The organism is Streptomyces alanosinicus (assembly GCF_014650595.1).
Classification (GTDB): Bacteria; Actinomycetota; Actinomycetes; order Streptomycetales; family Streptomycetaceae; genus Streptomyces; species Streptomyces alanosinicus.
In genome coordinates, this window is sequence record NZ_BMVG01000045.1 from 1 (window position 1) to 54,743 (window position 54,743).

Sequence of the window (54,743 nt, forward strand, 5' to 3'; positions counted from 1 at the left end):
TCTGGCCGTGCAGGCGCTGCGGGCGGGTGAGTGTGATCTGGCGTTGGCCGGTGGTGTGACGGTGATGTCGGGTCCGGAGATGTTTGTTGAGTTCTCGCGGCAGCGGGGGCTGGCGGTGGATGGTCGGTGCAAGGCGTTCTCGGACGGCGCGGATGGTACGGCGTGGTCGGAGGGTGTGGGTCTGCTGCTGGTGGAGCGGCTGTCGGACGCCCGGCGCAAGGGGCATCGGGTGCTGGCGGTGGTCGCGGGGTCGGCGGTGAACCAGGACGGTGCGAGCAATGGTCTGACGGCGCCGAATGGTCCGTCGCAGCAGCGGGTGATCCGGCAGGCGCTGGCCGGTGCCGGGCTGAAGCCGGCCGATGTGGACGTGGTGGAGGCGCATGGCACGGGGACGCCGCTGGGTGATCCGATCGAGGCGCAGGCGCTGCTGGCCACCTATGGCCAGGACCGTGAACGGCCGTTGTGGCTGGGGTCGTTGAAGTCGAACATCGGTCACACGCAGGCGGCTGCCGGTGTGGGTGGTGTGATCAAGATGGTGATGGCGATGCGGTACGGGGTGCTGCCGCGCACCTTGCATGTGGACGAGCCGTCGTCGCACGTGGACTGGGCGGCGGGGGAGGTCACCCTGCTGGCCGACAGTGTGGTGTGGCCGCGGTCGGAGGACCGTTTCCGTCGTGCGGGTGTGTCGTCCTTCGGTATCAGTGGCACCAACGCTCACGTCGTCCTCGAAGAGGCTCCCGAGGTGTCGGTGGAGGTGGTTGAGGCGTCGTCCGGGCCGGTGAGGGTGCCGGTGGTGGTGTCGGGTGCGAGTGCGGAGGCGTTGCGGGGTCAGGCGGAGCGGCTGGCGGCGTGGCTGTCGTCCGATTCGGGGCTGTCGCATCGTGATGTCGCGCTGTCGCTGGCGACGACGCGTTCCACGCTGGAGCATCGTGCCGTGCTGCTTGCGGCGGACCAGGAGGAACTGCTGCAAGGCTTGCGGGCGTTGGCGGACGACGACCAGGCGCCGGGGCTGGTACGGGGTGCGCAGACGCGTGCCGGGAAGACGGCGTTGCTCTTTGCGGGGCAGGGTTCTCAACGGCTCGGTATGGGCCGGGAGTTGTACGAGACGTACCCGGTCTTCGCGGCCGCCTTCGACGCCGTCGACGCGGAACTCCCGTTCAGCCTGCGGGACGTGGTGTTCGGTGAGGACGCGGACCTGCTGAACCAAACCGAGTTTGCCCAGCCCGCCCTGTTCGCCCTGGAAGTCGCCCTCTTCCGGCTGCTGGAGTCCTGGGGTGTGCGGCCCGACGTCCTCGCCGGACACTCCATCGGTGAGATAGCCGCCGCGCACGTGGCGGGCATGTGGTCGCTGGCCGACGCCTGCCGTCTGGTGGCGGCGCGGGGCCGGTTGATGCAGGCGCTTCCGTCCGGCGGTGCGATGGTCGCGCTGCAGGCCACCGAGGGCGAACTTCTGCCGCTCCTCACCGACGAGATGGGAATCGCCGCGGTCAACGGCCCGCAGTCGGTGGTGATCGCGGGTGCCGTGGACGCGGTGGAGGAGGTGGCCGCGCACTTCCGCACCGAGGGCCGCAAGACCACACCTCTGCGGGTCAGCCATGCCTTCCACTCCCCGCTGATGGAGCCGATGCTCGCGGACTTCCGCAAGGTCGCCGAGAGCCTGACGTACGAGCGTCCGAAGCTGTCGCTCGTCTCCACGGTGACCGGCAAGGCGGCCACCGCCGACGAGCTGATGTCGCCGGACTACTGGGTCGGGCACGTGCGTCAGCCGGTCCGTTACGCCGACGCCGTGCGCACCCTCGCCGAGCAGGGCATCGGCCGCTATCTCGAACTGGGCCCCGACGGCACCCTCACCGCCCTCGCCCAGACCTCCCTCGACGACGCAGACGAGGCACTGCTCGTACCGGCCCTGCGCAAGGACCGCCCCGAGACATCCACTTTCCTCGCCGCGGTCGCCGGGCTGTTCACCCACGGCGCCGATGTCGACTGGCGCGCTCTCTTCCCCGGAAGCGGGGCTCGCGCGGTGGAGCTGCCGACGTATGCCTTCCAGCGGAAGCGGTTCTGGCCGCAGGCCTCTCACCGGCCCGGTGACCTGGCCGCCGCCGGGCTCGGTGCGGCCGGACACCCGTTGCTCGGCGCCGCTGTGGAACTGGCGGGCGGGGGAGTGGTGTTGACCGGGCGCCTGTCGCTGCGTTCGCACCCGTGGCTGCGGGATCACACCGTTCTGGGCGCGGTGGTCTTCCCGGGCACGGGCTACGCCGAGCTGGCGCTGTGCGCCGGCGACCACGTGGACTGTGCCAGGGTCGAGGAGCTGACGATCGCGGTGCCGCTGGTGGTGCCGGAGCAGGGCATGGTCCGTTTGCAGGTCACCGTCGGTGTGGCGGACGACTCGGGACGCCGCACCGTCGAGGTGCACTCACGTCCGCAGGACGCCTCGGACGACACACCGTGGGTGTTGCATGCCGGCGGTCTGCTGGCCCCTGACACGACGACGGAGGCGACCGCCGACGCGGCGTTCGACCTCGCGGAGTGGCCCCCGAAGGGTGCCGAGCCCCGCCCCGTCGCCGACGTGTACGACCGGTTCGCGGCGGCCGGGCTGGCGTACGGCCCGGTGTTCCAGGGGCTACGCACGGTGTGGCGGCGCGGCGACGAGGTGTTCGCCGAGGTCGTGCTGCCGGAGGAGCATGAGGGGCTCGCGGGCCGGTTCGGAGTGCATCCGGCACTGCTCGACTCGGCCCTGCACGCGGTCCTCTTCGGCCCGCTCGGTGAAGCGGGTGCCGGGCGGCTGCCCTTCTCCTGGAACGGGCTGTCGCTGCATGCATCCGGGGCCCGGGCCCTGCGGGTGCGGGTGGCTCCGGCGGGACCCGATGCGGTGACCCTGCACTTGGCCGACCCGGCCGGTGACGCGGTCGCTGCCGTCGAGTCGTTGTCGCTGCGCGAGGTGCCGTCCGAACTGGCGACGGGTGCGGGCCTGACCGCCTCCTCCGGGACGTACCGGATCGACTGGACTCCACTGCCGACCGCGACCGCGACCACCTCCACCTCCACATCCACGTCCTCGGCTCCCGCCGACGATGCCTCGCTCGCCGACGGCCGTACGATCCTGCTGTCGGACCACCTGACCCCGGATGACGATCCGAACGCCGCGCTTCCCGCACTGCCCGTCCGTACCTGGTCCGAGCTGACCCGGGCCGTGCACGACGGCGACCCGGCCCCCGAGACCGTGCTGCTTCCCTGGAGCGGTGCGGCGGACGCCCCGTTCGAGGGCTCGGTCGCCGCGGCCCATGCCGTCACCGCCGCCGCACTGAGCTTCGTACAGGACTGGCTGGCGGCCGACGAGTTCACGGGCACACGGCTCGTGGTGGTGACGCGGGGCGCGGTGGCGGTGACGCCGGACGAGGGGGCGGATCCGGCGCTGGCCGCTCTGTGGGGCCTGATGCGCGCGGCCCGGACCGAGAATCCCGGCCGTTTCGCGCTGGCCGACCTGGACGGCACACCGGAGTCCTGGGACACCCTGGTCGCGCTGCTCGCCGACGCGGACACCCTCGCCGCCGAGACCGAACTGGCCGTCCGCGGTGGCACGCCGCTGGTCCCCCGGCTCGTTGCCGCGTCACTGCCGGCCCCGTCCGTGACGGACGCCCCCTCCGCCACTCGGCCGGTCCGGCTCGCGGACGGCACCGTCCTCGTCACCGGAGGCACCGGCGGCCTGGGCGCCCTGGTCGCGCGTCACCTGGTCACCGAACACGGCGTACGCCACCTGCTCCTGGCGGGGCGGCGCGGACCGGACGCCCCGGGCGCGGCGGAACTCACCGCCGAACTCACCGACCTGGGCGCCGATGTCACCGTCGCGGCCTGTGACGTAGCCGACCGACGGGCGCTCGAGACCCTGCTGGCGTCGATCCCGGCCGACCGTCCGCTGACCGGAGTGATCCACACCGCGGGTGTGGTCGACGACGGTGTGACGGCGTCGCTGACCGAGGAACGGCTGCGTGCGGTGCTGCGTCCCAAGGCGGACGCGACTGAACATCTCGACGCGCTCACCCGTGATCTGGACCTGGCCGCGTTCGTGCTGTTCTCGTCGGTCTCCGGCACCTTCGGCGGCGCCGGGCAGGCCAACTACGCGGCGGCCAACGCCTACTTGGACGCCATCGCCGTGTGCCGCCGCCACCTCGGACTGCCCGCCGTCTCCCTCGCCTGGGGCCCGTGGGCGCCCGGCGCGGGGATGACCGCCGAGCTGACCGAGGCGGATCTGCGCCGCATGGCACGCGGCGGCGTACGGCCGCTCGCCGTCGAACAGGGCCTCGCGGTCCTCGACGCCGCGCTGCGGGACACCGAGCTCTCCTTCCTCCTCCCGGTCGACCTGGACCTCGCGGCACTGCGCGAACTCCCCGAGGTTCCCGCGCTGTTGCGTGGCCTGGTCCGCGGCCCGGCCCGGCGTGCCGCGCACACCGGCGGGCACAGGGCGGACGGCGACGAGTTGCGGACCCGGCTGTCGGCCCTGCCCACCGCCGAACGCGAACCGTTCCTGCTGGACCTGGTGTCCGCTCTGGTGGCCCAGGTGCTCGGCCACGCCTCGGCCGCCGAGGTGGAACCGGGCCAGGCGTTCAAGACGCTCGGCTTCGACTCGCTGACCTCGGTGGAACTGCGGAACCGCGTCAACGCGGCGACCGGGCTGCGGCTGCCCGCCACGCTGGTCTTCGACCATCCGTCGCCCGCCGCGCTCGCCCGGCATCTGCTGACCGCGCTCGGCGGAGACGCCGCCGACCCGCAGGGTGTCGTGCTGCCCGCCGGGAAGGGCGTGGACGACGATCCGGTGGTCATCGTGGGCATGGCGTGCCGGTTCCCCGGCGGCGTCGAATCGCCGGACGATCTCTGGCGGCTGGTCAGCGAGGGCGGCGACGCGATCGGCGACTTCCCGACCGACCGCGGGTGGGACCTGGAGGCGCTGTACGACCCGGAGCCCGGTCGGCTCGGCAAGAGCTACGTCCGCCGGGGCGGATTCCTGTACGACGCGGCGTCCTTCGACGCCGGGCTGTTCGGCATCTCGCCGCGCGAGGCGCTGGCCATGGACCCGCAGCAGCGGTTGCTGCTGGAGGTGTCCTGGGAGGTCTTCGAACGCGCGGGCATCGACCCGACGGCGCTGCGCGGCAGCCGCACGGGGGTGTTCGCCGGTGTCATGGGCCAGTACTACAACTCCTGGCTGCGCGAGGGCGAGCACGACTCCGACGGCTACCTGCTGACCGGCAACACCAGCAGCGTCCACTCCGGCCGTATCGCCTACAGCTTCGGCCTCGAGGGCCCTGCGATGACGGTCGACACCGCGTGCTCGTCCTCCCTGGTCACCCTCCACCTGGCCACCCAGTCGCTGCGGTCCGGGGAGTGCGATCTGGCGCTCACCGGCGGCGTCATGGTGATGTCCACGCCCGACACCTTCGTCGACTTCAGCCAGCAGCGAGGCCTCGCCTCCGACGGCCGCTGCAAGTCCTTCGGGGCCGGAGCCGACGGCACGGCCTGGTCCGAGGGCATCGGCATGCTGGTGCTGGAGCGGCTGTCGGACGCCCGCCGCAACGGGCACCGGGTGCTGGCCGTGGTCGCGGGTTCGGCGGTCAACCAGGACGGTGCCAGCAATGGTCTGACGGCGCCGAACGGTCCGTCGCAGGAGCGGGTGATCCGGCAGGCGCTGGCCGGTGCCGGGCTGAAGCCGGCCGACGTGGACGCGGTGGAGGCGCATGGCACGGGGACGCCGCTGGGTGACCCGATCGAGGCGCAGGCGCTCCTCGCCACCTATGGCCAGGACCGTCAACAGCCCCTCTGGCTGGGCTCGTTGAAGTCGAACGTCGGCCACACGCAGGCGGCTGCCGGTGTCGGCGGTGTGATCAAGATGGTGATGGCGATGCGGCACGGGGTGCTGCCGCGCACCCTCCACGCCGACGAGCCCTCTCCCTTCGTCGACTGGACGGCGGGCGAGATCACCCTGCTGACGGAGAACGTGGAGTGGCCGCGGCCGCAGGACCGCCCCCGGCGGGCCGGCGTGTCGTCCTTCGGGATCAGCGGCACCAACGCCCACGTCATCATCGAACAGGCCCCTGACACGGTCACACCCGAACCGGGGGCGGCCGACGAGTTGCCCGTGACCCCGATCGCCCTGTCCGCCGCGTCCGAGGGCGCCCTGCGCGGCCAGGCCGAACGGTTGTGGGCCCGCGTCGACACCGATCGCGCACTGCGACTGAGCGACCTGGGGCTGTCGTCGGCGCTGCGGCCCTGGCTGGAGCATCGCGCGGTGGTCCTGGCCGCCGACCGCGACGAGCTGCTGCGCGGACTGCGGGCCGTGGCGCTGGGCGGGCACGACACCGGCGTCCTCGCCGGCACCCCCGGCGGCTCCGCCGGCCGACGCCTCGCGTTCCTGTTCGCCGGGCAGGGCTCGCAACGGCTCGGTATGGGCCGGGAGTTGTACGAGGCGTTCCCGGTCTTCGCCGAGACCTTGGACGGGGTGGACGCGGAGCTGCCGTTCGCGCTGCGGGAGGTCGTCTTCGGCGGGGACGCGAATCTGCTCAACCGGACGGAGTACGCGCAGCCCGCCCTCTTCGCCCTCGAGGTGGCGCTGTTCCGGCTGCTGGAGTCGTGGGGCGTGCGCCCGGACATGCTCGCCGGTCACTCGGTCGGGGAGATCGCCGCCGCGCATGTGGCGGGGGTGTGGTCGCTCGCGGACGCGTGCCGCCTGGTCGAGGCGCGGGGCCGGTTGATGCAGGCGCTGCCCGAGGGCGGCGCGATGGCCGCCGTGCAGGCCACCGAGGACGAGGTGGCGTCCCTGCTCGACGACCGGGTGGGCGTCGCGGCGGTCAACGGGCCGCAGGCGGTGGTCATTTCGGGTGCGGCCGAGGCCGTCGACGAAGTGGCCGACCACTTCCGTGCCCAGGACCGCAAGGTGACGGCCCTGCGGGTCAGCCATGCCTTCCACTCGCCGCTGATGGAGCCGATGCTCGCCGAGTTCCGCGAGGTGGCCGAGAGCCTCTCGTACGAGCAGCCGCGGATACCGATCGTGTCCACGCTGACCGGTGAGCTCGCGACGGCCGAGGAGCTGATGTCCCCGGCCCACTGGGTGGATCACGTGCGCCGGCCGGTCCGGTTCGCCGACGCCGTTCGACGCCTGGACGGACACAGCGTGTCCCGGTTCGTGGAGCTGGGACCGGACGGCACGCTGACCGCGCTCGCCCAGGGCGGCCTTGACGGCGACGTGCAGGAGCGGCTGCTGACCCCGACCCTGCGCAAGGACCGTGCCGAGCCGATGAGCCTGCTCTCGGCGGTCGCGTCGCTGCGTCTGCACGGCGGGCAGGTCGACTGGCCCGCCCTGTTCGCCCCGACGCGGGCGGCCGTGGTGGATCTGCCGACCTACGCCTTCGAACACGAGCGTTTCTGGCCCGAGGGAGCCAGGCCGGGCGGTCCGTCGGCAGCGGGCTTCGCCGACCGTGCGGACGCCGGATTCTGGACGGCCGTCGAGCAGGGCGACGCCGCTGTGCTGGCCGACTCGCTCGGCGTGGCCGAGGACGCCCTGGACGGACTGCTGCCGGCGCTGTCGTCGTGGTGGCGCGGGCAGCGGGAGCAGTCCCGGGTGGACGACTGGCTGTACGGCACGAGCTGGAAGCCGCTCGGCACGGTCGCCGCCGGGGCGCTGCCGGGCCGCTGGCTGGCGGTCCTGCCCGCCGGGCTGCGGGACGACGCGTGGAGCGGCGCCGTCCTGGACGGTCTCACGGCGAACGGTGCCGAGCCGGCGCGGGTCGTGTACGAGCCCGGCACCGACCGGGGCGCGCTGGGCGCGCTGCTGACCGCGGCAGCACGGCAGGAGCCGGTCGCCGGGGTCCTGTCCTTCCTGGCGCTGCCCGATCCGAACGGCGAGAACACCACGGAGGCGACCGGCGGTCAGGACGCCGGTGACGGCGTGCCGGCCGGCCCCGCCGCCACCGCCGTACTCGTGCAGGCACTCGGCGACACCGGCATCGCCGCCCCGCTGTGGGCGCTGACCAGGGGCGCGGTCTCGGTCAACCGGTCCGACCAGGCGCCCGATCCGGAGCAGGGCGCCGTGTGGGGCCTCGGCCGGGTCGCGGCACTGGAGCACCCGGACGGCTGGGGCGGTCTGGTCGACCTGCCCCAGGTCATGGACCGGCGCACGGCGGGCCGCCTGGCCGGTGTGCTCACGGGCCGCACGGGAGAGGACCAGGTGGCGATCCGGGCGACCGGTGTGTTCGGGCGGCGGCTCGGCCGGACGGCACCCGGCGCACTCGGTGCGGGCTGGCGCCCGTCGGGCACCGTACTGATCACGGGCGGTACGGGCGCGCTGGGTGCCCGGGTGGCCCGCTGGGCCGCCGCGCAGGGCGCCGGGCACCTCGTCCTGATCAGCAGGCGCGGGCTCGACGCGCCCGGCGCACCGCAGCTGCGCGACGACCTCGCCGCCACGGGCGTACGGGTGACCGTGGCCGCCTGCGACGCGGCGGACCGGGACGCGCTCGCCGCGCTGCTGTCCGAGCACCCGGTCGATGCCGTGGTGCACACGGCGGGTGTCCTGGATGACGGGCTCGTCGAGGCGCTCACCCCGGAACGCTTCACGGCCGTCCTGCGGGCCAAGGCCGTCGCCGCGCGCAACCTCGACGAGCTGACCCGGGACCGGGAGCTGTCGGCGTTCGTGCTGTTCTCGTCGTTCGCGGGCGCCATCGGTTCCCCGGGCCAGGGCAACTACGCAGCCGCCAACGCCTACTTGGACACCCTGGCCGAACGGCGCAGGGCGGCCGGGCTGGTGGCCACGTCCGTGGCGTGGGGGCCGTGGGCGGAAGACGGCATGGCCGCCGACGGCAGCGTCGAGGAGTATCTGCGCCGCCGGGGCCTGACGGGCCTCGACCCGGATCTGGCACTGGTGGCGATGGAGCGGCTGGCGGGCGGCGGCGATCCGGCCGCGGTCGTGGCGCGGGCCGACTGGACGCGGTTCGCTCCCGCGTTCACCGCCGGCCGCGCCACCACCCTGTTCGGGGAGATCCCGGAGGCGGAAGTCGCGCTGGCGGACGCCGTGTCCGGGGCGGACTCCGGTGCCCTGCGGCAGCGGCTGGCCGGGCTCGGCGCCGACGAACGGTCCGCGGCGCTGGTCGAGTTGGTGCGGGAGCAGGCGGCCCTGGTCCTGGGACATGCCAAGGCCGGAGCGGTGGACCCGGCCCGCGCCTTCCGGGAGGCGGGATTCGATTCGCTGACCGCTGTGGAACTGCGCAACCGGCTCGGCGCGGCCACCGGCCTCAAGCTGCCGGCGACCCTGGTGTTCGACTACCCCGCACCCGTGGACATCGCCCGGTATCTGGAGGCCGAACTCGCCGGCCCCGACGGCGACTCGGCCGGGGAAGCCGGTGTCGTCGCCGAGATCGACCGGCTCGCCGAGGCCCTCGCGGCTCAGGCCGGGGCCGGTGGCGAACCGCACCCGGAGATCACGGCGAAGCTGCGGGAACTGCTGGCGATGTGGACCGGCGCCGACGCCGCCGACGAGACGGACGACGCGGTCGCGGAACTGGATGTGGCGACGGACGAGGAGATGTTCGAGCTGCTCGACAAGGAACTCGGAACCTCCTGACCACCCGGCTCCGGCGACGGGGTCCACGCACGGCTTTGCGAGGAAGGCAAGGAAATGGGGCACGATGGCGAGCAATGAAGAGAAGCTGCGGGACTACCTGAAAAGGGCGACGGCCGACCTCCGGCAGACCCGCCAGCGCCTTCATGACGTCGAGGCGAGCCGTCAGGAGCCGGTCGCGATCGTCGGCCTCGGCTGCCGCTTCCCCGGCGGAGCCGACACTCCCGAGGAGTTCTGGCGGCTGCTCGCCGAGGGCCGTGACACCGTCGCCGACTTCCCCGCCGACCGGGGCTGGGACCTCGACGGCATCTTCGACGCGGCGGGCGGCACCGGTACGACGTACGCCCGCCAGGGAGCCTTCCTCTACGACGCCCCCCTGTTCGACTCGACGTTCTTCGACATCTCCCCCCGCGAGGCCATGACCATGGACCCCCAGCAGCGGCTGCTGCTGGAGACCTCGTGGGAGGCGCTGGAGCGGTCGGGCATCGAGCCGGGGTCCCTGCGCGGCAGCCGGACCGGCGTGTTCACGGGCACCAACGGCCAGGACTACCTCGCGCTGATGCTGGGCCGGCCCGAGGAGTCCGACGGGCACCTGACCACCGGCATCACCGCCTCCGTGCTGTCGGGCCGGGTGTCGTACGTGCTCGGCCTCGAAGGGCCCGCGGTGACCGTCGACACCGCGTGCTCGTCGTCGCTGGTCGCCCTGCATCTGGCGGTCCAGGCACTGCGCACCGGCGAATGCGACCTGGCCCTGGCCGGTGGCGTGACCGTGATGTCGACACCGGGCGCCTTCGTGGAGTTCTCGCGGCAGCGCGGCCTGGCCGCGGACGGCCGGTGCAAGGCGTTCGCCGAGGGCGCCGACGGCACCGGCTGGGGTGAGGGCGTCGGCGTGCTCGTGATGGAGCGGCTGTCCGACGCCCGCCGGGGCGGGCATCCGGTGCTCGCCGTGGTCCGCGGCACCGCCGTCAACCAGGACGGCGCCTCCAACGGCCTCACCGCCCCCAACGGCCCCTCCCAGCAGCGAGTGATCCGTTCCGCACTGGCGGGCAGCGGCCTCACACCCGCCGATGTCGACGCCGTCGAGGCGCACGGCACGGGTACGGCGCTGGGCGACCCGATCGAGGCACAGGCCCTCCTGGCCACCTACGGCCAGGACCGCGAACGGCCCCTGTGGCTGGGCTCCGTGAAGTCGAACATCGGGCACACCCAGGCTGCCGCGGGTGTCGCCGGTGTCATCAAGATGGTCCTGGCGATGCGGCACCGGACGCTGCCGCCCACCCTGCACGCCGAGGAACCCACGTCCCGGGTGGACTGGACGACCGGCGCCGTCCGGCTGCTCCACGAGACCACCGACTGGTCCCAGGACGGGGACCGACCGCGGCGTGCGGGTGTGTCCGCCTTCGGTGTCTCCGGCACCAACGCCCACGTCGTCCTCGAACAGGCCCCCGAGGAGCCGGCCGCCGACCCGGACACCCCCGCTCCCGTGCCGCCGGTCCTGCGCCTGCCGTCCGCGGCCGTGCCGTGGATGGTCACCGGCCGCACCCCTGTCGCCCTGCGCGAACAGGCCCGGCGGCTCGCCGACTTCGTACGCTCCCGCCCCGGGACGGATCCGGCGCGCACCGCCGCCGCGCTGCTCACCACCCGGTCCGTGTTCGAACAGCGGGCCGTGGTGCTCGGCACCGACCGGGACGAGCTGCTGCGCGGCCTGGACGCCCTGGCCGCCGGTCACGCACGGCCCGGCCTGGTCACCGGATCCGCCGCCAAGACCGGCCGGACCGCCTTCCTCTTCGCCGGCCAGGGCTCCCAACGCCTCGGCATGGGACGGGAGTTGTACGAGGCGTACGAAGTGTTCGCGGACGCCTTCGACGAGGTGTGCGCCCAGGTCGACACGACCCTCGAACGGCCGCTGCGGGACGTCGTGTTCGGCACGGACCCCGACCTGCTGAACCGTACCGAGTACGCGCAGCCCGCCCTGTTCGCCCTGGAAGTCGCCCTGTTCCGGCTCGCCGAGTCCTTCGGCGTACGCCCCGACGTGCTGCTCGGCCACTCCGTCGGCGAGCTGGCGGCAGCCCACGTGGCGGGGGTGTGGTCCCTGGCCGACGCCTGCCGGCTGGTCGCCGCTCGCGGGCGGCTGATGCAGGCGCTGCCCGAGGGCGGTGCCATGGTCTCCCTGCAACTCCCCGAGGCCGAGGTGCTGCCCCTGCTGGAGGGGCGCGCCGACCGGGCCGGGATCGCCGCCGTCAACGGACCGGGCGCCACCGTGATCGCCGGAGTCGCCGCCGATGTCGAGCAGATCGCGCAGCAGGTGAGGGCGCGGGGCCGGCGGGCCACCACGCTCCGCGTCAGCCACGCCTTCCACTCACCGCTGATGCAACCGATGCTGAGCGACTTCCGCCGCGTCGCCGAGTCGCTGGAGTACCACCCGCCGCGGCTGACCGTCGTCTCCGACCTCACCGGCCGTCCGGCGGACCCCGACGAACTGACCGACCCCGACTACTGGGTGCGGCACGTCCGCCACGCCGTCCGCTTCGCCGACGGCGTCCGCACCCTGACCGACCTCGGCGTCACGCGCTGTCTGGAACTCGGCCCCGACAGCACCCTGTCCGCCCTGGCGGCGCAGAGCCTGCCGTCCGAGGACGAGGTGCTCGCCGTCCCGGCCCAGCACAAGGACCAGCCCGGTACCCGGGCCTTCGAGACCGCCCTCGCCGCCCTGCACACGCGCGGCGCCGCCGTCGGCTGGGCCGGCCTCCTCACCGGAACCGGAACCGGAACCGGCACGGCCGGCGGCACCGCCACCGCGCCCGCACCTTCGGAGCCGCTGCCGACCTACGCCTTCCAGCGGCGCCGCGCCTGGCTGCCCGCCGCGTCGTCCGGCCCCGCCGGCATCCACGCCGCGGGCCTGGGCGCCGCCCGGCACCCGCTGCTCGGCGCCGCCGTCGAACTCGCCGACGCCGGCGGCATCCTGCTCACCGGCCGGCTCTCCGCCCGATCCCGGCCCTGGCTCGCCGACCGAGAGACGGCGGGCACCACGCTGCTGCCCGAGTCGGTCCTCGTCGAACTGGCCGTCCGGGCCGGCGACGAGGCCGGCTGCACGGTCCTGGAGTCGCTGACCGTGCGCGAGCCGCTGCCGCTGCCCCGCCGGGGAGCGGTGCGGATGCAGATCCTGGTCGGCGCCGCCGACGACACGGGACGGCGCACGGTGACCGTCCACTCCCGGCCGGACGACGCCGAGGGCGACCAGCCCTGGCGCTGCCACGCCGAGGGCACACTGGGCACGGCCGACGGGCCCGCCGGGGACGCACCGGCCACCGGAGTCTGGCCTCCCGAGCACGCCGAGCCGGTCGACGTGGACGGCCTCTACGAACTGCTGTCGCTGCACGGCCACTCCTACGGTCCCGCCTTCCGCGGTGTGCGCGCCCTGTGGCGTCGCGGCGGCGACCTCTTCGCCGACCTCGCCGTCCCGGACGAACTGCGCGACCAGGACCCCGGGGCCTTCGGCCTCCACCCGGCACTCCTTGACGCGGCCGTGCAGACCGCCCTGTCCGCCGTGCCCGAGCCGGGCGGGAGCCGGATCGTGCTGCCGCTCGGCTGGCAGGGGGTCACCGTGCACGCGACCGGAGCCGGTGCCGCACGACTGCAGGTCACCGGCGCGGGCACGGACCGTGTCCGGCTCAGTCTGACGGACACCGAAGGACGGCCCCTGGCCACCGTCGGCTCCGTCGCCCTGACCTCCGTTCCCGTCGCGGACCTCGCCACGGACGGGCCGGTCGACGGGCTGTACACGCTGGAGTGGACGCCGGCGTCCGGCCGGACCACCGATGCTGGCGCTGGCGGCCGCGAGGACGGCGGCTGGGTGGTCCTGGGACCGGACGGTACGGCTCTCGAGGCTCACCTGACCGCGCAGGGCCTGCCGGTCCACGCCCACCACGACCTCGCCGCCCTGCGCACGGCCCTGGACGACGGCGCCGCACTGCCCGCGACAGTGCTGCTGCCGGTCGGCTCCACCGACCGACCCGCCGACAGCGCGGGCCTCGCCGCCGCGGCCCAGGACGCCGCCGCGGCCGTCCTGACCACCCTGCAGGAGTGGCTGGCCGACGAGCGCCTCGACGCCGCCCGGCTGGCGGTCCTCACCCACCACGCCGTGGCGGCCGGTGCCGACGACCGCGTAACCGACCTCGCGCACGCCCCCGTCTGGGGACTCGTGCGCACGGCCCAGTCGGAGCACCCCGGCCGCTTCCTGCTCGTCGACCGTGACAGGGCCGACGCCCTTCCCCCGGCCGCCGTACGCGACGACGAGCCCCAGATCGCCGTACGCGGCGACGCGTTGCTGGCACCCCGGGTGGTCCGTGCGGCGCGCCCGGCCGAGGAGCCGGAGGAGACGGCAGCGGCGTTCGGGCCGGACGGCACGGTTCTGGTCACCGGCGGCACCGGCGGACTGGGCGCCCTGGCCGCCCGGCACCTGGTGACCGGGCACGGCGTACGACGGCTGCTGCTGGTCAGCCGTTCCGGGCCCGCCGCACCGGGGGCGGCCGCACTGCGGGAGGAACTGACCGCGCTCGGCGCCGAGGTGACGGTCACGGCGTGCGATGTCGCCGACCGCGCCGCCCTGGCCGCCCTCCTCGCCTCAGTCCCGGCCGAGCACCCGGTCACCGCGGTCGTGCACACCGCCGGTGTCCTCGACGACGGCCTGCTCACCTCCCTCACCCCGGAGCGCCTGACCACGGTCTTCGCCGCCAAGGTGTCCGCCGCGGCACACCTGCACGAGCTGACGAAGCATCAACTTCTGTCCGCCTTCGTGGTGTTCTCCTCCGCGGCGGGCCTGCTCGGCAATCCCGGACAGGCCAACTACGCGGCCGCCAACACGTTCCTCGACGCCCTCGCCCAGCACCGCCGCGCCGCCGGACTGCCGATGACCTCACTGGCGTGGGGACCCTGGGAGCGGTCCGCGGGGATGACGGCCACCCTGGACCGTACGCACACGGCCCGCACCGCCGCCCGGGGCGTCATCCCGCTCTCCGCGGAGCACGGACTGTCCCTGTTCGACAGCGGCACGGCCGCCGGTCGGGCGCTGCTGCTGGCGATGCGGCTCGACACGGGGGCCCTGCGGTCCCACGCGCAGAACGGTGAGCTGCCGTCGCTGCTGCGCGGACTGCTGCGGGTCACCGTCCGCCGGGACGCCGCCACCGCGGCCGGGCAGGGCGGCGGATTCGCCCGCCGGCTCGCCGCCCTGCCCCGCGCGCGTCGGCACCGGGCGGTGGCCGAGCTGGTCACCGGCCAGGTCGCCGCCCTGCTCGGCTACGACCGCGCCGACCTGGTGGGCTCGGACAAGCCGTTCAAGGAACTGGGCTTCGACTCCCTCGCCGCCGTCAACCTGCGCAACCGGCTCGGCCAGGAGACCGGACTGCGCCTGCCCGCCACCCTCGTCTACGATCACCCGACCTCCGGCGCCCTGACCCGTCACCTGGTCACGGCACTGGGACTGGACGCCGAACACAACGACAGCGACGGCGCCCTGGCACGCCCCGCTGCCGCCGTACCCGACGACGACCCGGTGGTGATCGTCGGCATGGGCTGCCGTTACCCCGGCGGAGTGGATTCCGCGGAAGCGCTGTGGCGGCTGGTCGCCACGGGCGCCGAGGGGCTGGGCCCCTTCCCCGCCGACCGTGGCTGGGACCTGGACGCGCTGTACGACCCGGACTCCGACCGCCCCGGCACCACCTACGTCCGCGAGGCGGGATTCCTGTACGACTCCGGCGAGTTCGACGCCGAACTCTTCGGTATCTCGCCCCGAGAGGCGCTGGCCATGGACCCGCAGCAGCGGCTGCTGCTGGAGACGGCCTGGGAGGTGTTCGAGCGGGCGGGGATCGCGCCGGTCTCCCTCAAGGGCAGCCGCACGGGTGTGTTCGCGGGCGTGACCTACCACGACTACGCGTCCGGCATGCAGATGGGCACCGCCGGAAACGTGGCCGCGGGACGGGTGTCGTACGCGTTCGGGCTCGAGGGCCCCTCGGTGGCGGTGGACACCGCCTGTTCGTCCTCGCTGGTCGCCCTGCACCTGGCGGCGCAGGCGCTGCGCGCCGGGGAGTGCGACCTGGCGCTGGCCGGCGGGGTGGCGGTCATGTCGCAGCCGGACCCCTATGTGGCGTTCAGCCGCGAGCGCACCCTCGCCGCCGACGGCCGGTGCAAGCCGTTCTCGGCCGACGCCGACGGCACCAACTGGGCCGAGGGCGTGGGCCTGCTGCTCCTGGAACGCCTCTCCGACGCCCGGCGGCGCGGCCACACCGTGCTCGCCCGGATCGCGGGCAGCGGCATCAACCAGGACGGCGCCTCCAATGGGCTGACCGCCCCCAGCGGGCCGGCCCAGCAGCGACTGATCCGCCAGGTGCTGGCCTCCGCCGGACTCACCGCGGCCGACGTGGACGCCGTGGAGGCACACGGCACGGGCACCCCGCTCGGCGACCCGATCGAGGCCCAGGCGCTCCTCGCCACCTACGGGCAGAACCGTGAACGGCCGCTGTGGCTGGGCTCGATGAAGGCCAACATCGGTCACACCCAGGCGGCCTCCGGGGCCGGCGGTGTGATCAAAATGATCATGGCGATGCGGCACGGCCTGCTGCCCCGCACCCCGCACACGGACCGGCCCACCCCGCACGTCGACTGGTCCGCGGGCGCGGTGGAACTGCTGCACGAGGACGTGGCCTGGCCGCGCGGCGACCGCCCGCGCCGGGCCGGCGTGTCCTCCTTCGGTATCAGCGGCACCAACGCGCACGTGATCATCGAAGAGCCGCCACGGGACGGAGAAGACGCAGGCGGCGGCACCGACACCTCTGTCGATGCGTCGGCCGGTCGCATCCCGCTGCCGCTGTCCGCGCGCAGCGCGGTGGCGCTGCGCGGACAGGCGGCCCGGCTGCACGCCTTCCTGGCGGACGAGCCGACGGCCCGGCTGCACGACGTGGCCCTGTCGCTGGCCACCACCCGGTCCGCGCTGGAACACCGCGCCGTGCTCACCGTCACCGACCACGACACGGCCCTGCGCGCCCTGAAGGCGCTGGCGGACGGCACCGAGCCCGACGCCTCCGTCATCAGCGCGGCCGCCGGGACCGGCTCGGACCGGCCACCCGTCGTGCTCACCTTCCTGTCGCCCGACGCCCGATGGACGGCGAGCGCAGCCGCCGCTCTGGCGGACTCCGCCCCGGTGTTCGCCGACACGCTCACGGCTTGCGGCCGGGCCCTGTCCCCCCTGGTCGACTGGGCCCCCGCCGACGTCCTGGCCGGCCGCACCGCATCCGACTGGCAGCGGCGGCCCGAGATCGCCCGGCCGCTCGGCTGGGCGGTGGCCGTCGCCCTGACCGCGCTGCTGCGCTCGTACGGCATCGAGCCCGCGGCGGTGACCGGTGACGGGTACGGCGAGATCGCGGCCGCCTGCGCCGCCGGGCTGCTCTCCTCGGAGGCCGGCGCCCGGCTGGCTGTCCATCACAGCCGTACGACAAAGGAGAGCGCGCTGGCGGTCCGGTTCGCGCCCGCCGAGGTGCCGTTCCGCTCAGCCTCGACCGGCGGATGGCTGGACGCGGGAGAGGAGACCGACGCCGGACAGTGGGCCGCGGACCTGGCTCAGGGCGGATCCGGCCGGTTCGAGGAGGCGCTGCGGGCTCTGCTCGACAGTGGGCACCGCACGATGGTCGTCCTTGGCGGGGAGCCGGATGCCGGTCACCCCGGGACGGACCAGGAGGCGGACCTGCTGCCGCTGTCCGGCCCGGACGGCCTCGACCTGACGGCTCTGCTCGCCCACCTGCACGTCCGGGGCGTCGAGATCGACTGGGCGGCCGTGTTCGCGCCCACCGGAGCCCGCCGGATGCCGTTGCCCACGTATGCCTTCCGTCGCCGCCACTACTGGATGCCCGCCGCTCCAAGCCGGCACACGCCGCCCGCCGGATCGGCGCAACGGGCGGCGGACGGGCAACCGCTGCTGGACTCGGTCGTCGAACTGCCCGAGACAGGCGGGCTGTTGCTGACCGGACACCTGTCCAGCGCCACCCACCCGTGGGCTGCCAGGCAGACGGTGTCCGGCACGGTCACGGTGCCCGGGTCGCTCCTGCTCGAACTGGCCGTCCAGGCCGGAGACCGGGCCGGCTGCGACCGGATCGCCGAACTGACCACGGACGAACCACTGGTCCTGCCCGAGGACAACGAACTACGGCTGCGGGTGACCGTCGGCGAGACCAGCGGGTCGGGGGAGCGGATGCTGCGGGTGTACTCCCAGCCGGCAGGCGCCCTGCCCGGCACCCCCTGGATCCGCCATGCCCGCGCGGTGCTGTGCTCCGGCGGCGATCCGGCCTCCTTCGACCTGGAACTCTGGCCGCCCGCCGAAGCGGAACCGGTCGACCTCGCCGGCCTGCCCACCTCGGAGACGGACGGTCTGCTGGGCCTGTGGCGGCACGGCGACGACGTGTTCGCCGAGGTCGCGCTGACCGCCGTACAGCGGTCGGACGGCGTCGGCTACGCCCTGCACCCGGCCCTGCTCGACACCGCCCTGCGCACCCTCGCCCTCACACAGGACCAGACCGACCCGCAGAACATGCCGCTGCCCGACTCCTGGCACCAGGTGGCGCTGTACGCCGAGGGCGCCTCGACCCTGCGAGTACGGCTGACCCGGACCGGCACCGACACCGAAACCGGCATCGAAACCGTCGCCGTGGAGGCGGCCGACGACACCGGCCTGCCCGTCGTATCGATCGGTGAGGTCCGGCTCCGCCCCGCCGACCCCGCACGGCTCACCGGTGCCCGCACCGCGCAGCACGGCCCGCTGTTCCGGCTGCACTGGCCCGAGACGGCATACGAGAACCCCAAGGACAAACCCCGCTGGGCGCTCGTCGGCACCGACCCGCTGGGCGCCCGGTCGGCCCTGATGAAGGCGGGCGTCTACACCGAGGCGTACGCCACCTTGGGCGCCCTCGCGAAGGCGGTGGACTCCGGCGTGGCCGCGCCCGACGCGGTGCTGGTCGGCTGTGCGCCCGAGCCGGCGGACACTGCCGTGGCCCAAGCGGTCGGCCACGCCTCCGAACTGGCCGGCGCATGGCTGTCCGGGGAGCGGTTCGCCGACGCGCGGCTGGTGTTCCTCACCCGAGGTTCGCTCACCGCCGTCGACGGCGCGGGGGCACCGGACCCGGCGGCGGCGGCCGTATGGGGCCTGATCCGCTCCGTACAGCTGGTCGACCCCGGCCGGCTGGTCCTGGCCGACCTGGACGGGACCCGCGCCTCCTGGCGTGCCCTGCCGGCCGCGCTGGCCACGCCCGAGCCGCAACTGGCCCTCGTCCGGGGCGCCGTGCACGTGCCGAGGCTCGCCCCCGTGCAGGCTCCGGCAGGCAGCGTGGGCCTGCCGACGGATCCGTCGGGCACCGTCCTCGTCACCGGCGCGACCCGGCCGGTCGGCGCTGCGGTGGTGCGGCACCTGGTTGCCCGGCGAGGTGCGTGCCGCCTGCTGCTCGCGGCCCCGGAGGGCGGCGAAGGGGCCGCCCGGCTGGCGGCGGAACTGACCGCGCTGGGCGCCGAGGTGACCGTTGCGGACTGTGACCCGGCCGACCGGGAGGCGCTGGCCGCGCTGGTGGAGTCGGTGCCTGCCGGACACCCGCTGACCGCCGTCGTACACACGACAGAGCTTCCCGAGCACGGGGAAGCAGCGGAGAAGCTCCTGGAGCAGGAGCTGCGATCGGCCCTGAACCTCGCCGAACTGACGGAGCATCAAATGTCTGCCATGGCAGCTCCCTTGGTTTTTCTCTCGTCCGCCGCAGGCACGCTGGGGGCCGCCGGACGGGGCATCGAGGCCGCGCTGGGAGCCTTCCTCGACGCTCTCGCCCTGCGTCGCCGTTCCGCGGGGCTGCCGGGGATGTCGATGGCGTGGGGACCGTGGGACATCGGGAACAGCGAGGCGAGCGGCGTGCTCGAGGGTGGCGTGGCGAGCGGCGCGCTTGCGGGCGTGGCACGGCTGCCCCGGGCCGTAGGCCTCGACCTCTTCGACCTAGCCTGCGCCCTCGACGCCCCCACCGCCGTCCTGTTCCGCCCGGACGCCGCCGCCCTCGCCGACGGATCCGGCCACGGGAACCTGCCGGCGCCGCTGCGCGGCCTGGCCGGAGCACCGGCCCGGCGCCGGGTGGGGCAGCGGGGGAGCGCGGGAACCCTCAGCATGCTCCGGCGCCGCCTCGCCCCTCTGGCCGACGCCGAACGCGACGCCGTCCTCATGGACCTCGTCCGTACGGACGTCGCCGCGGTGCTCGACTACCCGTCCCCCGAGGCCGTCGACGCCACCCGCGCCTTCCGGGACATCGGCCTGAACTCGCTCACCGCCTTCGCCCTGCGCAACCGGCTTCGCGAGACCACCGGACTGCGACTGCCCGCAGCCCTGCTGTTCGAAGTCGACACCCCCGGACGGCTGGCGGCGCACCTCAAGGACGAACTCCTGCGCCCGTGACACCGGCCACCACCGCACCGCACCTCACCCAAGCAGTTCCCCGACAGCCAAGGAGAAGAACCACAGATGAAGACGGACGGCGTCTATGTCGACACGGTCGGGGCCTACATCCCGGACCGGTGGGTGAGCGTCGAGCAGGCGGTGCGGGAAGGGCTCTACGACGAGTACTCCGTCCAGTACGGCACCGGCCTCACCGCCGCCTACATCGCGGACGACCTGCCGGCGCTGGACATGGCGGTGCTCGCCGCCCGCCAGGCGTTCCGCCGGTCCGGCACCGACGTGGAGGACCTCGACCACCACGTCCACTGCACCGCCGTGCAGCACGGTCCCGAGGGGTTCTACCCGCCCGGCTACGTGCTGCGTGAGCTGGGCGCGAGCGGGGTGGCCAGCACGGACGTGCGCCAGCACTCCAACGGCCTGCTGGCCGGCATCGAGGTCGCCGTCGGCCAGCTGACGGGCGCCGCAGGGGCCGAGACCGTGCTGGTGACGGCGGCGGAGAACTTCACCAGTCCGCTGATCGACCGGTGGACGGGGTTCGGTACCGGGTTCACCGCCAGCGACGGTGGCGCCGCCGTCCTGCTCAGCGGCGAAGGAGGGTTCGCGGCGCTGCGCGCGGTGAACTCCGGGACCCTGCCGGAACTGGAACAGTGGCACCGCGGCGAGGAGTCCTTGCTGCCGTTCCGCGGGGAACAGCGCAAGGCGTCCGGCACGATGGAGCTGCTGGCCTACTTCAACCAGCATGTGATGGCACTCGACAAGTGCATGGAGATGATCCGCGACTTCGAGCTGGACATCGTGCACCGGTCGCTGGTGGACGCGGGGCTGAACGCCTCGGACCTGAGGTGGGTGGTGGCCGCGAACAGCGACTCCCGCATGATCGACCAGATGAAGATGCAGCCGCTGGGCCTGCCGATGTCCCGCTCCACCTGGGACTTCGGCAAGGAGTACGGCCATATGGGCGCCTGCGACATGGCGGTCTCCCTCAACCACCTGCTCCTCAACGGGCTGCTGTCCCCGGGCGACCACATCCTCATGACCACGTCGGCGTCCGGCTGGGTGTCGACCTCGGCCGTCCTCACCATCCTCGACCTCCCGGCCTGGGCACGGGAGCAGCCGGTCTCCTGAACGGCGCCCCACCGAGCCGCAGCGCCGGCTTCCCGGGCAGCGAAAGACCCGGCACCCCGAGGACGAGGTGCCGGGTCTTCTGTGGCGAAAGGCGGCGGAGCGTCAGCGCTCGCGCCTGGCGTACACCATGGAATAGCGGAAGACCTCGGGCAGGTGCGCGGCGTTCTCCACCGTCACGGTGAAGCCCTGCGCGTCGAGGATGCCGCGCACCGCGTCCAGGCGGCCGTCGAGGTCCTGCACTTCGACGACCGCCTGGCGCACGCGCTGCCAGTCCGCCGCGTCCAGCCCCTCCATGACCTCGAGTTCCGCGCCCTCGACATCGATCTTCAGCAGGTCGACCGGGCCCTCGGGCGCCCATGTGCGCAGCATGTCGGAGAGCCGGTTCACCTCCGCCTCCACCTCGACGCCGGCCATGATGCGGTCCAGGGCCTCCTGGCCGATCTGCTCCACCGTCAGTTCCTGCCCGACCTTCTTCTGCTCCGGATACCGCGTCGAGTTGCCGGGCAGGGCGGGATAGAACGTGAAGCGGACCTGCTCCTCGTGCCGACGGCCCAGCGCCGAGCGCACCACCTCCACGTCCTTCGCGCCGTGGCTGTCCAGGTTCTCCAGCAGCGCCTGGTGAATGGCCGGGATCGGCTCGAACGCCAGGATCTTCGCGCCGGGGAACTCCTGCTTCATGAAGAGGGTGAAGAGTCCCACGTTCGCGCCGGCGTCCACGATCCGCGAGGAATCGGATAGCTGGATTCCGTGCCTGAGATACGTGCGCTCGACGAATATCTCGTTGTAGATGAAGTCGACTTCGGAGAACAGCGCGCCCTCCGTCTGCGGCACGAAGAACGAAACGCCGTCAGCGACCTGAACTGACCTGATGTCGGTCATGAAGTGCTCCCTGAGCCGTGGATTGCTGCCCAGTGTGCCCCGCGGAACACCAGCAATTTCCTAGACTTGGACGAGTTGCTCAGGCATCCCGGTTGCGCAGCACCAGATAGCCGCCCAGCACCGCCGCGGCCACCCACACCAGCATGATCACGAGGCCGCCGCCCGGTCCGTAGGGCACATCGGAATCGCGCACCACCCGCGCCATCGCCGTACCCGCCTGGTCCGGAAGGTAGTGCGCGACCTTTTTGGCGCCCGGTACCGAGGACAGGATCTGCGTGACGAGGAAGAAGAACGGCATGAGAATGCCCATGGACAGCATGGAGCTGCGCAACATGGTGGCCACGCCCATCGAGATCACGGCCATCAGCGCCATGTAGAGCCCGGCACCCAGCGTCGCGCGCAGCACGTTGTGCGCGCCGAGTGTGGTGCTGTGCGAGCCGAGCGCGGCCTGCCCGGCGAAGAAGGTCACGAAGCTGGTGACCAGGCCGACGACGAGAGCGACGCCGGTGGCCACCGCCAGCTTGCCGAAGTAGAAGACCCCGCGCCGCGGCACCGCCGCCAGCGAGTTGCGGATCATGCCGGTGCTGTACTCGGCGCCGATCACCATGACGCCGAACGCGATCATCGCCAGCTGGCCGAGGACACCGCCGGTGAAGCTGGTTCCGGCGGCGTCGAAGGCGTGCCTCTCCTGCTGTGACAGGTCGTCGTAGCGGGCGTTGGACAGGGCGCTCACCAGGGTGCCGAAGGCGACGGTGACGGCGAAGGCCGCGAACAGCGTCCACGCCGTGGAGCGCACCGTGGTGAGCTTGGCCCACTCGGAGCGGAAGGTCGCGAGGGGTGCGGACATGGGTCAGGACTCCGTTCCGATGGGCTGCGTCTGCGGTGCGATCCCGTCGCGGCCCGACGCGGCGGTCGCGGCGAGCGGACCGGTGCGGTACTCGGCCGCCTCACCGGTCAGCGCGATGAACGCCTCTTCCAGGGACGCGTGCTGCGGGCTCAGCTCGTGCAGCAGGATGCCGTGTGCCAGTGCGAGTTCACCGAGGCGCTCCGCGGGGACCTCGGCCACCTCGAAGGCACCGGACCCGGTCTCGGCGGCGGTGATGCCGACGGCGGACAGCACGTCCCGCAGCTTCTCCGGTTCGGGCGTACGGATCCGCACGGACGACCGGGAGTTGCGGTCGATGAAGTCCTCCATACTGGTGTCCGCGAGCAGCCTGCCGCGGCCGATGACGACCAGGTGGTCGGCGGTCAGCGCCATCTCGCTCATCAGATGGCTGGAGACGAACACAGTGCGGCCCTGCGACGCCAGCCGCCTCATCAGGGTGCGGATCCAGTGGATCCCCTCTGGATCGAGGCCGTTGACCGGCTCGTCCAGCAGCACGATCTCCGGATCTCCGAGCAGTGCCGCGGCGATGCCGAGCCGCTGCCCCATGCCCAGGGAGAAGCCCTTGGGCCGTTTCCTGGCGACCGGGTTCAGACCGACCTCATGGAGCACCTCCTCGACCCGCGACTCCGGTATGCGATTACTGAGGGCCAGGCACCTGAGGTTCTGGTACGCGCTGCGTCCGCCGTGCATCGCCTTCGCGTCCAGCAGCGCACCGATATGGCGCAGCGGCTCCTTGAGCTGCGCGTACGGCCGGCCGTCGATGAGGACATGGCCCGAGGTGGGGCGGTCCAGACCGAGCATCATCCGCATCGTGGTGGACTTGCCCGCTCCGTTGGGTCCGAGGAATCCGGTGACGCAGCCGGGCCGGACCGTGAAGGCGAGGTCGTCGACCACCACCTTCTCGCCGTACCGCTTGGTCACTCCCGCAAGCTCTATCATGCGGCCACGCTAAGCGGAGGTATGTCTTCCGTCCTGTGTCCGCGGGACATGTCTAGGGGTTCTCACAGTCGACGGACGTCGTCACCGGCCGGACGGTGTCCTCAAGTCCACCGGAAGCGCGGCGTAGTAGGGCAGATAAGTGTCCAACAGGGCGCCCAGATAGTCCTGGTCCTGGACCGTGGTGCCGGTACGGAAGTCCGGCACCAGCCGGCGCAGACGTCCCACGGACGCACGCGTGATCGCGGGCGAGCCCGGGCGATGGATGCGGCGGGCCGTGACGCCGAGGCGCTGTTCGATGGCCGTGACGATCGACTCCACCGGCTGCGGACTTCCGGAGGCCAGGTTCAGGACCTCGCCGCTGACCCCGTCATCGAGGAGCCGCCCGACCGCATGCAGCAGATCCCGTACGTCCAGCAGATCCCGGTGGGCGCCCTGATGAACCGTCACCTCGCCTTCGAGGATGTGCCTGACGAGGGTGGGCAGCAGTTGATGCGGGCGCTGATGGCGGCCCACCACATGGCTCAGCCGCAGGATCAGGTGCTCGGTACCGGAGGAGCGCACCACGCTCTCCAGGGCCAGCTTGTGCCGCCCGTACGCGTTCGGCGGCCGTACGGGGTCCGCCTCGGTGGCCTCGCCGGCGGGGAAGCCGTACAGGGAGAAGGAGGCTGTGGAGAAGAACAGCAGCCGTCGGCCGTGCCGCCTGCACTCGTCCAGTACGTCGTAGAGGAGGTGGGCCTCGCGGTCGTACTCGCCGGGGGTGGCGGTGGCCGTGCTGGAGACGCCGGAGGCGAGCGCCGTCACCTCCGGGAAGCGGTCTTCGAACGCGGACGCCAGGTTGCGGGCCAGGAAGCCGTCACCGATGATCCGCACGGCCGGCCCCCCTTCCCTGCGCGGTGCCCCCGATTTCCGGAACGCCGATGTCGGCCACGGTTGGGCCGGGAGCGATGCCGGCGACGGTGCGCAGGGCCGCGACCAGGGTCCGCGCCTGCATGTTGACGTAGTGGCTGTACTTGAGCAACTCGCCGAGCTGACGCAGCGTCACCCATTGGTAGACGTCCGGGACATCGGCGCAGGCGTCAGCCGGGACGCTGTCGTCCGCCTCGATGATCAGGTAGCGGTTCTGTGCGTTCAGGAACCGGCCGCCCTCCTCCGACAGCACCGTGTCGAACCACACCTGTTCCGGACGGGCCCCCTGTATCAGGTCCAGGAAGAGGGGGCGGGCCGCCGGGGGCAGATGGGCGTAGTTCTCGGGGGTGCACTGCACGGTGGGGCCGAGTTCGATGACGTCCAGATAGCCCGGTTCGGCACGGGCGTGCATCAGGCAGTGCAGCACGCCGTCGATCCGGCGCACCAGCAGTGCCGCCACCCCCGTGCCGTGCGGCTCGAGCAGCGGCTGTGACCAGGACGCCACCTCACGCCGGTTCGAGACGACGTCCACGGGCACGATGCTGAAGAACAGGCCCCGCTCGTGGGAGATGCGGTCCTCGGCGCGGTACCAGCCACGTCCCCAAACCTCGCGCAACGGCAGCAGCTCGGCGCCGGCCTCCCGCTCGCTCTGCTGTGTGGTGATCCAGCTGCGGACCGCCGTGTCCGAGTGGATGCCGGGAGTCTGTCGTCCGGCGCCGTGCTGCCAGTCGGGCAGGCAGGACAGGACCGTACGTGCGTCCATGTTGACCAGATTCTCGTAGTGCAGCAGAGCATTGATCTGACGCAGTGTCAGCCAGCAGAAGTCCTCACCGGCCTCCACCTCCGGGCCGACCTCGACGATCATGTTGCGGTTGCGCTTGCAGAAGAACCACGAGCCCTGCTCGGACTGGAGCACATCCGCGAGCACCCGATGGCCCCGGGCCTGCGGCTCGCGGAAGCAGTCCAGATACGGTACCGGGGAACCACCGTGCACCCGCGTGTAGTTGCTCTTGGTGGCCTGCACGGTCGGCGACAGCTGCACCCCGTTGACGTTCCCTGGCTCGGTCTTCGCCTGCATCAGACAGTGCAGCACCCCGTTGATCTCGCGGACCACGACGCCCAGTATGCCGATTTCCGGCTGCCTGATAATCGGCTGGTGCCACTGCGGAACCGGCCCGAAGTCGGTGCGCACCCGCAGCCCGCGCACCGCGAAGAATCGCCCGCTGTGATGCTCCAGGTCGCCGGTGTCCGGGGTGAAGTGCCAACCGGACAGGTCGGCGAAGGTGGTGCGGCGCACCTCCTGGCTGTGCTTGCGGCGGCGCTCGTCCAGCCAGTCGAAGAACTGGACGTCGGACATCGCCTCGCCACCGGTGGCCGTCGCCGAGGCGGCCAGCCGCGCGGCGAGGACCGCATCGGTATCGGACCGGGGACCGGTCGCGTTGAGCTGGGGCATCGCTGCCTCTCCATCGGATCGGAGTCGGCCCACGGCAACCGCCGCGGACCCATGGGGCTGCCTACGGTGGCCACGGCGTGCTGGGTCCCACCGACGCCCCGGGCGCACCGGCCGCGGCCCGGTCCACCGGTTCGCCGGTACGCGGGCTGCCGTCCATAGGGTCTGTGAGGGGTGTTGTCGGTGCGGGCGAAGTCCCGGATGTGTCGGCCGGGGTCCGGTCCACCGGCTCAGCGACACGTGGGCCGTTCCCCGCCGGGTGCGCGGCCAGTGTCAGCGTGGTCAGCACCAGACCCTGGTCGACCAGCCACCGCCCCGTGAGTTCGGCGCCGCCGCCGAGCGGACCCGCGAAGGCGGGCGGCACCGGTATCAGCAGCCGGGCAGAGAACGTGCCCCGCACTCCCCCCGTGGCATCCAGCTCGTGGGTGAAGCGTAGCCGGGCCTGCTCGAACCCGAGCGGCCTGCGGGTGAGCGGGAACCAGACCTTGTACACCGACTCCTTCGCGCTGAACAGCAGCCGGTCCCAAGGCACTTGAGGCACCGAACCCCTCAGCCGGGCGAGGCCGGCGCGTTCCTCGGGCAGCGACACCGCCTTCAGGACGCCGTCCGGCAGCGGGGCGGCCGGCTCGGCATCGATGCCGAGCGCCACCAGGTCGGTGGCGCGGGCGACCGCCGCCACCCGGTAGCCGTCACAGTGGGAGATCGCACCGACCACCCCCGCGGGCCAGCCGGGCTCACCGTGCGGCCCGGGCGGCAGCGGTACCGCCGGAATCCCCAGTGCGGACAGCGACAGCCGGGCGCACCGCCGGCCGGTGGCGAACTCCCGCCGGCGTTTGTCCACCGCCTGCGCCACGACCACCTCCTCCTCCGGAAACAGCGGGGGCGCCACCAACTCGCCGCGGACCTCGGTCACTTCGACGTGGTCCGGCAGCAGCCGGCGCATCAGCGACGTCATGGGGTGCCTCGCCGGGGAAGGATCTCGCGTAGCAACGGATCGGGTATCCCGCGCGCCTGCCACTCGCGCGGATAGCCCAACGACACCTCGCGGTGCGGCACCCCGTCGTGCCAGGTGGTGCGGGGTATGTGCAGATGACCGTAGACGACGGTGGCCGCCCGGTAACGCCGGTGCCAGTCGTGCGTGGCGGTGGTCCCGCACCACAGCGCGAACTCCGGGTAGCGCAGCACCTGGGTCGGCTCGCGGACCAGCGGGAAGTGGTTCACCAGCACGCTCGGCAGATCCGGCGGGCAGGCGTCCAGCCGCTCGCGGGTGTACGCCAGCCGCGCCCGGCACCAGGCCGCGCGGTCCGGGTAGGGGTCGCTGTGCAGGAGGAACTCGTCGGTGGCCACCACCCCGGCCCGCTCCGCCCGGGCCAGCGCGTCGGCGGCGGCGGTGGCACCCGGCGGGAGGAACGAGTAGTCGTACAGCAGGAACAGCGGTGCGATCACCACCGGCCCGTCGGGGCCGGGCCACTGCGCATACGAGTCCTCCGGGGTCAACACCCCGAGCGACCGGCACAGTTCGACGAGGCTGCGATAACGGGCCTCACCGCGCAGGGTCACCGGGTCGTCCGGGTGGGTCCACAGTTCGTGGTTGCCCGGCACCCACACCACGGTCGCGAACCGCTCGGCGAGCAGCCGCAGCACCCACTCGACGTCCGAGGCCAGCTCCCCGATGTCACCGGCGACGATCAGCCAGTCGGAGGGATCGCGGGGACGCAGGTCCCTTACGACGGCACGGTTCTGCTCGTAGGCGACATGCAGGTCACTGACCGCGAAGAGCCTGCCGCCCGGGACATGGCTCACCGCTTCGGTGCCCCTCCGGTCGGGGGCCGCGGATCGGTGGTGCTGGGCATGGGAACTCCTCGTTGCACGTCCGGAGCCTCGCCTGCGCGTCCGGCGCTCTGTGTCACCGACCCGTTTATGTCACCGTCCCGGCGGACCGCACAACGCGCTGCGGCCCCTCCGGACGAAGTACAGGGGAAACGCCCAGTCTTCCGCCGGCCATGGCCGCCTCGGGTCCGGCCGTGCCGGATAGTGGCGGCACATCCGCACGACCAAGCCAGTGCTCAAGACCAGCCAGGACCACTGGAATCCCCTGAAGACCACTGGAACCCCTGACAGAGGACGGACGAGCAGCGTGAGCGTTTCCCCCGCCGACGACGGCCTGTGGTGCCGGCGGTTCCACCCGGCTCCCGACGCCGCCCACCGTCTGGTCTGCTTCCCCCACGCGGGCGGCTCGGCCAGCTACTACCTGCCGGTCTCCACGGCCCTCGCCCCGCGCGTCGACGTCGTCGCCGTGCAGTACCCGGGCCGCCAGGACCGGCGCAACGAGCCGCTGACCGACGACATCGCCACGCTTGCGGACCAGGTGCACGAGGCGTTGCGCGGCTGGGACGACCGTCCGCTGACCTTCTTCGGACACAGCATGGGCGCGCTCGTCGCCTTCGAGGTGGCCCGGCGGTTCGAGCGGGAGGGCAGCGGTCCCGTACGCCTGTACGCCTCGGGTCGGCGGGCTCCCTCCCGCTACCGCGACGAGAACGTCCACCGCCGCACCGACGACGGCATCATCGCCGAGGTCAAGGCGATGAGCGGCACTGACGACCGACTGCTGGGTGACGACGAACTGATCCGGATGATCCTGCCCGCGCTGCGCGGCGACTACCGGGCGGTCGAGACCTACCGTTGTGCACCGGGCGCCACGGTGGCCTGCCCGATCACCGCCCTGGTCGGCGACAGCGATCCCAAGACGTCCGTCGACGAGGCCCAGGACTGGGCGAAGCACACCAGCGCCGACTTCGATCTGCGGATCCTGCCCGGCGGCCACTTCTACCTCAACAGCCGTGCCGCGGACGTGCTGAAGGTGCTCGACGACCACTTCGCGGCACAGGCCGCGCCGCAGGGCACCTGACCGGCGCCGCCCTGCCACGAGCACGACCCGACACAAGGAAGGAACGGAAACAGATGAGCACGTCCGACGAGACCGCCCTGGTGCGGGTCGCGCGGGGCACGGCCAGTCAGGAGGAAATCGCCGCGCTGACAGCGGTCCTGCTGGCCCGCGCCGTCGCCGGCGGCCACGATGATCCGCACCCTGACGGCCCCTCCAGCGCCGTCGCCCGCTGGAGCCGTCCGGAACGCCGCCCCTGGTACCGGTCGCCGGTGAGCTGGCGCGGGGCGTCGTGACCACGACCCCGGCCTGAACTCCTCAGGCCGCTCCCTGGGGACGGACCCTTTCGGCGGGCGGCGGCGCGCCCGCCGGGTCGGACAGGCCCGCTTCCTCGAGGGCGTCGGCGAGGCCCGAACGGCCGGACGTGGACATCTTGCGGTAGCAGTTCGTCAGATGTTTCTCCACGGCCCGCCGTGAGACGCCGAGGGTGTCGGCGATGGCCTGGTTGGTCAGGCCCTGCACGGCCATCTGAGCCACCATCCGTTCGGCCGACGTCAGCCGTGCCCGCACCGTGACGCCGGCCGCCGCGGGCCCCAGCATCTCCAGTACGCGCGCTGCGACCCAGGACGCCCCGCACTCCACGGCCAGCTCGTACGACGTGCGCAACGCCGTCTCCGCCTCGGTGGCATGGCGCGCTGCCACCGCTTCCGCGAGCCGCAGCAGCACCACCGACCGCGCGTGCAGATCGGCGGACCCCTCCAGCACCTCGGCGGCCTCCCTGAGCAACCCCGGTGCCGCGGCTTGGCCCGTCACCTTCGCCTGCAGGGCCAGCGCGCGGCCCAGGCCCGACGGAGCACCCCAGGCCCGTGCCCGCTCGAGATGCTGTGCGCACAGCTCTTCGGCCCGGCTCGCATCACCCATCCGGTGCAGCGTGCGCGCCGCCCAGTACTCCGCCGGTGCCAGCATCGGATTACGCCAACCGGAGCGCTCCAGGGCGTACCCCGCGTCGAAGAAGTGCTCCACCGCCACGCCCGGCTCGTCCCGCTGCTCCGCCTTCAGCCCCCGCACCAGGGTGAACAGCCCCGGCAGCCGGCAGTTCTCGTACAGTCCGCCGGTACGCTCCGGCAGCGAAGCGACCAGTTCCGGTTCCTGGGTTCTGAGCGCCACCATGACCAGGGCGAGCGCCGTCAGGGTGCTCACCTCCTCCGTGCCCACCACGGAGCAGGCCTTCACTGCCCGTTCGCGCGCCGCCGTGAGCCGGCCCTGGGCGAGCAGCACCAGCGCCTGCTCGCTGAGGACCACCGACTCCTCCAGCCGCCCTCCCCGGCGCACCGCGTCCTTGAGTGCCGTGTCCAGCCAGGGCGGCAGTCCTGCCACCGAGTCCGCGGCGGCCGAGACCGACACCATCAGTGGCAGCATGGTGTGCACATGGGCTGCGGAGGCCGGCTCGTGGTTCAGCACACGGCGCGCGAGCGTCCCCACCTGTGCGGCGGGCAGTGTGGCGGACGCCGTCGCCGAGTGCAGCAGCGTCACCAGCAACTCGCGTTGGCCGCTGCCGGACATGTCCGGTCGTTCGCCGAGCGAGGCCAAGCGGTCCAGGGTTGACCCGAGCACCGTTGGGTCGTTTTTGCACAGGTAACGCAGCCGGGCTTCCAAGCGCAGCTCCAGCGGGCGCCGGTCGCCCGGCAGCGCCTCCGGGGCCGCAAGCTCCTCGGCCGTCTGCCGCAATAGGTCGCCCAGCGACAGCAGCGTGGCACCGGGCGTCACCGGGGTGAGCGCCGTCAGCGCCTCGGCCCGGGCCAGCGGGCTGGACAGCAGCGGGAACGCCTGGGCGACGTGCCGGACGGCGACCGAGGGAGCGAAGCTGCGCTCCACGGTCGCCAGCTCCACCAGGAGCCGGGCCCGTGGGCTGCTGTACGGCGGGGCGTCACACAAGGCCCGGCGCAGATAACGGGCGGCCGTCTCGGGGGCGCCGCGTCGCACGGCCGCCCCGGCGGCGTGCCGCAGTGCTGCGACCGCGTCGTCGTCCAACTGGGCGGTGCTGGCGAGCAGATGGCTGCCCACCTGCTCGGGCGTGCTGCCCCGGTAGCGCAGCAGGGCGGCGGCCGCCAGGTGCAGCCGGTTGCGTTCGCCCGGCGGTGTGACGTCCTCGATCGCCTCGTGGACCGCCCGATGTGCCAGCCGGAGGCCGTCCTTCCGTGGGAGCAGGAGCCCCAGCCGGCGCAGCCGCCACAGACTGTCTTCCCGGTCCACCGGATCCAGCCCGGCCAGTTCGCCCACCGCCTGCGGGTCGGCGTCGTCTCCGAGGACCAGCAGGGCACGGGCTGTGGCGAGCACGGACGGCGGCTGCTCCCGCAGACTCAGCAGCAGACGCCGCCGCAGCGCCGGCGGCACCAGCCCGGCCACCCGCGGCGCCGCGGCCCCCACCGGGGCCATACCACGGGTTCGGCACTCCTGGAGAAGCGACACGAGATACTTCGGGTTGCCGCGAGTGACGTCGTGGCACGCGGTCGTGAACTCGGCGTCCGCAGGAACGCCAAGGTGGTCCAGGACCAGGGCGCCGACCGATGCCGCGGTGAGCGGGGCCGGCAGCAGGGTGTACTCGGCGGCCGCGACCGGGCGGATGACAGGTGGCTCCGCCGCGGGTTCTCCCTCGCACATGGTCACCGCGACCAGGATCCCTCGGTGCGTCACCTGCTGCACCAGCTGGTCGAGCCAGTCCAGTGTGCCCTCGTCCGCCCAGTGCAGATCGTCCACGAGCAGGACCGGCGTACGGTCGTGGCTGATGTTCTCCACCAGGGACAGCAGGGCGAGCATGGTCGTCGTGGTGTGCTGCCGGGGCGTCTCCGGGTCGCCCTGCAGGAAGGCGAGCGCGGGCCGGGCGGGCCCCGAGCACCACCGGTGCACGAAAGCCCCCGACGTGACCACGGGCTCCAGCAGCTGCCGGGCGACGCCGAGGGGGAAGCCGCGTTCCGCGGGGGCGGCGTAGGCCCGCATCACCAGGGGCCGCGGTCGTGCCGCCGACCCGGTCACCGAGCCGACGGGCAGTCGCACGGCCAGTTCGCCGATCTCGTTGAGCAGGGCCGACTTGCCGATGCCGGGCGGTCCGCTGATCACGACGAGGGATCCGCTGCCCTGTACGGCGAGCCGGAGGGCCTCGGCCGCCACTTTCAGTTCGTTCTGCCGCTCAAGCAGCATGCCAGCGGCCTCCTTGCGCGGTGCGGTTGAGCATGGGGGGTGTAAGACGTGCGGTACGTGGGTTCGGTTACGGAGTCGTCGGAGTACGGCCCTCCCGGGTACTTGATGCGAGTGGTGCGGCGTCCGCGCGTGCCCCGCGATGCGATCCGGCCGCCTCCCGGGCCACGACGGTCTGCATCAGACGCCGGGTCGCGGGCGCCCTCCCGAGCCGCCGCAGCGCGCGTTCGGTCAGCCGGGCCGCCTGCGGCAGCGGGGAGCCGAGGCCCTGGCGCAGTTCGGTCCAGGCGAGCGCGGAGTCGGTGCCCCAGCGCTCCGCCAGCCGCGCCTCCTCGGCGAAGAGAGCCCCCGCCCGATCATGGTCGCCGCTGCCCTGAAGGGCCAGGGCCGCCAGGGAACGCCAGGCCAGCAGCGCCGGGTTGCCCCATGCACGGGCCGCCAGCCGCCGGCCGCACTCCTCGGCCTCCTCCGACGCCTGCCGAACATGCCCCTGACTGAGCAATAACTGCGCGCGGGCATACAGCACATGGATCCAACCGCTGCTGTCTTCGGCACCGAGCGGCAGCTCCTCACCGGCCAGCCGGTCGGCCTCCTCGTAGCGCTCCCGCACGACCAGCAGCTGGATCTGCAGCGCCCGCAGCATGGCGAGCCGGCTGGGATGCCACACCTCCGGCCGTGCCAGGGAGCGGCAGGCGGCAAGGTCCTGGGCGGCGGTGTCCGGGTCACCGGCCCGTAGGCTCAGGTGAGCGCGCAGCAGCAGTCCCCACGCCACCACCGCGGGGCTGCGGCGGTGCCCGGCCTCGGCGAGCGTGGCGTCCAGCTCGCTGCGTGCCGTGCCGTGCGTGTCCGTGAGGGACAGCGCGCAGCAGGCGATGAACCGGGGGAACAGCGCTCCGTCGAGCGGCGCGCGCAGCACCTGCCGGCACATCTCCCGCACCGCGGCCACGTCGTCGCCCCGCATCGTCTGCCGCCACGCCGCGGCGGCGAGTGCGGCCGGATCGACATCCGGGCCCGGCGGACGGTGAAGTGCCGCCCCAGCGTCCTGTGCCGTGGATCCGGAGCGGCGCACGACGTCCGACGGCCGAAGCCGGACCTCCCGAGGCACGCCGGGGGACGCCGCACCGTCGTTCCCGTACAACCTGGCCGGCGCGTTCAGCGCAGAACCGGGCTCGCCGCGTGCGAGCAGGAGGTCCACGGCGGCTGTGCGCACGCGCGGGCGGGCCTGCGTTCCGGACAGCAACTCGGCGAGGCGGTGCTCCGCTGCCTCGGGCGTGGCCATCGTGTAGGCCTCGGCGGCCTCCAGCAGCACTTCGGCGCGCTCGGCCGGGCTGAGCGGCTCGCGCAGCGCACGCTCCAGCAGTCCGGCCGCCTCGGTGTAGTGGCCCCACTCCAGCCGGGTCCGGGCGGTGCGACGCAGCACCGACGGCACCCAGGGCTCTCCCAACGCCACGGTGTTCAGCAGCAGCGCGGCGAGCGCCTGCTCGTCGGCGTCAGAGCGGTGCGCCCAGCGGGCCGCCTCCACGTGCAGCCGCCTGCGCTCATCGCCGTCCATGCCGACCAGCAAGGTGGCCGTGCAGTCCGTCAGCCGCAGCCCTGGTGGATCGCCGAAGTCGATGAGGCCCTCGACCCGCAACGCCCGCAGGGCGCCCGGCAGTTCTGTCTCGTCGAGGCCCACGAGGGCGGCCACCTGGTCCACCGCTACCAGACCTCGGCACACCGCCAGCCCCCTCAGCAGCGCGCGCGGTCCTGCGGCCAGCTTCGTAGCCGACTCGGCCGCCCGCGTCGCACGCGCGGCGGTGATGCCATGGGTGAACGCCGTCCTCAGCCCGGCGGCGTGCAAGTCGCCCGGCTCCCGGCGCAACTCGTCCATGACCCGCCGCAGCAGCCAGGGACTGCCGTGGCTGAGCCGGGCGGCACTGTCCCACCAGATGTCGTCCGACGCCGCCGGGACGGGCAGTCCCGGCGCGGTGCACATCGCGCGAACCTCCGCGACGCCGAGCGGTCCGAGTCCCAGCAGCAGACCTGTGCCTTCCTGGAACGCGCCCACTTGGTCGACGAGTCCGGCGCAGGCATCGGGGAACTCTCCGCGGGCGCTGGTCACGCTCAGCAGCACCCCCAGCGGTGCCGAGGCGAACCGGCGCAGCAGCCCTGCGATCACCTGAACCGAATGCGAATCCGCCCAGTGCACATCGTCCAGGACGAGGAGCGTGGGCCGGTGCGCCGTCGCCAGCAGCGCGTGGCACCATCCCTGCACGGAGTCCTCCGTGGGCGCCTGTACGGCGCGGGACCGTCCGTTCGTCGTCGGTCGGGGCGGCCGTAGCTGCCGTATGAACGCGTAGGGAGCGGGCGTGGACGGGGCCGGGCCCGGTGCGGTGAGGACCTGGATGCCGGCGGCCCGGGCGAACGCCGCGCCGCGCTGGAGCAGCCGCGTGCGTCCGCTGCCCGGACTGCCGTGGATCACCGTCACGCCAGGGGTGCCGACGCCGAGCCGGACCGTCATGTGGACCAGCGCCGCTTCTTCGGCCTCCCGCCCGTACAGCGGTGCGGAGTCGTCCTGGGCGGCCCGCTCGCGCAGGGTACGACTACACGGGGCCGGCCGGCTGTCCGGTGCGCTGCTCATCGCTCCGCACCACCCGGCCGGGGCACACGGATGCCGGGTGTGTCCCGCAACACGCCCACGAGTTCCTCGCGGCCGCTCACTCCGAGCTTCTGGTAGGTGTGGGTCAGGTGGAGTTCGACGGTTCGCCGGGTGATGTACAGCTCCTCCGCTATCTCCCGGTTGGAACGGTCGGCCATCGCGAGCGCGGCGACCCGGCGCTCGGATTCCGTCAGGGCGTCACCGGGGCGGCCGGTGAGCCGGCGCGGCCTGCCGCCTGCCTCGGCGAGACGGAGCCGGACGCCTTCTGCGGCCTTGCCGGCCCCGCAGCCGATCATCAGGTCCAGCGCGGTTCGCAGCCGGGGCCGGGCAGCCAGCGGGTCGCCGTCGCCGAGCAGGGCCGCGCCCAGCGCGTACTCGGCGCGTGCCCGCAGCAACCGGGCGGGCGATTGGGCGAGTTGGGCACACGCTTGGTCGAGCAGCCGGTGTCCGGTGGGGCCGGGCGTGGCCAGGCCACGGGCCAGCAAGGCCAGTCCGGCACTGCGCGGCGTGCCCCAGCCGACAACGAGTTCGCCGCCCCGGGCGGCGACCCGGCGTGCCTCGGCCGGTCGCCCGAGTTCGGTCAGCACGTCGGCCGCCTCCAGCCACCACGGCAGGACCACCGGTGACTCCGAACCTTCCGGGCCGAGAGCCCGGCCGCTGGAGCGCAGGGCGACCAGGGCGCCGCGCAGGTCGCCGCGGGCTCGCCGGACGGCTGCCGTGGCCCACCAGTACAGGGGGTGGACGTAGAACAGCGGCTGTAGGTCCGGGCCGTTGATCTCGCGGAGCATGTGCTCGGCGGCGGCGACCTCTCCGCGTTGGGCGAGCACGTAGGCGAGGGTGACGGCCGGAGCGACGACCGGGCCGTCGCCGCTTCGACGCTCGCATTCCAGGGCCCGTCGCCCATCATGTTCGGCCGCGGGCAGGTCACCCGTGCCGCACAGCACCAGTGCCCGGACCATGAGGGCCTGGACCCGGCTCGGGTCGAGACCCGGGCGGACCGGGCGGTGCAGGAGCTGGTCGAGGGTGTCGAGCGCCGTGGTGGTGTGGTCGGTGAGGTGCGCGACGACGGCGGAGGCGATCAACGACAGGTCGTCCAGCGGGGTGCCGGAGGCGCCGGAGGCCATCGGGACGGGGCCGTCGGGCAGGGCGGTGGGCCGACCGCTGAGCATCGACAGCGCGGTGCGTGCCAGCCGCAGGCGTCGGTTGCCGGGACTGCCGGCGGCGGGCTCGGAGCACTTCTGGGAGCGCTCTCTGAGCCAGCGTACGGATGCAGGCCGCAACGATCCGTAGAGCAGCAGGGCCGATTCCAGGGCGGGCCGGCAGTCTTCTGGGACGGTGACCGCCCCGGAGTCGGCCGGGCGGTCCAGGACCTGGGCGAGCAGTCGGGCCGCCTCGTCACCGAGCCCGAGGACGACGAGGGTGTCGGCGTACCGCAAGGCGATGTCGGCCAGTTCCCGTCCGTCGGTGCTGGTGGTCAGCAACCTGCTCAGATGGTCGAGGGCGACGGCGGGTTCGGTGGTGGTGAGTGCCTCCGCCAGCCGGGCCCGGATACGGCGCAGCGTACGGGTGTCCTGGCCGGCCCCGATGTCCAGCGCGTGCGAAAGGTAACGCACGGCGCCATCGGGCGAGTCGGCGTCCAGGGCCGCGCTGTACAGCGCCTGTAGCATCCAGGGCTCGGCGCCGTACCGGATCCGCAGGACGACGTCCGCCACCTGGGTCGGTGGGCGCCCCGCGTCCTCCAGCAGCCGCGCGGCACGGGCGTACAGCGGAATGAGGTCGTCACCCGATATGCCGTGCGGTACGTCACCGGCGGATCCTCCGGTGCCCGCTTGCAGACCCACGGGAGACAGGACCCGGCGCTCGGCGAGGTGGTCCATGGCGCGTCGTACGGCCGACACGGGCATCCGGATCAATTCGCTGACCAACTCCGGGTCGGTGGAGCCCAGTGCGGCCGCCGCGGACAGAACCGCGGAGGCGGAACCGGACAGCGCGCCGGGACCTGTCCGCGTGGTCGGGCCCGTTCCTCGCCCCGTGTTCCTCCCGACACTTGTGTCGGCATGCCGGTCGGCGAACACGTGGACGGCTGCGGGTATGCCCTCCGAGTGCTCCATGCACCGCCGCAGCATGGCCGCGTCGGGTCGGCGGCCCAGCCGTTGGGTGAGCAGTTCGGCGACGTATGAGGCCGTCAGCGGCTTCAACCGCATGGGGGTCCAGGCGTGGTGGGCGAGCAGCGAGGTGACGGAGGGGTGTTCGGTGACGGCAGGAAGAGTGGGCACCGTGATCATCGACAGCAGGGGCAGCCCGATGGACCTGCGCAGCACGTAGTCCAGTCCCCGCAGGGAGCGCGGGCGGTACAGGTGTGCGTCGTCCATGGCCAGGACCACCGGGCCGCGTCGGCCGAGCTCCACCACCGTCTCGTGGAGCCGGTGGGAGGACAGGGGCCCGCCGTCCAGCGGCGCCTGAAGGACGGCTGCGTCGGTCCGTACGGCGCCGACCGTGTCGTACCAGGTTCCGTCGAGCGGGCCGGCGCGCAGCACCGATGCCCAGGAGCTGACGGTTTCGCAGAAGACCTGCAGCAGTGTGGTGCGGCCGATGCCGACGGGCCCCGTCAGCATCACGGCGGGCGCCGGGCCCGAGCCGGCACGGGGCATGAGGCCGATCAGGGTCGAGAGCGGGGCGGTCGCGCCCGGCGGTGGTTCGGCCGGGGCCACACCCAGGGGCGGCGGGTAATGCGCCGACAAGGCAGCCAAGGTGAGATTCACGGTGCCACCCGATGTTCTGTGGGGGACGGACACTTGATGGGCTGTGTGCGAGGTGGGGTGGGGAATGGGTCGGCGCATTGTGCGAGCGGATGCCGACGCCTCGTTCTCGCTTCCGTGTGGGTAGACAACATCCAGGATTATAGCCGATACAGCTTCTCAACTGTGTCCGTCTTGTGAATGGCTGTCGCCACTTGAATGCTCTGGCGGGGTGTAGTGCCGACTTCAAAGGAAACGCTGTGTCATCCACTGCGGCGCTATTTGTGCCTGGTTCATCCGATCCATCCCGTTATTGTGGGGTAGGATGCGCGCGCCGGCCGGGTGTGGACCATGTGTGAAAAGGGGAGCTGGTGAATCCCCTAGATTTTAGTTGAACTTTAAATTGAATCTGGTTCGATTCTCGTGCCCGGGAATGTCCCCGGAATGCTGGTGTGGGGTGAATGAGGAGTGGCGCGCGGCAGGGCTCAGGCGGGCAGTCGAATGCGGAACCACGCCCCGCGGTAGGCGGATTCGATGGTCACCCTGCCACCGTGCGCGGTGACGATGGCCGCGACGACGCTCAGTCCCAGGCCGTTTCCACCACCCGCGTCATGGTCCGTAACGCGGGCAGCGGTCGCCTGTCTGCCGTGGACGAACCGCTCGAAGGCCGAGCCGCGCAACTCGGCGGGTATGCCCGGACCGTCATCGACCACCTCGATGACCCGGTAGCCATCCTCGGTGCCCAGGCCTACTGCGGTGAGTGTGCCTTTGGGTGTGTGATGGCGCACATTGGCCAACAGGTTGGCGACGGCCTGGTAGAGGCGGTCCCTGTCACCGGTGATCGAGTGGTTGCCCGGCAATATCGTCAGCTGGATCGGGTGATGCGGGGAGCAGGCCCGGGCATCGGCCACCGCGTCACGGCAGAGGCGTGCCAGGTTCACTGGTTCACGACGCAATGGCTGGCCCAGGTCGATCCCGGTGAGCAGGGCCAGCTCGTCGAGGAGCGCCAACATGCGGCGGGTCTCGTCCGCCATGCGGGACATGGCCAGGTCGAACTTCTCCGGATCGGCCAGGCCGCCCATCCGGGCCAACTGGATGTAGCCGGAGATCGCGGTGAGTGGAGTGCGCAACTCGTGCCCTGCGGTGGCCAGGAACTCCAGCAGCCGCTGCTCGGTCTTGCGACGGGTGTCGCGCTCCCTTCGCAGCTGGGCGCCCAACCCGAGTGCCGCCAGCAACGTCAGGAGTATCAGTGCCAGTCTGCAGAGCTCGTGTGGACCAGGGGCTCGCAGGAGGGATCCGGATGGCAGGAAGAGGACGACCGCAAGGGACAGGGGCCCGATCACCACGTATCTGCGCCAGGACCGTGCTGCGTACAAGGGGCGGGGCATCACTACGCCGCTCTGCCCTCGAGTCCGTTGGTGGTGCACCTAACCGTCCGATCAGGGTCGCGGCATCGAAGCGACACGAGAAAGAAGCCTTACTTCGCGGCACGATACCCAAGATCGGCTCATATCAGAGCGGGCCGGTTTGACCTGCGTGTTTCAAAGTGATAAGGCCGTTGGCAACCAGATACACACAAGCCGGAAGGAAGGGAACGCGACATCCACGTCAGGCAGAAAGCGCTGATCAAGGCCGTCCTCCGGTGTCCCGAACACTCCAGGGAACCGCCGCCCGGCCTCGCCTCCACCTCATCGCCGGGGCACCACGCCGCAGGGTGCGTCATACAAACCGGACCCCCCGGAATTCAGGTGAATCCCTGGTTTTTCACCGGCCGTGCAGTGGTGTTCCGTCACGTGGTGTAGCCGTACGGACCGCGCCGGTCCGTACGGCCTGTGCCCGGCTGGCGCGGCGGGTGCCCTGGGCCGCCGGGCGCGGGCCGGTCAGGGCGGCACCCGCTACGCGCCGCCGAGTGCCTGGGCCGATCACTGTCGCAACCTGCGAAGCCGCGAAGGCTGCCCGGCTGCACGACTCGGCGGGACGCCACCGGTCGGGGCGCCTGTCCGGCCGATGTGGTGAGGGGCACTCCGTCCGGGTTCGGCTCAGAGCAGCGCTACCGGTGACACCGCGCCGGCGCGGCGTCGCCCTTCGAGGGCGGGCAGGCTGATACGGAACCACGCGCCCTGCTCGGACGGTTCGAGGCCGAGGTGACCGCCGTGTGCCCGGACCACCGCTGCCGCCACACTCAGCCCCAGTCCGCGGCCCGGGCTGGAGGCGAGGCCCGGACCCGGTGCTGTGACGGTCTCCGCGCGGAAGAAGGGCTCGAAGATGCGCTCCCGCACGGTCTCCGGGACACCGGGACCGTCGTCGATGACGTCGATGACATGCCGGTCGCCGTCCAAACACAGCCGAACTTCGGTCGAGGCGCCCTCGGACGTATGGACAAGTGCGTTGGCGAGTAGATTGCCGATCGCCTGCTCCAGCCGGCGCCGGTCGCCCGCCACCAGATGCGGGGCGGACTCCACCACGCAGCGCAGGGTGCGCCGGGCGCCGGAGGGCTGAGCGTCGGAGGGCTGAGCGCCGGCCACCGCCTGGACACAGAGCTCGGCCAGATCGACCGGATGCTGTTCGAGTATTCTGTCGTGGCCCACCCGGGCCAGCAGTAGCAGATCCTCGACCAGGCGGGTCATGCGCCAGGTCTCCCGTTGGACCTGCTCCATCGCCTGGTGCATGCGGTGTGGGTCGTCCAGCCCCCCCAGCCTGGCCAGCTGCGCGTACCCGGTGATGGCGGTGAGCGGAGTGCGCAGTTCATGACTTGCGGCGCCGACGAGTTCGCACAGCCTGGTTTCCTCCTGGCGGCGTCGTACGGCCCCCTCCTCGATGCGTCGCAGCAGGTAGTTGAAGGTGTCGGCCGTACGCTGCAATTCCCCCAGCGATTGCTCCACGACCGGCATGCGCTCCGACGGCTCACTGCTGCCCTCCGTGATCCGCCAGGCGCTGCGCGACAGGTCGTGCAGGCAGGTGAGGACCGATCGGCTGCTCCACAGGGCGCCGATCAGCAGCACGGTGATCAGAGGGATGCTGACGGCGGTCTCGATGCCCACCAGTGTCTTCACGGTCGCCTCGTCCGAGGCCGTCGACCGGGCGGTCACCAGGTAGGTACCGCTGGGCAGGCGGCCCACCATGGCCCGGGCCGGGCGGTGCGCCACCGCCATGGGATGGCCGATGCCGGCCCGCTCGCGCAACTCCGTCGCGGAGATCGTCAGGCTTCTGATGAGGGACGTGACCCCGCTTGAAAGCCGTACGGCACCCCTGGCGTCGGTCACCTCGGATGCGGATCCGTCCTCGGCCGGAAGCAGGTCGTGCCCTTCGCGCAGCGCCTGCAGCCGGAGACGGTGGTGCTGGACGATCTGCCGGTCGGTGTGCTCCCGTAGGCAGTACGAAAGCGTGAGCACGCACGAGACGTCGGCGCCGAGCACGCCGAACGCGGTGGCCGCGAGGATGCCCCAAGTGAGCCTGCGTGACAAGGACTTGTGGGCCGAATCGGACCGGCCCGCCCGGCCCTTGTGACGGCTCGGGACGGCGCCGGTATCGGTGGCCATCGCCTCAGCCCTCCGTGAGATGTGCGGAAGCCGTCGTGCGCAGCAGATAGCCCGCCCCGCGAACGGTGCGAATGAGCGTCTGGTCGGTGTCGCCCAGTTTGCGACGCAGATAGTAGATGTAGGTCTCGATGATGCCCGACTCGCCCCGGAAGTCGTAACTCCATACGTTGTCGAGCATTTGCGCCTTGGAGATGACCTGGTCGGCGTTCTCCAGCAGGTATCGCAGCAATGCGAACTCCGTGGAGGACAGCTGCACCGGCCGGCCGTGTCGCCAGACCTCGCGGGTGTCCTGGTCCAGCTCCACCCACCCCGCCCGCAGCCTGCGGCCGTTGGACGGTGTCAGCTCGCGTCCGCGGCGCATGACGGCCCGGATCCGTGCCACCACCTCGTTGAGGTCGAACGGCTTGGTGACGTAGTCGTCGGCGTGTTCGAGGCCGCGGATCTTGTCCTGCACGGCGTCGCGGGCGGTCACGAACAGGACGGGGGCGCTGACGCCTGAGTCCCGGAGCCGCCGGCAGACCTCGAAGCCGTCCACGTCGGGCAGGACCACATCGAGCAGGATCACATCCGGGGCGTGCTGAGCGGCCCGAGCGAGCGCCTCGGCCCCCCGGTCGGCGGTGACCACCTCGAATCCGAGGAACTGCAGCGCCATAGTGAGCATGGAGGCGATGCTGGACTCGTCCTCCACGACGAGCACGGTCGTCTTCGGGGACGTGTCGCTCTTGTTCATCGTGTGTGCACCATGAAGTCAGTCGAACCTGTTGCCGTTCGAACCTGCGGCCTGATCAGGGGAGATGGAGATCACATGCCTTCATGGTCATGATGACACAGGGATGATCCATCGGCTTCGTATTCCGATCGCTTTCTGATGGGACTTTGATGTAACTCTGAACTTCGTGGGCTTTGCTGTCCAGACATGACGACATACGCGGGGGCGATACCTGACCTTCAGCCACTGTTCGCGTCAGAGGGGGACGATGAAGTCGATGAAGCGCGCCGCAGAGTCCGGTGGGAGATCTTCTCGGCCCTGACCGAGGTGGTGTCCGGCCAGGGGGACTGGAGCGAGCAGAGCGCCACTCGTATCCGCGCCGAAGGCCGGACCTGGGAGCGACGCGGCGGATCTGTCGACGAGTTGCTCAGCATGGTGCGCGACATGACCCGTCACCTCATCAACCGCTGCACGGTCGGCGGACACGGCCAGGACGCTCTAACGCACGAGGTCATGGTGCTGAGGCTGGGTGACGCCGGCCGCCGGGTCGGCCGGGAGCTGAACTGTGGCTACTTTCAGGTCGAAAGCGACCGCGGGAGCGACGCGGTGCCACCGGGGCAGGCCCCCGTGCACCGCACTCCCGAGGGTGCCGCCAGAGCCGGCGCGGTGCTGGCCGTGCATGCACCCTCCTGCACGCTCGCCGATATCGACCAGGCGTTCCGAAACCATGCCGCAGCGACAGTGCTGGCCTGCGGAGAACGCGCTCGTGTTCTGTTGCCCGCGGCCGACCAGGAGGAGTCTGTCACGGTGGCTCGCAAGGCGCGCGGCGACCTTCCGGGCGACGTCTGGGTCGCGGTGCACTGGCAGGATCCGGGGGTATGGTCAGCGCCGGACGTGGGTGGAGTGTCTGTCGCGGACGGCATCTGTGCCACGCTGCTCGCCCTCGCCTGCCCGCCGGGCGTGTATGAACTCGACGACGTACTGGTGGAGTACGGCGCCGCGGAAACCCCGGCCGTCTCGGAGCGGCTGCTCAAAATGGTCGAGCCGCTGCACGAGCACCCCGTGCTCTGGGACACCCTGACCGCTCTCATCGCCGCCGACGGTGTCCGTCACCGTACCTGCGAGCGCCTGGGCATCCACCGCAACACGCTCGACCGTCGCCTGCAGCGGATCGGGCAGCTCACCGGCCGGCGCCCCGACGGCCTGCGCGGCTTGTACACGCTGCGCGCGGCGCTTGCCGCGGTCGCGGTGACCCGGCTGCAGTCCAGCGCCGGCCTCAGCGGGGCCGAGACGGCGCTCGCGGAGGCATGGGACGCAGGGGACCCCATCGCCGTCAGTGACCACGATGCCGTTCCGGACGGTCCGCCCCGTGGCGGGGAACCGACTCGCCCTCGCCTTCGGGCTCCCCGCCCGGCATGACCCCACCCGGTCAGGTGCCGCCGGAGACACCAGACCGCCTCGATCTGAAGGACGAAGGACTACGAATGAGCGTCTCCCCAAGGAACATCGGCACCCTGTCGGACCGTGGCGAGCAGACACCGGCCGCGGGCGGCCTTCAGGCAGGCCTCAAGAACCGTCACCTCTCGATGATCGCCATCGGTGGTGTGATCGGTGCCGGCCTCTTCGTCGGCTCCAGTACCGGTATCGCCACCGCGGGCCCCGGCATCCTCCTGTCGTACGCTCTCGTCGGCACCCTCGTCGTCCTCGTGATGCGGATGCTCGGCGAGATGTCCGCCGCCAACCCGGCGTCCGGCTCCTTCTCCGCGCACGCCGACCGTGCCCTCGGCCGCTGGGCCGGCTTCTCCATCGGCTGGCTGTACTGGTTCTTCTGGGTCGTCGTGCTGGCCGTCGAGGCCACCGCCGGCGCCGGGATCCTGCACGGCTGGGTTCCGGGCGTGCCCCAGTGGGCCTGGGCGCTCATCGTGATGTCCGTGCTGACCGCGACCAACCTGGTCTCCGTCGGCTCCTACGGCGAGTTCGAGTTCTGGTTCGCCGGTATCAAGGTCGTGGCGATCGGCGCGTTCATCGTCATCGGTCTGCTGGCCGTCTTCGGAGTACTGCCGGGCGTGCACGCCGACAAGGCGAGCTTCGGCAACCTGACGGACCACGGCGGCTTCCTGCCGCACGGACCCGGCGCGATCCTGACCGGTGTGCTGCTGGTCGTCTTCTCCTTCATGGGCAGCGAGATCGCGACGCTGGCGGCCGGTGAGTCGGAGGACCCGCGGCGCGCGGTCACCAAGTCCACGAACAGCATCATCTGGCGTATCGGCGTCTTCTACCTGGGCTCGATCCTCGTCGTGGTCTCGCTGCTGCCGTGGAACGACGCGTCCATCAAGAAGGAGGGCTCCTACGTCGCCGCGCTGGACTCCCTCGGCATCGCGCACGCCGGTCAGATCATGAACGTGATCGTGCTGACCTCGGTGCTGTCCTGTCTCAACTCGGGCCTGTACACGGCCTCCCGGATGGCCTTCTCGCTCGGCCAGCGCGGCGACGCCCCGAAGGCGTTCGCCCGCACCACCTCCCGCGGTGTGCCGCTGGCGGCGATCCTGGCGTCGGTCGTCTTCGGCTTCGTGGCCGTCTTCTTCAACTACGCCTACCCGAAGACCGTCTTCCTCTTCCTGGTCAACTCCTCCGGCGCGGTCGCGCTGTTCGTGTGGCTGGTCATCTGCTTCTCGCAGCTGCGGATGCGGAAGATCATCCAGCGCGAGGCGCCGGAGAAGCTCGTCGTGAAGATGTGGCTGTACCCGTACCTGACCTGGGCGACGGCCGGTCTGATCGTGTTCGTCCTCGGTTACATGCTGACCGACACCAAGGGCGAGAGCAGCGGCCGTACGACCGTGCTGCTGTCCCTGCTGGTCGCCACGGGCGTCGTGGTCATTGCCCTGGTGCGTCAGCGGGTCCGCCAGGGGCGTGCTGTGGGAACGGCCGCCGAGCGTCCGTGACACGCCTGCCCGGGGAAGCGCACGGGAGCGGCCGGCACCATGGGCTTCGTCCGGCCTGTGCGCAGCCGATCGATGAGACGACCGGCCTCCGGTACGGCGGTCCCGATGGCGCGAGCGGCGAGTTCCCCCATCGCCGTCCGCGTCGCCGGCTGCCAGGCTCCGCGAGTCGACCGACAACCCCATGCCGTCGCTGAAGGCCGGTGTCCGCGACGATCACGCCGTCTGAGGTCAGCAACACGTGCAGTCGGAGGTTCACCACCGGCCGTGGGGCCCTGGGCCGACGGAGCGACTCACCGCAGAGTTGATTCGCCCCTTGATCTGGGTTGATGGACAACTCAGCCCCCCCAAGAATCCGTCGCAACCGGCGTGACAGCACGTCGACCTTCTACGCCAACGCTCAGGAGAACGCTTCGATGCCCACCTCTGTCGACCGGCCGGCCATGGTCAGCACCTGCATGGCGAGACTGGACTCCGGCCTCAGGATAGAAGCGGCAAATGCCGACTTCTTCTCTCATGTCGCCCGGTCCTCGACGGAGATCTGCGGACGCAGTATTTACGACGTCCTGCATCCGAGCGCTCGTAACATCCTTCCGAAGCACTTCATGCGTCTGTCCGACGGCCACGGCAGTCGCTTCGTCGAGCGTGTGGTGGCCATGCGTGGCAACGACCGGGTCTTCTCGGCGGAGATCACCGGTGTAGCCGTCAAGGGGGAGAGGGACGACTTTTCCGGTGTCGTGATCCTGATGAGTCCGGACGACGAGCCGGCGGAGCGGCCCGCGAAGCCGGCGCCGATACTCACGGCTCTGGACGCCCGCATTCTGGAGGGTGTTGCCACGGGTGCCTCGACCGTTCAGATGGCTTCACGCCTTTACCTCAGCCGCCAAGGCGTGGAGTACCACGTCGGGGTGATGTTCCGCCGTTTCAAGGCCCCCAACCGTGCCGCGCTCGTCTCCCGCGCGTACTCGATGGGTGTGCTCACGGTCGGCACCTGGCCGCCCCGTGCCGTACCCGACTTCGTGAAGTGACCCGCCCGGCACCCTGTGCCGGGCGGGTCGCCGTAAGGCCATCTTTGAGCCACCCCGACGCCACGCTTCGAAGGGGTCAGCAGTGGGGCGGGATCAAGGCCGATCACGCGGCGCCCGTGCCGTCGCGGCGGTCGAGGACGACGCCGTAAGGGGGCCAGAGGCTCACGCGACAGAGTCGGCCGAAAGGGCGTTGAAGTCGCCGCCGACGGCGCTGGGCTTCACGTCGGTCGGGCGGTGTTCGCGCCCCGCCGTACCTCTCGGCAAACAAGCGAACGCATGACCCGAGCCGGAGGAAGGGCCCCTGCACCGCCGGAGTGGTTGCGGCAGGGCGTGGTCGCGGCGACGTTGTTGTCGGGCAGCGGTGTGGAGCGGCCGACGTTCAGGGTTCAGCCGGAGAAGTGGACGGTGGTCTCCCGGGTCGTGCGGTCGGTGTAGGTGACGACTGCCGTGCCCGAGGACAGGCCGTTGTTCGCTGCCCCCCAAGAAGTACGGCGTGCCCGAGCCGGATACCCGTACCGTCCGGCCGTTTGCCTCGTCGACGGTGATCCGCGAGCCGGGGGTGACGCCATCGGCGGCGGGCACGTCCGCGGAGCAGCTCGAACCACACGAACTACGAGCTCATCTCGCCCAGGGCGTCGTTACCCGCGACTGCCGCCAGACTGAGCTGGCCGCGCAGGGCGGGCGTCGCCGCCGACGAGCTGGCCTGCGTGGACCGGACCGTGCTGGAGCGATACCTCGACGACCTGGCCCTCGATTCGCGGTCAACTCATTCCCGCAGCCGGGACATCAGCTCGCTGAACGCCTTCTTCCACGCCGTGCGCCGCCACGGCCGGGACCTGAGTCTCCCGGCGAACGCGACCTTCTACCCCGACGACTTCCCCCGCCCCCGACAAGCGGCTTCCCCGGGCACCGGCCGAGCACGTGATGGCCCAGGTCGAGCAGCCCGCCAACCTCGGCCGCTGGCACACTCCCGACGGCCGGGCGCTGACCTTGATCCTCATGCGCTGCGGGCTTCGGGTCGGCGATGCCTGCCACCTGGCTTTCGACTGCATCATCCGGGACGCCGACGGCGCCTCCTACCTGCGCTACCTCAACCGGAAGATGAAACGCGAAGCCCTGGTCCCCATCGATGAGGAGGTCGAGGCGAGATCGCCGCCCAGCAGCAGCGTGTCCTGCAGCGTTGGTCCGGCGGTGGCCGGTGGCTGTTCCCGGCGCCACGGATGAACCCCGAGGGCACCCGGCCCCTGACCACGCACTCCTACCGCGGCCAGCTCGATCGCTGGCTGGAGCGGTGCGACGTCCAGGACGAGCACGGCCGAGCCGTCCAGACGCCCCATCAATGGCGCCACACTTTGGAACCAGGCTGATCGACCGGGACGTCTCGCAGGAAATCGTACGCGTCCTTCTCGATCACTCTTCCGGCGAGATGACCGCCCACTATGCCCGGCTGCACGACACCACGGTCCGCCGGCACTCGGAGAAGGCCCGCGAGGTCAACATCAAGGGCGAGAGCGTCACCGTCGATCCCGGCGGACCTCTGGCCGAGGCCACCTGGGTCAAGCAGCGACTCGGGCGCGTGACCCAGGCCCTGCTCAACGGCTACTGCGGCCTGCCGGTGCAACGGACATGCCCGGCATGCCAATGCCTGCTTGACCTGCCCGATGTTCGTCACCATCCTCGAGTTCCTGCCGCAGCACCGCGAGCAACGGCAGCAGCTGCTGCAGATCGTCTCGGCCGCCGAGGTCCGCGGCCAAGCGCGTGTGGCCGAGATGAACCGCCAGGTCCTCGGCAACCTGGAAAAGATCATCACCGGTCTGGAAACTGATCCCGGGCAGCCGGAGGCGACCGCCGAAGCGAGCTGACAACAGCCGGCACATCGTCGACGCCGCCCGCCGCCGCAGCGAGTACACCCGCGCCAAAGCAATCCAGGCCCTCCGCACCCTCGACGCGGCGGGCAAGCCCGTCACTTTCGAGACCGTCGCGAAGCAGGCCGGAGTGTCCCGGTCGGGGCTCTATGCCCAGCCGGACGTGCGCGCGGAGATCGAGCGGCTACGGGCGGCACACCGCCGGGAACGCCGCCACGACTCGCACCAGCCCACCACGGGCAGGGGGCGGGCAATCCCAGGTCGGTAACGATCGGCCCGTGCTGAAAGGACCCCGGTGCCCTCACCCGCTACGTCCCGGACAACCACCGCGATGCAAACATCCAGGGCAACAGCCTGCTGAGGCAGCGAACTCAAGATAATCCAGGAGCAAGTCGGCCACGAACACGCCAGCACCACCGCGCCCTACACGTGCGTCTCCTCGGACTTCCGCACCTGCACCCTGCGGCGGCACCTGGACTCCACCATCGCCGCGGCCCTCCAGGCCCAGACCGGGAGGCAAGCATGAAGCGCAAGGTCGGATACACGTGGCGGCTGCGTGAGGTGATGGCCGCACACGGTGTCTTCACCGCGACCGAGCTGGTGCCGCTGCTGCGCGAGCGGGGCATCGGCCTGTCCGCCGCCCAGGTTTACCGCCTGGTCCCCTACCCCCGAACGGCTGTCGTTGCGGGTCCCGTCCGCTCTCTGCGACATCCTGTCCTGCACCCCGGCCGACCTGCTCGCCACCACCGCCGAGAACGCCGGAGTCCGCAGGACCGCCACCGACGGCCTCCCTGCCTCGCCCGCCGACAACGTCGCGAAGCTGCGGCCCCGCCCAGCCCGCATCCTGCCCGATGCATGAGCCCCGCTTACAAGACTCCCGAACAGCATGATCGCTGGCACAAGCGGACGTGCGCCCGCTGCGGACGGCACGGCTGGTTCACCGCCCGCCGGCCCGCCGGCCACGTCTGCCGCACCTGCCACGACAAGGCCCTGCGTGTCCGGGGGCAGTGCCCAGCCTGCGGCGACGAGCGTGTCCTTCCCGGACGACGGCCCGATGACGGGATCGTGATCTGCCCGGACTGCGCGGGCTTCATGATGTCCTACCGCTGCTCCCGCTGCGGGCACGAGGGCAAATTGCACGGTGGCCGGCTCTGCACCCGGTGCGCCCTCGCCGACAGACTCAACGATCTCCTCGACGACGGCACCGGCCGCAGCGCCCCGCCCTCCGACCCTTGCCAAGGCGCTGCTCCTCGGTGCATTGATCCCCCGAACACCGAAGGCAGCCGACCGTGAACCCCCAGCAACTGAGGCCTCCTTGAGCGCGGTCCCGGCTCTCGGTCGATGACGAGGATGCGGCGCTCCGCCTACGGCTTGGGCGCCGGCTGCTCTCCCGAGCCTCGGACGACCAGTCGAGTGGGCACGGTGATGGTGCGGGCGCGGGAGCGGTCGCCGTCGAGGCGGGTGAGAGCGGTGGTCGCGGCGCTTCGGCCGATTTCTTCGGGGTCCTGGGCGACGACGGTCAGGGCCGGTTCCAGTGCCTCGGCGAGCGAGACGTCGTCGAAAGCGACGACGGCCACGTCCTTGCGCTTGATGCGGGCGAGCTCGGCGACTGTGCCCAGCGCCATGATGTTGTTGCCGGCGAACAGGGCCGTGGGGGGATCGGCCAGGTCGAGCAGTTTCGAGGTCGCGGCCTTGGCCCCTTGCTGGTCGTGTGCGCTGGCAACCAGCGAGCGGTTGTAGGGGATGTCGGCTTCCTGGAGGGCCGCGCGGTATCCGGCGAGGCGTTCGCGGCGGGTGTACAGCTTGACGGGCAGGTCGCCGACGAAGCCGATGCGCCGGTGGCCGTGGCCGATGAGGTGGGCGACGCCGTCGTGGGTCCCGGCACGGTTGGAGCTGACGATGCTGTCCGTGGACAGGCCGACGCCGGGACGGTCGAGGAAGATCACGGGTAGCCCCGCCGTACGGTGGGACTTGAGGTGGGAGTGGTCGGCGCCGACGGCCGGCACGACCATCAGAATGCTGACGCGCCGGGCTAGGAACTTGTCCGTCAGGGCGCGTTCGCGGTCGGGGTCGTCCGCGGAGGAGCCCATGAGCAGGGTCAGTCCGCGTTCGCGGACCGTGTCCTCTATGGCGCGGGCCACGGCTCCGAAGAAGGGGTTGGCGAGGTCGGGGATGACCAGGCCGATGGTGGTGTCCGGGCCGCCGACGCGGATGTTGCGTGCCATGAGGTTCGGCTGGAAGCCGAGCTTGGCCACTGCGGCGAGCACTTGGTCCCTGGTCTGCGCAGAGGCCGGTCCGTCCTCGTTGAGGACGCGTGAGACCGTCTTGGCGCTGACGCCGACTTCTCGCGCGACGTCGGTCAGGGTGGGGCGGCGGTCCGCTGCCATGGAGGAAACCGTCTCCTGTGAGCCCTCGGATCCGGCCGCGGCCTCGGCCGGACATGCTGAGAGCTGAGTCGTGTTGTCAGGTGGCCTGGACTCCGGCGGCCTTCGCGGCCTCCGAATCCGCTACGACAGTATCTCCGGCCTCGTCGATGCTGAGTGCGCCGGTCATGATGGCGACGACCTCGGCCATGGAGTAGTCGGCGGGCTTGATCAGGGCGGCGCGCCGGCCCAGCCGGTGGACGTGGATCCGGTCGGCGATCTCGAAGACGTGGGGCATGTTGTGGCTGATCAGGACGACCGGCATGCCCTTGTCGCGGACCCGGCGGATCAGGTCGAGGACCTGGCCGGACTCCTTGACGCCCAGGGCGGCCGTGGGTTCGTCCATGACAACGACGGAGCGGGCCCAGGCGACGGCGCGGGCGACCGCGACGGCCTGCCGTTGTCCGCCGGAGAGGGTCTCGACCGCCTGGGTGAGCGACCGCAGGCCGATCTTCAGGTCCGCCATGTGCTCGGCGGCCTCCTGGCGCATGCGCTTCTTGTCGAGCATGCGGAACGTGCTGCCGAGGATGCCGGGGCGGCGCAGTTCGCGGCCCAGGAACATGTTGGAGGCGATGTCCATGGAGGCGGCCACGGCGAGGTCCTGGTAGACCGTCTCGATGCCGTGGGCGCGTGCGCTCTGCGGTCCGGAGAACTGGATGAGCTCGCCGTTGAGGCGGATCTCGCCCGCGTCGGGGACGACCGCACCGGTGAGGGCCTTGATCAGGCTGGTCTTGCCGGCGCCGTTGTCGCCGATGACGGCGAGGACCTCGCCGGGCAGCAGGTCGAAGTCGGCGCCGTCGATGGCGGTGACGTGGCCGTACCGCTTGACCAGACCGCGGGCCTGCAGAACGGGGGTGGAGGAGGTCGTGGCGGTCATCGTGCCTTCTTCCGGGAGATCTGGTCGACGGTCACCGCGAGGATCACCAGGACGCCGGTGATCAGGGTCTGGTAGATGGAGGCGACGCCCATCAGCTGCAGGCCGTTGCGGAACACGCCGACGATGAGGACGCCGATGAAGGTGCCCAGCACCGAGCCGCGGCCGCCGAAGAGACTGGTGCCGCCGAGGACCACGGCGGTGATGCTGTCGAGGTTGTCGGTCTGCCCGGCCTGCGGGTCACCGACTCCGGTGCGGGAGATGAGCAGCAGGGCGGCGATGCCGTACAGCAGACCGGCCACGGTGTAGATGCCGATGGTCAGGCGGGAGGTGCGGATGCCGTTCAGCCGGGCGGCCTCGGAGCTGTTGCCCAGGGCGTAGACGTGCCGGCCCCAACCGGTGCTGCTCAGCGCGTAGGCGAGCAGGAGGAACAGCGCGATGGTGACCAGGGAGCCGTACGTGATGTCGGTGTGGCCGAGCGGGAAGGTCTGCCCGAGGGCCGTCAGCGCGCCGGGCAGACTGGTGACGGTCTGCTCCTTGGAATAGATGTGGGTCAGCGCGAACGCCACGTTCAGCATGCCGAGGGTGACGATGAACGGCGGCAGCGGGATCTTCTGCACCAGCAACCCGTTGAGCAGGCCGAAGCCGCCGCAGACGGCCAGGCCCAGCGCGATCGCGACGAGCGGTGGCAGCGAGCCCTCGGCCGCCATCTTGGCGATCACGATGCTGCCGAACGCCATCACGGCCCCGCACGACAGGTCAATTCCGGCGGTGAGGATGATCAGAGTCTGCCCGATGGCGAGCGTGCCGACGACCATGACCTGCTGCACGATGAGGGAGAAGTTCCCTCCGGTGAGGAACTGGTCGGACGAGACGGAGAAGAAGACGCAGGCCAGGAGGAGGGCGACCAGGGGTCCGGTGGTCGGTGCCGTGAGCAGTCTGCGGGCCGTGGTCGGTGCCTTGAGCTCCGCGTACGGCGTGGTCGTGGCTGTCATGCGAAGTCCTTGTCGGAAGACAGAGTCCTTGTCGCCAGGACAAGGGGGGCGGCCGTCCCGGGCCGGGGAGGTGCTGGGCCGACCGCCCCGCTGAGGGGAGGGGCGGTGTCGTACGGTCCTCGGGGGGCGGTTCAGCCCCAGCAGTTCTGCAGGCCGTAGAGTGTGTCCTTGGACGTGACTCCTGCCTGTGCCTTGTCGGTGACCAGGGTGACGCCGGTGTCGGTGTAACCGGACGCCTTCTTGCCGTTCTTGGCGTACGTCACGACAGCCTGGACGCCCTCGGCGGCCATCTTCAGCGGGTACTGCTGTGACGTCGCGGCGATCTTGCCGTCCTTGACGGCCTGGGTGCCGGTGCAGCCGCCGTCCACGGAGACGATCAGGACGTCCTTCTCCCGGCCCTTGGCCTTGAGGGCGGTGTACGCGCCCAGGGCGGCCGGTTCGTTGATCGTGTAGACGACGTTGATGCCGGGCGCCTTCTGCAGGCAGTTCTCCATCGCCGTCTGGCCCTTGGCCTGGTCGCCGCCCGTGTCCTGGGCACAGACGACGTCCTTGTCGGTGGCGCCGAAGCCCTTCAGGAAGCCGTTGTGACGCTGGACGCCGACGGAGACGCCCGGCGCCAGGTCGAGGGCGGCTATCTTCGCCGTCTTGCCCTTCATGGCAGCCTTGGCGTACTCGCCGATCAGCTCGCCGGCCTTGAGGTTGTCCGTGGCGAAGAGGGCGTCGACCGCGCTCTGCGGCTCGGTCGGGGTGTCCAGCGCGATGACCAGGACACCCTTGGCACGGGCCTTCGCGATCGCGGGCACGATCGCCTTGGAGTCGCTCGGGGTGATGAGGATGCCCTTCACCCCGGCGGCGACCATGTTCTCGATGGCGGTGACCTGCCCGGCGTTGTCGCCGTCGAACTTGCCCGCCGCGGTCATCAGCTGGACGCCGTCCTGCTTGGCGGCCTTCTCCGCCCCCTCCTTCATCTTCACGAAGAACGGGTTGGTGTCGGTCTTGGTGATCAGACCGACCTTGACACCGCCCGAGCCGGAGCTCCCGGCGCCCGACCCGGAGCCGGATCCGCAGGCCGTCAGGGTGAGGGCCGCGATGCCGGTGCACGCGGCGACTCTGAGGAGGGAGGGGGTCAGACGAGTGGTGCGAGACATGAACGACTCCTGCGGGATCACGAGCGGCGCGGTCGGCATCGGAGCATGCCGTCCCGAGGTGTCATCGTTGACTTATGTCATCGTTGACACTGCATGCCGAGGATGATGGACTCCGCGTCCAGGCAACGTCAATGCCTTCCAGTCGTCACAAATCGGCAACGCCCGTGACCGTCGTCCCCGCGTAGCAGGTCGTTGGCCGCGTCGCGTCGCGGCCCCTTTGGCCGGCCCTTCCGAGAGGGAGCAGCCCATGAGCCCTCGTCAGATCACCGTCCTGGAGAGTGCGTTGCGGACGCCTTCACCGAGCCGGCCGGTGCCGCGAACGAACTCGCGCTGCGGGTGCTGCCGGGCGGCGGACCCGCGAACACGGCGGTGGCCCTGGCCCGTCTCGGCACCCCGGCACGCTTCCTCGCGCGGCTGTCCGGCGATGTGTTCGGCCGCCTGTTCCGGTCCCACCTGGAGGCGTCCGGCGTGGACCTGTCGTACGCCGTCGAGGCCGCCGAGCCCAGCACGCTGGCCGTGGCGGAACTGGACGCGCAGGGGCAGGCCGCGTTCAAACCCCAGGCCACCGACCTGGGGTTTCTCTCTGGAGCGGGTGACGAGAATCGAACTCGCGCTCTCAGCTTGGGAAGCTGAGGCATTTTGGGGCCGATTGATTTCTGAGCTGGGCGAACGGCCGTTTCGTGGCCTCTTTGGACCGGGGCGTTTTCACCGTGATTCCCCGCTGTTCCCCGCTCGATCTGGTGCGGTTGTGGTGCGTTTCCGTGTCGAACTGGTCGCGACGACCACCGCGCCATCTTCGGCCGTTTCGTGCCGACGCGCGATGACGCGGGGGTCGTCTCCTGTGCATGTAGTACGTCTCAGCTCGCGATCTGTTGCCGCCTAGTGGCCCTGGCCAAGGCCCCAGCCGCCACCGTCACCCGGGCCGGAGCCTTGGTGACTGTAGCCGTTGTAGACGGAATCGTGGTTGGTTCCTGCCAGGCCCCAGCTGCCACCCTGGCCTGGGCCGTCGCCGCCGTGACTGTACCCGGGATCGCTCGGGTCGCTGCCACCAGGAGAGCCGTGGAGGATGGCCACCACTTCGGTGGCGTGGTGGGGCATTGGGGCAGCGAATGCGCTTGCCGGAACCAAGGCGGCGCCAGCTGCCAGAGCGATCGAAGCTGTAGCCATTACGAGACTGCGCTTCCGGAAATGCATTTTCATGGGTTTTCCCATTTCGTAATTCGGAGTTTTTGATTGCTGTGCAAGAGCAGTGCCGTATCATGCGGTGCCTGATTTATCGGCGTGCCCTGCTTCAAATGAACCCGACGGAAGGTCAGGCGTCATGCCACTAGGATCCGTGCCTTGACGCACGTGCGGGATCTTGATAGGTGACTGCGCCCGAGGGTGATATTGATCGAACTGTGAACTCAATGCGCGGACAGTAATTGCGGTACCGCCTGGCAATGAAAGGTTTGCCTTAGCCTCGATCATTCATGAGGGTGCGTCAGCTTGCTGACGGACCCTTTGTGGTGAGTGCTGGT

Annotated in this window: 30 protein-coding genes and 1 pseudogene; 13 read left to right on the forward strand and 18 right to left on the reverse strand. The window is 71.5% G+C overall.

Annotation, left to right across the window (positions count from 1 at the left end; all coding sequences use genetic code 11):
• The 3 genes from IE277_RS40380 to IE277_RS40400 all read left to right on the forward strand — a co-directional run.
• Positions 1–9,601 (forward strand): type I polyketide synthase (locus tag IE277_RS40380; RefSeq protein ID WP_229882348.1); only part of this gene is annotated, 9,601 nt, incomplete at its 5' end.
• Positions 9,602–9,665: 64 nt separating this feature from the next.
• Positions 9,666–20,063 (forward strand): type I polyketide synthase, encoded by a 10,398-nt coding sequence (locus IE277_RS40395; protein ID WP_189958719.1) that lies wholly within the window; start codon positions 9,666–9,668, stop codon positions 20,061–20,063.
• Between the two features lie 66 nt (positions 20,064–20,129).
• Positions 20,130–21,188: a ketoacyl-ACP synthase III family protein gene (locus tag IE277_RS40400; protein ID WP_189958720.1), complete on the forward strand. Its 1,059-nt coding sequence runs from the start codon at positions 20,130–20,132 to the stop codon at positions 21,186–21,188.
• Positions 21,189–21,290: 102 nt separating this feature from the next.
• Here the strand turns inward: IE277_RS40400 and IE277_RS40405 are convergent, their stop codons facing one another.
• The 7 genes from IE277_RS40405 to IE277_RS40435 all read right to left on the reverse strand — a co-directional run bounded on the left by IE277_RS40405 (position 21,291) and on the right by IE277_RS40435 (position 28,051).
• Entirely contained in the window at positions 21,291–22,067 is a 777-nt protein-coding gene (locus tag IE277_RS40405; protein WP_189958721.1) for an FkbM family methyltransferase, read from the reverse strand.
• Positions 22,068–22,146: 79 nt separating this feature from the next.
• Positions 22,147–22,914 carry an ABC transporter permease gene (locus tag IE277_RS40410; RefSeq protein ID WP_189958722.1) on the reverse strand — a complete coding sequence of 256 codons (768 nt, stop codon included), beginning with the start codon at positions 22,912–22,914 and terminating at the stop codon, positions 22,147–22,149.
• A gap of 3 nt (positions 22,915–22,917) precedes the next feature.
• Positions 22,918–23,892 carry an ABC transporter ATP-binding protein gene (locus IE277_RS40415; protein WP_189958723.1) on the reverse strand — a complete coding sequence of 325 codons (975 nt, stop codon included), beginning with the start codon at positions 23,890–23,892 and terminating at the stop codon, positions 22,918–22,920.
• Between the two features lie 81 nt (positions 23,893–23,973).
• Positions 23,974–24,762, reverse strand: coding sequence for an NAD-dependent epimerase/dehydratase family protein (locus tag IE277_RS40420; protein ID WP_189958724.1), 789 nt, complete (start codon positions 24,760–24,762; stop codon positions 23,974–23,976).
• Complete coding sequence (locus IE277_RS40425; protein ID WP_189958725.1) at positions 24,746–26,251, reverse strand: NDP-hexose 2,3-dehydratase family protein; 1,506 nt, start codon at positions 26,249–26,251, stop codon at positions 24,746–24,748. Before IE277_RS40425 ends, IE277_RS40420 begins: the two co-directional genes overlap by 17 nt.
• Before the next feature lie 61 nt (positions 26,252–26,312).
• A complete protein-coding gene (locus IE277_RS40430) occupies positions 26,313–27,203 on the reverse strand; it encodes a 4'-phosphopantetheinyl transferase family protein (RefSeq protein WP_189958726.1) in 891 nt (296 codons plus the stop codon).
• The gene (locus IE277_RS40435; protein WP_189958727.1) at positions 27,200–28,051 is read right to left on the reverse strand and encodes a metallophosphoesterase family protein; all 852 of its coding nucleotides are present in this window, start codon (positions 28,049–28,051) and stop codon (positions 27,200–27,202) included. Before IE277_RS40435 ends, IE277_RS40430 begins: the two co-directional genes overlap by 4 nt.
• Positions 28,052–28,385: 334 nt before the next feature.
• Here IE277_RS40435 and IE277_RS40440 point away from each other — a divergent pair, with 334 nt between their 5' ends.
• Both IE277_RS40440 and IE277_RS40445 read left to right on the forward strand, forming a co-directional pair.
• The gene (locus tag IE277_RS40440; protein ID WP_189958728.1) at positions 28,386–29,156 is read left to right on the forward strand and encodes a thioesterase II family protein; all 771 of its coding nucleotides are present in this window, start codon (positions 28,386–28,388) and stop codon (positions 29,154–29,156) included.
• Positions 29,157–29,209: 53 nt separating this feature from the next.
• Complete coding sequence (locus IE277_RS40445; protein WP_189958729.1) at positions 29,210–29,428, forward strand: acyl-CoA carboxylase subunit epsilon; 219 nt, start codon at positions 29,210–29,212, stop codon at positions 29,426–29,428.
• A gap of 22 nt (positions 29,429–29,450) precedes the next feature.
• Here IE277_RS40445 and IE277_RS49030 read toward each other — a convergent pair whose 3' ends face one another.
• From IE277_RS49030 to IE277_RS40475, 6 genes are all read right to left on the reverse strand, one after another.
• Positions 29,451–32,330, reverse strand: coding sequence for an AAA family ATPase (locus IE277_RS49030; RefSeq protein WP_189958730.1), 2,880 nt, complete (start codon positions 32,328–32,330; stop codon positions 29,451–29,453).
• A 67-nt stretch (positions 32,331–32,397) separates the two neighbouring features.
• The gene (locus tag IE277_RS40455; RefSeq protein WP_189958731.1) at positions 32,398–34,947 is read right to left on the reverse strand and encodes an AAA family ATPase; all 2,550 of its coding nucleotides are present in this window, start codon (positions 34,945–34,947) and stop codon (positions 32,398–32,400) included.
• Positions 34,944–37,706 carry a LuxR C-terminal-related transcriptional regulator gene (locus IE277_RS40460; protein ID WP_189958732.1) on the reverse strand — a complete coding sequence of 921 codons (2,763 nt, stop codon included), beginning with the start codon at positions 37,704–37,706 and terminating at the stop codon, positions 34,944–34,946. Before IE277_RS40460 ends, IE277_RS40455 begins: the two co-directional genes overlap by 4 nt.
• 482 nt (positions 37,707–38,188) lie before the next feature.
• Entirely contained in the window at positions 38,189–38,938 is a 750-nt protein-coding gene (locus tag IE277_RS40465; RefSeq protein WP_189958733.1) for a sensor histidine kinase, read from the reverse strand.
• Positions 38,939–39,742: 804 nt separating this feature from the next.
• The gene (locus tag IE277_RS40470; RefSeq protein ID WP_189958734.1) at positions 39,743–41,242 is read right to left on the reverse strand and encodes a sensor histidine kinase; all 1,500 of its coding nucleotides are present in this window, start codon (positions 41,240–41,242) and stop codon (positions 39,743–39,745) included.
• Between the two features lie 4 nt (positions 41,243–41,246).
• The gene (locus IE277_RS40475; RefSeq protein WP_189958735.1) at positions 41,247–41,972 is read right to left on the reverse strand and encodes a response regulator transcription factor; all 726 of its coding nucleotides are present in this window, start codon (positions 41,970–41,972) and stop codon (positions 41,247–41,249) included.
• A 186-nt stretch (positions 41,973–42,158) separates the two neighbouring features.
• Between IE277_RS40475 and IE277_RS40480 the strand changes: the two genes are divergently transcribed.
• The 4 genes from IE277_RS40480 (at position 42,159) to IE277_RS48170 (ending at position 47,142) form a co-directional block, all read left to right on the forward strand.
• On the forward strand, positions 42,159–43,370 hold the full coding sequence (locus IE277_RS40480) for a helix-turn-helix domain-containing protein (RefSeq protein WP_189958736.1): 1,212 nt from the start codon (positions 42,159–42,161) through the stop codon (positions 43,368–43,370).
• A 167-nt stretch (positions 43,371–43,537) separates the two neighbouring features.
• On the forward strand, positions 43,538–44,893 hold the full coding sequence (locus tag IE277_RS40485) for an amino acid permease (protein ID WP_189958742.1): 1,356 nt from the start codon (positions 43,538–43,540) through the stop codon (positions 44,891–44,893).
• A 413-nt stretch (positions 44,894–45,306) separates the two neighbouring features.
• The gene (locus IE277_RS40490) at positions 45,307–45,918 is read left to right on the forward strand and encodes a LuxR C-terminal-related transcriptional regulator (protein WP_229882349.1); all 612 of its coding nucleotides are present in this window, start codon (positions 45,307–45,309) and stop codon (positions 45,916–45,918) included.
• 924 nt (positions 45,919–46,842) lie between these two features.
• Positions 46,843–47,142: a site-specific integrase gene (locus tag IE277_RS48170; RefSeq protein ID WP_229882350.1), complete on the forward strand. Its 300-nt coding sequence runs from the start codon at positions 46,843–46,845 to the stop codon at positions 47,140–47,142.
• A gap of 112 nt (positions 47,143–47,254) precedes the next feature.
• Here the strand turns inward: IE277_RS48170 and IE277_RS48175 are convergent, their stop codons facing one another.
• Positions 47,255–47,593, reverse strand: a complete 339-nt coding sequence (locus IE277_RS48175) for a hypothetical protein (RefSeq protein WP_229882351.1) — start codon at positions 47,591–47,593, stop codon at positions 47,255–47,257.
• On the opposite strand from IE277_RS48175, the gene IE277_RS48180 reads away from it, so the two are divergent.
• From IE277_RS48180 to IE277_RS49880, 3 genes are all read left to right on the forward strand, one after another.
• The gene (locus IE277_RS48180; protein ID WP_229882352.1) at positions 47,580–47,780 is read left to right on the forward strand and encodes an integrase; all 201 of its coding nucleotides are present in this window, start codon (positions 47,580–47,582) and stop codon (positions 47,778–47,780) included. The genes IE277_RS48175 and IE277_RS48180 overlap by 14 nt on opposite strands.
• 61 nt (positions 47,781–47,841) lie before the next feature.
• Positions 47,842–48,051: a DUF6262 family protein gene (locus tag IE277_RS49035; protein WP_268252716.1), complete on the forward strand. Its 210-nt coding sequence runs from the start codon at positions 47,842–47,844 to the stop codon at positions 48,049–48,051.
• 414 nt (positions 48,052–48,465) lie between these two features.
• Entirely contained in the window at positions 48,466–48,642 is a 177-nt protein-coding gene (locus tag IE277_RS49880; protein WP_373310988.1) for a hypothetical protein, read from the forward strand.
• A gap of 505 nt (positions 48,643–49,147) precedes the next feature.
• Here the strand turns inward: IE277_RS49880 and IE277_RS40505 are convergent.
• From IE277_RS40505 to IE277_RS40520, 4 genes are all read right to left on the reverse strand, one after another.
• Positions 49,148–50,170 (reverse strand): LacI family DNA-binding transcriptional regulator, encoded by a 1,023-nt coding sequence (locus IE277_RS40505; protein ID WP_189958737.1) that lies wholly within the window; start codon positions 50,168–50,170, stop codon positions 49,148–49,150.
• Between the two features lie 76 nt (positions 50,171–50,246).
• Positions 50,247–51,083 carry an ATP-binding cassette domain-containing protein gene (locus IE277_RS40510; protein ID WP_189958738.1) on the reverse strand — a complete coding sequence of 279 codons (837 nt, stop codon included), beginning with the start codon at positions 51,081–51,083 and terminating at the stop codon, positions 50,247–50,249.
• The gene (locus IE277_RS40515) at positions 51,080–52,075 is read right to left on the reverse strand and encodes an ABC transporter permease (protein WP_189958739.1); all 996 of its coding nucleotides are present in this window, start codon (positions 52,073–52,075) and stop codon (positions 51,080–51,082) included. The genes IE277_RS40510 and IE277_RS40515 overlap by 4 nt, the downstream gene beginning before the upstream one ends.
• A gap of 131 nt (positions 52,076–52,206) precedes the next feature.
• The gene (locus IE277_RS40520; protein WP_189958740.1) at positions 52,207–53,223 is read right to left on the reverse strand and encodes a sugar ABC transporter substrate-binding protein; all 1,017 of its coding nucleotides are present in this window, start codon (positions 53,221–53,223) and stop codon (positions 52,207–52,209) included.
• A 247-nt stretch (positions 53,224–53,470) separates the two neighbouring features.
• On the opposite strand from IE277_RS40520, the pseudogene IE277_RS40525 reads away from it, so the two are divergent.
• A pseudogene (locus IE277_RS40525) lies at positions 53,471–53,775 on the forward strand (PfkB family carbohydrate kinase); the annotation flags it as partial.
• Positions 53,776–54,743: the final 968 nt, after the last annotated feature.

Bases quoted from the DNA above. Each gene is read 5' to 3' on its own strand.
- IE277_RS40410 (WP_189958722.1), bottom strand. From the start codon at position 22,914: ATGTCCGCACCCCTCGCGACCTTCCGCTCCGAGTGGGCCAAGCTCACC.
- IE277_RS40475 (WP_189958735.1), bottom strand. From the start codon at position 41,972: ATGAACAAGAGCGACACGTCCCCGAAGACGACCGTGCTCGTCGTGGAG.
- IE277_RS40510 (WP_189958738.1), bottom strand. From the start codon at position 51,083: ATGACCGCCACGACCTCCTCCACCCCCGTTCTGCAGGCCCGCGGTCTG.
- IE277_RS40485 (WP_189958742.1), top strand. From the start codon at position 43,538: ATGATCGCCATCGGTGGTGTGATCGGTGCCGGCCTCTTCGTCGGCTCC.
- IE277_RS40445 (WP_189958729.1), top strand. From the start codon at position 29,210: ATGAGCACGTCCGACGAGACCGCCCTGGTGCGGGTCGCGCGGGGCACG.
- IE277_RS40395 (WP_189958719.1), top strand. From the start codon at position 9,666: ATGGCGAGCAATGAAGAGAAGCTGCGGGACTACCTGAAAAGGGCGACG.
- IE277_RS40415 (WP_189958723.1), bottom strand. From the start codon at position 23,892: ATGATAGAGCTTGCGGGAGTGACCAAGCGGTACGGCGAGAAGGTGGTG.
- IE277_RS40480 (WP_189958736.1), top strand. From the start codon at position 42,159: ATGACGACATACGCGGGGGCGATACCTGACCTTCAGCCACTGTTCGCG.
- IE277_RS40455 (WP_189958731.1), bottom strand. From the start codon at position 34,947: ATGAGCAGCGCACCGGACAGCCGGCCGGCCCCGTGTAGTCGTACCCTG.
- IE277_RS40520 (WP_189958740.1), bottom strand. From the start codon at position 53,223: ATGTCTCGCACCACTCGTCTGACCCCCTCCCTCCTCAGAGTCGCCGCG.
- IE277_RS40405 (WP_189958721.1), bottom strand. From the start codon at position 22,067: ATGACCGACATCAGGTCAGTTCAGGTCGCTGACGGCGTTTCGTTCTTC.
- IE277_RS40400 (WP_189958720.1), top strand. From the start codon at position 20,130: ATGAAGACGGACGGCGTCTATGTCGACACGGTCGGGGCCTACATCCCG.
- IE277_RS40490 (WP_229882349.1), top strand. From the start codon at position 45,307: ATGCCCACCTCTGTCGACCGGCCGGCCATGGTCAGCACCTGCATGGCG.
- IE277_RS40505 (WP_189958737.1), bottom strand. From the start codon at position 50,170: ATGGCAGCGGACCGCCGCCCCACCCTGACCGACGTCGCGCGAGAAGTC.
- IE277_RS49030 (WP_189958730.1), bottom strand. From the start codon at position 32,330: ATGCTGCTTGAGCGGCAGAACGAACTGAAAGTGGCGGCCGAGGCCCTC.
- IE277_RS40470 (WP_189958734.1), bottom strand. From the start codon at position 41,242: ATGGCCACCGATACCGGCGCCGTCCCGAGCCGTCACAAGGGCCGGGCG.
- IE277_RS40425 (WP_189958725.1), bottom strand. From the start codon at position 26,251: ATGCCCCAGCTCAACGCGACCGGTCCCCGGTCCGATACCGATGCGGTC.
- IE277_RS48170 (WP_229882350.1), top strand. From the start codon at position 46,843: ATGGCCCAGGTCGAGCAGCCCGCCAACCTCGGCCGCTGGCACACTCCC.
- IE277_RS40430 (WP_189958726.1), bottom strand. From the start codon at position 27,203: ATGACGTCGCTGATGCGCCGGCTGCTGCCGGACCACGTCGAAGTGACC.
- IE277_RS40515 (WP_189958739.1), bottom strand. From the start codon at position 52,075: ATGACAGCCACGACCACGCCGTACGCGGAGCTCAAGGCACCGACCACG.
- IE277_RS48175 (WP_229882351.1), bottom strand. From the start codon at position 47,593: ATGGTGACGAACATCGGGCAGGTCAAGCAGGCATTGGCATGCCGGGCA.
- IE277_RS48180 (WP_229882352.1), top strand. From the start codon at position 47,580: ATGTTCGTCACCATCCTCGAGTTCCTGCCGCAGCACCGCGAGCAACGG.